Source organism: Nocardia sp. bgisy118 (assembly GCF_057708605.1).
Genome location: NZ_JBYISM010000003.1, coordinates 344,652 through 402,322, shown reverse-complemented (window position 1 = coordinate 402,322; position 57,671 = coordinate 344,652). Strand labels below are relative to the sequence as shown.

Genomic DNA, 57,671 nt, shown 5'->3' with positions numbered 1-57,671 from the left:
GTGACGGCGTCGTAGCCCGATTCGCGGGTGAGGTTCTCGCGACCGGCGTCGGTCGTTCCGATCTGGTCGAAGCCGAACCGGATCCGCACGCCAAGGCGCTCCAGGGTCCGCATGGCCCAGCGACCGGTCTCGGTCGACTGCAATTCGGCTCGGACGCTGGTCATTTCGCGGTTGGCTGTGCGCTCCAGCGACGGCAGCACGGCCCGGTCGGCGATCTCCAGATCGGACGGGACCGCGGCCTCTCGGCGTGGGCGACCGTTGATGTCGTCCATGGCGCGGCCCACCGCCGCGGCGCGCGCGTGCGCCCCCTGCCACAGTTCGGTGAGCTCGACCAGCGCGCCCATCTGCTCCCGGCTGTGCGTGGGCCACATGCGGACCTCGGAACGCAGGAAGTGATCGGACATCACGTCGAGCACGTAGTGCAGTCGCGCCACCCGATCCGTGGTGTCGGGCATTGCGGCGACCTTCGTCGCGGTCATCGCGTGCACTTGGTCCTGGACCTGATCCCAGGCCGTCTCGAGCGCGTCGATCTCCCGTTGCAGCGCCGCGGTGATCCGCATCAGGCGCTGCCGCTCGCGCACCTGCCGCTCCGTCAGCTCGAGCCCGCGGCCCATGCCCCGGCGGCTCTCCCACTGGCTCTCGAGGGTCTCGCGCAGATCCGTCGCGGTGATGAACTCCGCGCTCTCCAGCAGCGCGTCGACCCCGGCCACCCGCCGGGCGCGGCTCGCCAGCGCGTCATCGGTGCCTGGGGCCACCTGCGCGCTGTCGTAGGCGGCGAAGTAGCGGGCGAACAGGGCCTGCTGGAACGCCAGGTCGGCTCGGTCGACGCCGTGCAGGTCGGTCCGCGCGAAACCGGCGTCCTGCACCTGTTGATCGAACTCGGCCCGCCAGGCGATCGCGGTGGCCTCCGCGCGCAGCCACGGCTCCACGAACGCGTCCCGGTCCATATCGCGGATCAGCATGGGTTCGGTTTCCACCGCGTCGGCCGCGACGGCCTGCATCCTGGCCGCGTGCGCGAGCACCTGCTCCGCCACGGCGACGAGGCCCCGGCCGGTGGTGTCGATGGTGATCTGGCGGATGCGGCCGTGGAAGTGATCACGGTCGCCGAACTGGACGTGGGCTTCGGCGTTGTGCAGGACCGCCATGGCCTCCTGGCCGATGGCGGTGCGGAACAGCAGTTCCCACACCGGGTGGGTGGCGTCACCGGGCAGGCCGACGACCGTCGGACCCAGCAGCGGGTCGGGCGGTTGCGCAGCCAGCTTCACCCGCGTGGTCCGCGGCTCGTCGGCGAACGGGTCGTCCGGGTCCGGTTGCGCGCCATCCTGATCCGATGCGGTCGCGCCGATCAGCAGGTTGTCCCCCGGGAGCGGCGCGGTGCGATCGCCGACATTCTGGACGACCTGGCCGTTGCGCCAGACCACCGCGCGGGTGGCGGCCGTCTCCGCGCGGGAGCCGCCGGTCAGCTCGGCCAGCGAGACCCGGTCGCCCGCGGCGGTCCGGAACCAGGCCAGCCCGTCGCCGTCCGGCTTGCCCGCATAGGTGACGCGCTGGCCGTCGACCTCGAAAACGTTGTCGCCCAAGTACTTCACCGTGTACGCGTGCGCACCGATCCCGGTCGCCTGGTCGGCGGTGTGGCGCTGGTCGAACACCCACGCCATCGCACCCGGGCCCGCCTGGTTGATCAGGCCTTCGACGAGGTTCGCGTGCGCCTCGTGCGGCCCGGCGGTATCGAACCCTTCCGGCCGCGCCCCCCGCAGCAGCCCCCGCACATCCCGCCAGCGCCGCCCGGACGGACTCCGGGTTTCCGGATCCGGCAGCCCCGCGACATCACCCTGATCCGCGACCACCCGCCCCAGGGACTGGTCGACGCAGTCGGCGATCGGCAGGTCATCGGCTTCGGCTGGAATCAGCTGTGGTGCAACGATATCCGGTTCGCTGAACCCGTGCACACCATCGGAGAGCGGCCCGGCGTCCGTCACGGCCGGTAGCACCGCCGCGACCACGGCCGCCACGTCGAGATTCCGGTTCAACCGGAGGACGGCCCGATGCTGCCGCTGCTCGACCACATGCTCGGGCAGGGCGAGTGCGGCAGCGATATCGGCGGTCTTCTCCTTCAGAATGAAACGCTGCTCGATCAGGGTCCAGTCGGCCTCGGAGAGGTGCCGCGCAGCCTGCCGCAAGGCGCCGGGGTCGGCGGCCAAGTCGCGCACCCGGCGCAATTCGGCGCTGTCGCGAGTCTGCGCGGGGATTCGCGCGTCCGGATCGGTCGCGAGCAGCTCGACCAGTTTGGCGATCGCCCGCGTTCGCACCTTGCTGGTCGCCTGTGGGGAGATGTCCAGTGCGGCCGCGATTTCGGTGTGCGACCAACCGTCGAGGAACATCATGACCGCCGTGCGCTGCTGCGGGGTCAGCAGATCCATGCAGTCCAGGAAGTTTTCGTCGTTGGCCTGCCAGGCGGTCACGACCGTCGCGTCGGCGCCGGTGACCACAATCGCCCCGGACAGCTTCTTGACCATCCGTCCGACGGCCAAGACCTCCCGCTCGGCCAGCCGGTCCTCGCTGATGCCCAGGTCCGCCGCGGTATCGGCCGACGTCATGCCCTGCATGATGCGGCGTCGAATGATCCTGGCGCCCTGGGTATCCAGCGACCGGACCGCGCTGCGCACCCCGGCGGTATCATCCCGCTGCATCTTTTCCAATGCCAGCAGGGCTTCGGCCGGCGACATCCACACCACCGCGGCAGGCTGGGCCAGCGCCTCGACCATCTGCCGAATCGCTTCCGCACGCAACACCTGCACCGCCGCCGCATCGACCGACAGATCGACCGCGATCGCCGCGGGCCGCAGCCCTTGCAGAGTCAGGTCGAGGCAGGTGCGCTGCTGTTCGGTGAGCGTGCCCAGGGCCCGGCGCCAGGCGCCGCCGCCCTCCTGCTGCGCCGCGACCACCACCGCCGCGTCCGCGAACAGTTCGGGGTCGGCGCGGCGATCCGCCCACACCGCTTCGAGGCCCGGGTGTCCGATGGCCGCAATCGATTCCGCGAACCGGACCACCGCGCGCCGGACCTGCTCCGGGTCAACACCGGCCGCCGCGGCGACCTCCGGCAGCGACGACTGGCTGCGGAAGCGCAGCAGCAGCTCCCGCTGGTGCGCGTCGAGCCGACGGAAGCCGTCGTTCAGTTCCGCCTGGGTCGCCGTGGCGAGCGCCGCACCTTCCAGACAGGTCGCCGGGCGGCCGCTGAACTGGGCGAACGCGCCTTGCAACCGCCGGTGCAACTGGAGCGCCGCGTTCTTGGTCGGCTGCGCGGCCGGACGCGGATCGTGCGCGGCGCCGTTCCAGCCGCGGAGTCCCCCGGCGGCCTGCGCAATGTCCGCACCCGTGAGATGCGGCACCACGGTCGCACCGATCGCACCGCCGACAGCGGCGCTGCGCGCGGCATCCCAATTCACAGCAGCGGCGATCCCCGAACCCGTGAGGTTCGGCGCAGCAGTGGCACCGATCGCACCACCGATCGCGGCCGCGTGCGCGGCATTCCAATCCACAGCGCTGTCGCCCGTGCGGTGCGGTGCGGCCGTGGCGCGGGACAGGTCCAGGCTGATCGGAGCCACCTTGCCGGTGCCCTTGGCGAGGTTCTTGTCGTAGTGGACGGTGTGGTCGGCAACCGGGGCGAGAGTGGTGGGTGCGTTGGCCGCGGCGGGGTGATCGGTGAGTACCTCGGCGACGGCATGCAGGATGCGGGCCGACTCGGGGTTCGGCATCAGGGCTGCGAGGGCTCGCAGGCGCTGCGGGGCAACGATTTCAGCGAGTCGGTCGGCGTCGGCCGCTTGGTCGAACGGTGCGCCGTGCGCGTCCCACAGCAGGTGTTCGTGCAGGGTGAGCTCCAGGACACCCGCGTGGTCGCCCTGGTTGGGTACCCGGACGGGCATCAGGATCTGCGCGTGCTCGCCCTGGGGCAACATCAGCTGGAAGGCCTGCCACAGGGTGCGCAGTTCGGCGTCCGCCGTGAGGGCCTGCGGGTGGGTCTGTCCCCAGTCGGTCAGCGTCGTGCTGACGATCTGGTTGGCGCCCAGCGGCGGCGCGAGCTCGACAATGCCGTGCGCGTTGTAGCCACGTGCCATGAGCAGCCACTTGAGTGCGTAGGCGGCCTCGGCGTAGGCGGCGCGGGCGGAGCTCGGATCGACCGCCGGTTCGGCGGTCGCGGGTTCGAGTGTGGCTCCGGCGGTGTTGGGCACCAGGGCCGCGGTGAGAATCGCGTTGCCGCGCACCGCGAATCGACCGTGCATCTCGGTCAGCGGCAGGCCGTCTCTACCGGTGGCCTCCACCATCAGCTGCACGTGGAACGTACCGGCCTCGATGTCGAAAGTGACCAGCGAGCCCTGGAAGACATGGTTCAGGCGCAGACTCTGGTCACCGGTCGCGGTGTACCAGGCCTTGAAGATGCTCTCCTTGACCGAGAACAGCACCTTGTCCCAGGCCACGCCGCTGTCCGGTAGAAAGTCCAATTGCTCCTGCACCCAGAGCAATTCCTCGACTCGGCCGGTGCCGTACATCATCTGCCGGACGGACCGGTTGTCTTCGGCGTCGATGCCGACTGCCCGGAACTGCTCGGCGTCGGCCACCACCGCGGCGTAGTAGTTGAGCTGGGAGGCCCGGTCGATCATCTTGTTGGTGAGGCTGCCGACCAGCCCTTCCGGGAACACCGGTTCGCCCAGCGGGCCGCGCGCAATCTCGACCTCCCCGTGGCCGCGCTCCGCCAGCGCACGCCGGGCGGCGGTGCGCGTATTCGCTCTCTCCCGCACAAAGCCCGGCGTCGACGTCTCCTTCAGGAGGACGGCGGCCTCCCCCGGCAGCAGGGTCGCGGTCGGATCGTCGCCGACGATCTCGTGGGTGGACAGCTCGGGCAGCAGCTGACCGATGAGCGAAGCCGGTGTCTGGCGGAGTCCGTCGGCGACGCCATCCTGATTCGCCTGGGCGTCGGCCAACTCGTAGGCGCGGTTCTTGCTGGCGTCGACACCGAGGTCGGCGGCGTCGAAGATGTCCTTCGGGGTGAGGCCGGGCAGGATCTCGGTGACCCCGACGTGCAGGCCCATACCGTGGTAGGCCGCTTCGCCCGGGTGCTTCGGATGCTCGATCACGTCCAGGCCGTGCTCGGCGGTGTAGGCGGCGACCCGGGCTTGGATATCGGCGAGGACGCCGGTCAGCGTCTGTTGGTCGATGCCGATGACAACGGCGGCGAGTTCGTCACCGCCGGTGCGCATCGGCACGACGGCGCCGCCGACCGCGTCGAGGGCGTAGCGGAAGGCCTCGGCGATGCCGCGGAAGTGCACGTTGGCGGCCTCTGCCCGGTTGTTCATCACCGCGTTGAGGCCGCTGAGGTTGGCGATATCAGCGGACAGGAAGAACGCGGGCACGCCGGTTTCGGCGACGAACTGCTGGGCGCGCAACACCTCGGCGGTCTTCACGCCGGAGAGCCGGGCGTCGTAGAAGTCGGTGACCTCGTCCCGGCCGACCGGGCGGTACATCGCCTCGGCCACCAGCTCCGGGGTCAGCTCGCCCAGCGCATGCAGACCCTCGGCGAACGCGAAGCGGCGCAGTTCATCCGGTGACGGGTAGGCGGCGAGCGCGGGTAGGTTGCGGTTCAGTCCGCCGAGGTCGAGTCCTGGCGTCGGCGTTTCAGGTCCGCGCGCAGTTCGGCTTTGGCCGCTGCTCGCTTCTGCGCCAGCTCGCGTTCCAGTTCCTGGATCCGTCGCGCCCGCTGTTCCGGTGTCAGCCCGGTCAGCCCCAGTCGCTCGTCGCGGCTCTCCTGCGACATCGGTCCTCCCGTTCTTGCTGGCGTCGACGCCGAGGTCGGCGGCGTCGAAAATGTCCTTGGGTGTCAGGCCCGGCACGATCTCGGTGAACCCGACATGCAGGCCGACACCGTGATAGGCCGGGTCGCCCGGATGCTTCGGGTGCTCGATCTCGCTGAGCCCCTCCTGCCGAGCATAGGCAGTGACGCGCCGATTCACCTCGGCGGTGATCTCGGTCAGGGTCCGCTCGTCGAGGCCGAGCACGATCGCGCCGACCTCGTCACCGCCGGTGCGCATCGGGATCACCACGCCGCCGGAGTCCTCGAGCGCGGTACGGAACGCGGTGGCGATGCCGTTGTAGTAGACGTTCGCGGTCTCGGCCTGGTTGTTGCAGAACGCGTTGAGCCCGCTCAGGTTGGCCACATCCGCCGAGACGAAGAACACGGGCACACCGGTGTACGCGGCGAAGTTCTGCGCCCGCAACACCTCCGCCGTCTTCAGCCCGGACACCCGCGCGTCGTAGAACTCGGTGACCGCGTCGCGCCCGACCGGCTCGTACAGCGCGTCGGCCACGGCCTCCGGCGAGGAGAGGTCCGTTTCGCGAACCTTCTGTTCGAATTCGGCGTGGTGCACGTCATCCGGGGACAGGTAGTCCGGAGTGGGGTCGCTGTATGTGGCGCCGGACTCCCCCAGCCACGGGACCACGATCGAATCGTGCAGCTGCCGCCACGCTCTGGTCACCCGATCCGCGTCCGGTCCCAGGTCGGGATCGGTGTAGCGCAGGGTGACGCCGTCGCCGTCACGGGTGAGTTCCAGGGTGACCCGGCCGGGTTCGCCGCCGACCGGGTGCAGCGAGACGGTCACCGTGGCGCGGTCTCCGGTGGTGGCGATGTCGGTGACGTCCAGCCAGAAGTCCGCGCCCCAGCCTCGGAACACCATGGCCGCGAGCTGATCACCGCGGGCCATCAGCTCCGCGACGGTGGCGAAAGGCAGTGCCGGACGCCATATTCCGTGCTGCTGCTGCACGCCGTGGACGACGGTATCGGTGGTGTCCACCCGGGCCTCGCTCAGCACGGCGCGCAGCTGGGCGGTGAACAGTGCTTGCCGCTCCGGGTCCAAGAAGGCTCCGCTCATCGGAATGAGCTCGGTGAGCTTGCCGTTCTCGATCACCCAGTGGCCGAAGGCGATCGGGCCGTCCGATGCGTCGGCGTAGCTGCTGTAGAGCAGCTGATGCAGTTGCACGTCCCGCGGATCCAGTTTGCCGACGACATCGTCGACGGCGACACAGCGGATATCGCTCGGGTCGGCGCCGATGAGGAAGGACACGCCCTTCGGGCCCGAACTGTAGGGCTGGTTGTTCTGGTCGTAGAAGACACCGCCGCGCAGCTGGAGCTTGCCGATATCGATGCCGTCGGTCAGCTCGGGCCGGTAGGAGTTCGGCGACTTCGGCTCGGCTACCTGGTAGCCGGTGCCAGGTCCGGGGGCGACATCGTCGGTGTCGGTTTCCGGGCTCGCGGGTGTATCGCCCTGGGGCGCGGTCGGATCGGTTGGCTGCGCCGGATCCGGGTCGGTCCCAGGACCGGGGTCGCTGTCGGCGATCGGCATGATGAACCAGATCGCTTTGCCGCGGCCGTTGGCCAGGGGCGCGTAATCCCAGGCGTCGGTCTCGGTGTGCAGGATCTTGATGCCGCGACCGCGTTCAGAGTTGGCTGCGGCATCCTGCTTCTCGGCTTCGGTCGGCTCGGCGGCGGCCGAGGAATTGTTGTCCCCGGTTTCGGCGGCGGCCTCGGCGTCGTCCACCGCCGCTGCCAGCTCAGCCAGGTCCATCCCCGCGAAGCCGTCCTCATCCAGATTCGCCAGCAACGCGTCGACATCGGCCTGCTTCGGCGTCTCCACAGCCGACTCGGCGTCGTCCACCGCCGCCGCCAGCTCAGCCAGATCCATCCCCGCGAAGCCGTCCTCATCCAGATTCGCCAACAGCGCATCGCCATCAGCCTGCTTCGGCGTCTCGGGCTCGGGCTGAGCGGCCTTCTGTGCGGCCGCCTGCTCTGCCAGGCGGCGTTCCTCGGCTGCCGTGACCCGGTCCACCATCAGGTTGGCGCTCTCGCGGATCGGGCCGCTCGGCGGGTGATCGGCGACGTTGTCGATGCTCTGCACCACGAGGTGGCCGGTGCCGGGCAGCACGCGCAGCGTGATCTGGACCGGTCCGGTGCTGTGCTCCACCGAGTTCGCCACGGCCTCGCTGGTCGCCAACCACGCCATTTGGAGGTGGACGTCATCATCGGCGCTCCAGCCGATCGCCGCGAGCTGATCGCGCAGCCAGTGCCGCCCGATCGACGCCTGCACTCGACGTTCGCCCTTGACGCGGTCGTTCTCGTGGAGGTCCTCGGGGCGTTCGGTATCCGTAACCTCCTCGCCCACGGTGGTTTCCGCATAGTGGCCGGGATGCCCCTCGAATGCGGCACCCGACTCGGCGAGCCACGGCAGGATCACCGATTCGTGCATTTCGACGAAGGCGTCGGCGAGCCGGATGGGGTCTGAGCCCGGCTGGAAGGCGGGGTCCTTGGTGTCCACACCGGCGTAACCCAGATCGAGGTCCCAGTACCGCATCGTGGTGCCGTTCGCGTCGCGGGTGAATTCCAGCGTGACCCGGCCCGAGCCGCCGCGCGCAAGGTCGAGCGCCAGCGTCACCGAAAGCGTGTCGATCGGTCCGTCGGCGGTGGCGCCGTGCTGCATGTCCACGCTCTCGACACGCACCGCGAAATGCGTTCCGGGACCGATCAACTGGAATGCCTGCGCGCCGTTCCCATCGAGCAGATCGCCGACCGAGATGGTCGGGGTGCCGTCGAGCCGCAGGCTGGGAACAGTGAGGTCCCCGGAGAACCGGACGGCGCCGAGATCCACATTGTGGCGTGCCAATTCGAACTTCAGGTTCGCGGCGAAGGTCGGATCCGTGCTCGCCTGCTGGAAGGTCGTGCTGAACGGCTGGACATGGACGAGCCTGCCCTCGACGATCTTCCAGTCGCCGAACGCCGCCGGTCCCGCGTCGATATCGCTGTAGGTGCTGTACAGCGCGGCGTGGTTGGCGTTGGCTGAAGTCCGGAACTCACCGTCGGCACCCATGATGAAGAAGTCGCCGTCCGGGTCGATCGTGTTGTACAGCGCGTTGTCCGGACCCCAGCGGAACAGCCCGTCGGCACCCAGGCGAATGATGCGGTAGTCCGTTTCACTCGCCGTCTGCGGCCGGTAGGCGTCGTCGTCGCTCGGCCGCGCGACCTCGTATTCGTCGCGGCTCGGCACCGGTCCGGCCAGCGGTTCCGGCGCCCGTTCGGGCTCGGCCACCGGATCGGGATCCACTGGCGCGGGCGGATTCTCGTCGAACTCGAACCACACCGTCTTGGCGTTCCCCGCGTCCGGCGCGACGTCACCGTCCTCGACCTGGTGCCAGCCCGCGCGCTGCGCCAGCGATTTCAGCAGCATCACGCCACTGATGTCGTCACCCGCCGGTTCGACCGGTAATTGTGAACTGCCATCGGTCATTTCGACACTGATCGAGCGATCGCCGACCGGCCCGGACACCCGCACCTCGAGCGTCCCGTCCCCATCGGTATGCGCCCGGGCGTTGCGCGCCAGTTCCTCGGCCAGCAGGCCGGAGGAGACCACATCCTCCGACACCCGCCAGCCGGGCATCAGCAGCGGCGTCAACCGGCCCGCCAGCTCGATATCCGCCGGACTGTCCTGCCGCACCGGCATTTCCAGGCTGATGGCGGGGTTGCCGGGGGCGCCGTTCACGGTGACGACGATGGCGCTGTCGCTGCCCTCCGGTGTCATCGCGACGCGGACGCGTCCGCCCGTCGGCGAATCGGAGGTCTCGACCTCCACCTGTCCGCCCGCGCGCAGGACATCCACCAGCACCGCGGCGACCACCGGCACGGAGGCGGTGTCGCCGCGGGCGTCCAGCACTTCGGATACCCGGGCCAGAGCGGCGGCGACGTCCGGATCGGCGCCCGGCGGTCCTTGCGCCACGGCCTCGTCGGCACCGATGTTGTAGGCGGGCCGCACCGCTGGATCGGACGGGAAGGAGTCGAGGGGGCGGACCGGTTTGCCCGCGTCGTCGAAGACGATGCCGGACAGCGCCACAACGCCCGGTCGGGTCGAACCCCACTGGTAGGCGCGCCAGGTCTTGGTGCGTGGGTCGAACTCCATGATAATGCCGTTACGCATGGCCATGACGTAGGCGTGCGCGCCGATGCCATTGGCGTCGGGACCGGCGTAGTGCTCGACGACCAGGATCTCCGACGCCGGATCGCGGCCGTCGAGCAGGCGAAGGGCGATCGCGTCGCGGGAGGTCAGGCGTTCCAGACGGCCACCGGCGTGCAGTTCGGCCTTGTCGGCGGTGCGCCCCGCGAGGCCCGGCGGTTCCGTGAACGGCAGGATGTTGCGGTCCGGCTTGCCGCGGCCGATCGCGTTCAGCGACTCGTCCAGGCAGTCGTTGTCGGTGATCTCGGTCTGGTCGGCCGGTGCGTGGGCCTGCGTGCCGTCCGGCGCCGGCACACCGCGGACGGTCGCGGCGTCGCGGGCCGCGGTGATGTGCGCGATGGTCGCCAGACCCTCTGTGGGCGTGTGGGTTTCGGGGTCGGCGAAACCGAACCAGCGCAGGTGGGCCTGCTCGGCGGGGTTGTCGACGGCGGCCGCGGGCAACGCTTGCGCGGGCAGGTCGGTGGCCGAGAGCAACTGGATCTTGGCGCCCATTAGCGCCCGCACGCCATTCCGCAGGAATCGCGCGGTTCGGGTCTGCCCGGCGAGCATCCGGACGTCGAGCCCGGCCAGGAGCTGACGGACCCGCATGGTTGTCCACTGGGCGGGTGTGGCGGGTGCCAGGAACACCGACCCGGGCGGCAGCCCGAGCCGCGCGGGCGACGGCACGCGATCCAGCGAGTCCGGGTTCAGCGAGATCATGGTGGCGAGCTGTCCGGACAGCCCGTGGTTCTCGTTCGCCCTGGCCGCGACGGCGACGTCGGTGCCCATGGCGATGAGATGGTTCTGCGGCATCACCGCGTCGGTCTCGCCGGCCATGAGGTTGTGGTAGGCCCGCACCGCGTTGTAGGTGCCGATGCGATGACGCAACGCTTGCTGCGCATGCGATCCGGAGTCGCCGAGGCGTCCGATCACCGCGACCGAGCCGCCACCGGCCTCGGCGGCGACAGCCTCGTAGAGGTTCACCATCGAGTACAGGTACTTGTCGGCCTCGGCCGGGTCGGTGTCCTGGCCGAACTCCACCCAGAACACGTGGTCGGCGGAATCCACCGGGCCGACTGAGAATTCGGCCATACCGCGGCCGTTCGCGACATTCGACTGGGCCGACCGGATCTGCACCTGCGGCGGGGTCAGCGGCGCACGGACCTGCGCGGCCACCTGCACACCGCGATACAACCCCTTCCAGATCGACTCGGCGTCGTAGAGCAGCGCCGCATCCTGGGGCCCCAGGTCGAGCTGATCGCCGAGCCGGGCGACGGTGCCGCGCAGCACATGCTGGTGTGCACGGTCGCGCACGCGGGCGGGCAGCCCCTCGGCATTGGCCATGGACCTCGGGTAGTCGTACAGCATCCGCAGCTGCTGGTCTGAGGTCAGCCCCGCCCACCACTGGGCGAGCCGCAGCGCGTGCTGGGGGCTTTGATCGCCGACCAGCAGGGTCGAAATCTCGATGCTCTCCCCGAAAGCCCCGAAAACATTGTGCGCGTGCCGAAGCAGGCGCACCGCCTCGGCTCCCTCTTCCGCGTCCGGGATCGGTCCGTCGAGCTCCCGCAGGGTGGACGGGGCACCCCACGGGGCGTTGTCGGGCGCTTCCAGCGGTCGGTTGCGATTGCCGACTGGGCCGTCGGGGTAGCTCGGTGCGGTCGCATCGGCGGAAATAACGTCCGGCGTGCGGTATTCGGTGTTCGCCTGCCAGCCTGCCGGCGTCTCGGTCACGGTGATGCCGAGACCGGCGGCGATCAACGCGAGCTTGCGCTGGACGGTGTTCGGGGCGTGAGTCACCGTGTCGGCGAAGCCGTGGCGCACATCGATGGGTTGCGGACCGATCGGGCCGCCCGCGACGCGCTGTGCGGCGAACTCCTCCACCGAAACGCCGATGCCCAAGCGGCTGAACAGGGTCCGGCTCACGCCCGGTGGGCGGCCGTCCGCCCAGGCCACCAGCTCGCCGGAGCTCGACACGACGTAGACCGGCGCGCCGAAGCTTTCGGCCTGCTCGGCCTCGATGTCGAGCTCGGCGGCGACGGCGTCACCGAATCCGAATTCCGTTGCGCTCCCGATCGGTCCGGTGCCCGCCGGGTCGATCAGCGTGACCGCTTCGATCAGGCGGGTCGCGGGATCGACGCTGGCGAGTCGACCCTCGACGAAACCGCCTCGGGCTCCGGCGGCGTTGGCGATGAGCGCGCCGGTGCGGTGTCCGAACAGGTAGTTCGACGGTAGTCCGAGCTCGTCCGCCTCGGAGCGGTACGAGTCGGCGTCGTCCCGCTGGGCACTGTCCAGCTCGGCGCCGTCCAGCTCCAAGCCGTTGTGCCCCCGGCCCGCGTGGAACGCCGCGACGTCGCGGAGCAGCAGGTTCCCGGCCTGCGCGGTGCGCGCGGCCACGGTCTCCGGGCGGATGCCGAGATCCTGGTCGGTACCGACCCAGGCGATCACCGCGACCGCGTCCTTGTCCGCCCGCACCTGGTTGCGCAACGTCCGCGCGGTCACGTCGTAGTGGTTGCGCGCCGCGAGCAGGACCGGATCGAGGTCGCCCAGGCCGGTGCCCGCATCGGGCACGATCCAGCTCACCGACCGCGCGGTGGCGAGCTTGCCGTAGCCGATCAGGGCCCGGCCCGCACCGTAGGACAGCAACTGGACCTGCGGCGGTCGCAGCGAGCGGTGCACGGTGCGTGCCAAAGCCTCGGCGCGCAACAGGGATCGGGCGGTGCCGTGCAGGTCGGCGAGCCGCGCGCGCTGCGACGGAGTCAGCTCGCTGTCGGCAATCGCAGCGAGTTGGCGGATCTCTCGGGCCAGCGCGATCCGGTTGGCGTAGTCGCGCAGGCTGTTTCGCAGTTCGTCGTGCGTCACCGGCACGTCGGTGGACAGGCCGTCGGTGTTGCCGATCACCTCCGGGTGCACCCGCAGCAGCACGTCCTGATCGGTCGGTGACAGCGAGGTCCAGTAGGCGAAGTTCTCGGCGGTCAGCAGGCGCGCTTCGGCGACCGGATCCGGCGACACCTGCTCCGGATGCAGCAGCACCGCTGGATCCGTGCCGCGCCCGGACGGGTGCATGGCGAGCAGTTCGGTGGCGCGTTGCCGGTCGGCCTCCGTGAAGCCGGGGTCCTTCGGGAACACGCGGCGGTCGTCCAGGGCGACGGCGGGCGCCGGATCCATCTGGGCGATGAGCGCGCCGGTCCGGGTATCCGGGTCGACGGGGTGATCAGCGTTGGGCTGCAACGGTTTTCCGTCGACGTCGTAGCCGATTGCGGTCGTCGACACCACATCCGGAGTGGATTCGTTCCAGAGGTATGGGCGCCACGCGCCGTTGTCGACGTTCGGGTCGCTCATCATGAGTCGACCGCCTTCGCGGACCATGTTCCCGTTCTCGTCGACATTGGCCAGCAGGACCATGTGGGCCACGTTGTCGTACCCGTAGGTCACGACGACCAGCGACGCGGTCATCGGATTCGCCGGATCGGCGAGCTGATGGGCGATCGAGTCCCGGTCCGGGTGCACCCGCAGGCGGCCGCGCCCGTAGAACTCCGCCTCGTCGGCACTGCGCCCGGCCAACCCGACGCCGTCGTCGGGCGGGTCGACATCCAGGCCCAGGTCGTCGTGCCCGGTGCGCAGCGACACGTCGACGCAGTTGCCGAAATGCCCGTCGTACCAGGTGCCGCCCCACGGCTGGGCCGGTGACGGATCCAGGCGGTACAGCTCCTGCGGGTTCAGCTCATTCGAGATCAGCTCCGCGTTGCCGCGCCCCAGGTCCTCCTCGAGCTCGACGATCCGTCCGCTCGCCGGATCGATCGGCATGTACACGTTCGTGGAGTCCAGCGCCGTCGGATCCGACATGCCGGGCCGGTGCTCGTCGAAGGTGACCTCGCCGATCCGGCCCGCGGCGATCCGGCCGAAATTGCGCAGCGCCTCGGTCGGATTCCCGGTGCGGGGGTCGTAGTCGAAGTAGCTGCTGCGCACCAGATCCGGGTGATGGTAATCCTCGGCGGAGGAGATCTCCGCGGCCACCCGCTTGGCGCCGAAGGCCGCCGTCGCCGGGTCCATGCCGGTGCCGTACCCGGTGTACCGGCCCTGGGCGCCGGGAACATCGGCGCCGAGCCAGGTCTGCTGGTCCCTGGAAGTTGCCGCGACATAGACATTTTCGGGATTGATGCCGGTTTCGGCGGCGTGCGCGAGCGGGAGGCCCGAGGAGCCGACGATCACGAGATCGGTGACCTGGGCGTCCGCGCCCGGGAGCGTCGACCACGCGGTGGCGGCGATGAGCGAGCCCGCGCTGTCCAGGGCGAAGACGTGCGTGTCCGGTGCCGGCGTGCTCGCCTGCGCGCGAACGGCGTTGATCGCCGAAAGATCCCGGGCGAGCAACTGTCCGTCGGCGGCCACGGAGTCGCCGTAGCCGCGCCAGGCGATGACCGCGTACTCGCGGTCGGCGTCCGCCAGGACCGCGGAGTCGAACAGCTGCGTCGCGTGAATCAGATTGTCCGGCACCGTGGTAGCCGTCACCTGCACGGTGTCGGGAGCCGACACCATGGTGGACACCGAATCGGCGGTCTCGAGGTTGCCGAAGGTGACGACGCTACGCACCTGTCCGTCCAGCGACGGCGTGTAGGTCCGCAGGTTCACCGCGGGTGAGCCGGGGAGGTCCTCGCTATTCGCCACCATCTCCAGCAGGTCGAAATGCAGCTCCGACAGAGACTTCCACAGTTTCTCGGCGGCGGGCGACACGTTCGCGCCCAAGGCCAGCAGCGCGCGTCGGTCGTTTTCCAGCAGGTCCAGGTTGACCTGACCCCGCACCGGCTCGGGAATGCCGTCGGCCTGGCCGACCTCGCGCGGCGCCAGTTTGATCAGCACCGCCTGCTCGGCCGGATCCAGTGCGTCCCACCACTGGCGGTTGCGGGTCGCGAGGTCGCCGGATTCGCCGAGCAGATCGGTGTACTGCTGCTCGGGGTGCAGCAGGATGCTCGCGTCGGCGTCGGCGCCCAAGCGGGACAGCGTGTTCCGCACCAGCGCCTGTTCATCGGGTGTGCCCTCTGGCGGCGTCCAGAGGGTAGGCGGAGCGCGGTCCCCGTTCGAGTCTGGATCGGTGGCGCCGATCGCGAACTCCGGATGCGCGGCCGGGTCGGCGGGGAACTCGCTGATGGGGCGCAACGGATTTCCGGCACGATCGAAGGCGATGCCCGACATCGCCACCGCGTCCGACCCGGCCTCGCCCCGCACGAACGGCCGCCATGCGCCGTTGTTGTCGTTCAGGTCGCGCACCACGATCCGGCCGCCTCGGTTGGCCATCACGTAGGCGTGCGCGCCGATACCGTTCGCGTCGGCGGCGGCATAGTGATCGACCAGGATCGTGATCGACAGCGGGTCGTGCGGGTCCGCTAGGCGGGCGGCCACCTCGTTCCGGCTGCCGAACAGCTGCAACCGTCCCTTGGTCCGCTCCTCCAGCTGTGTGCCGGTCCGCCCGCGCAGGCCGGGCTCATCGGTGAACGACTGTACGATCGTGCTGCCGGTTTCCGAGATCACCGTGTCGACAGCATCATCCGCGCAGCGCTGCGGTGGTGCGTCGGACGACATCGCGGCCGCCTGGCCGGTACCCAGCGGGTCGTCGAACCCGTGCCCGCCATCGACGACTGTATCGTCGGCGGTCCGCGTCATGCCCGGGCCCCGCGGTGCCGGTGGCTGCGCACCGGCCGAGGAATCGGCGCTGGGCGCGCTCTCCGTGCGAGCGAGGTTCTCCGTTGGCGCGAAGGCTTTCCGGAGCAGCTCTCCTGTCACCGCGACGATCCGGTGAACCTCATCCGGCGATTTCCCGACTTGGACGCTCACCTTTTCGACGGCGAGCCCGTGGCCGAAGTGCAGCGCCGCCACGCGCTGCGCCAACTCCGGATCCGGGAGATCCGCGACCGCCCGGCGCACCGTCTGTTCGAACTCCACGTCGGTGAACGCTGCCTCGTTCTCCGCGATCTCGGGCTGACGGTCACCCGGAGGGGTGTCATCGAGCGAAAACGTATACTGCGCCATCAGAACTCGGGCTTCGGCGACCTTGGCCGGATCGAGATTCAGCGCTTCCGCGACAGCGGCGTTATCCGGTTCGCGCCCGTCCACCTGAAGCCGCCGTGCGATGTGTGTGTCGACTGCGATGAGCAACTTGCGAGTGGCTTGGTCGACGTTCGGGAACTTCTGCTCGAAATGGGCGTCGAGCATAGCGCCGCGAACGCTGGCCCAGGCGTGGGTGGAGAAGCGACCTCCGCCCGGCGCGAAGTTCACGATTGCTCGATAGACCGCGATGCTGGCTCGTTGTGTCAGGTGCCCGACCTCGCCGAGGTGCCCCCAGCGTCGTGCCATCGTCTCCGCGATCCACGCGTACTTTTCGAATATCTCGTCCCGGATGGCCAGTTCCTCCGCCGATCCCGGTTTGGTCGCGACGAGGCTCCAGAACAGGTCGTGTTCGGCCTGATCGACCACGGGGACATCCGTGCGCGTGTAGTACTTCAGGACCGCCCGCTCCAGGAAGTCGGCTGGGACGCTCAGACCGTCACGAACCTGGCGCAGCGAACGCAGGCGTAGCCGTCTGTGCGCCTCGTTCATGCTCGTGTAGCTGGTGTCGATGCGGGCGGCGAATTCCTCCAGTGTCAATCGGTTGTAGAACCGCAACGCTTTCAGCCAGCCACCCACCGAATCGAAGTCCGCGGGATCGGGGAGGGATTCTCCCCGCGGATCCATCCGGTAGCTGTAGCCATTGGGAAGGGCATGTCCCCACGCATCGGCGAAAGCATTCCAGGAACCGGCGCGATGCAGCGCGCGATCGTAGATCTCGAGCAGGTCCAACTCGCGGAGTGCGTGGGAGCTTCCGGATTCGTAGAGCGCGATGCTGCGCACACTCATGCCGACGATGCGTTCTTTGGCCGTCAGGCTGAGGTTGTTCAGACGACCGAGTTCGGCCAGGTACTCGCCGAACGAGGAGTGTGCCTCCGGGTTCGGATAGGTCAGACCCTCACCCCGAAGTCGCTCGGCGACCACATGCGCCGCCCGACCCAGCCGGATGTTCACCGCAGCCGGAGAAACGGTAGGCCCGAGTGACTTCGCCACCTCGGTCGGGGACATTCCCTGCACGACGCGTAGCTGAACGACCTCGATATCTGCTGCATTGAGCTTCAGCTCTCGCCCCAGATCGGCGAGCGTCTGCTGTAGATCCATCGGATGCTTGCGCTGGACCTGTCGGACCAGCGTCAGGTCCGGGCCTGACGCTCTGTTGCCCGCTCCGGTGAGCCAGGCAGCGAGTGTTCCAACAGCCCGCTCGTAGGACCGGCGCACCTGCGCGACCTCGATATCGAGCTCCGCGGCTATCTCGACGTGCGACATGCCCTGGACCGCGCGCAACCGGAAGACGTTCTTCTGCCTCGGACTGGGCAGCTCACGGACCAGACGCCGAAGTTGGGAGCGACCGATGTGCGTCTGCTGCGCATCTCGGACGATCTGCCCGGGAGTGCGCTGCGCCCGTGCGCTCGTGCCATCGATGACGTCTCGCAAGAAGTCCGATGCCTCGCCCGGATCGCGTTGGTTCACGCTCTGATACAGCGCTGCCTGCGGGTCGTCGGACTGCAACCAGGCAAGGCGCGCCTTGCCGCGGCGCTCGATGCCCTGCACCTGTGTCGCGGACATCTCCAGCGCGGCCGCCACCTCGGCCTGGGACAGATCCGCGTCACGAAGTCGCAGCACCCACTGCTCTTGGTACGGCAGCCGCGCGAGGTCGGCCGCGTACTTCTCTGGTTGCTCGGCACGAGCAGTCGCGAGCGCTGCGCGCACCTCATCCGGGCTCAGCGCGTGATCTCCGGTGACCTGCGCGAGCGCCCGCTGTAGTGCGCGACTCTGGGTGGTGCGCTGGCCCGGTGTATTGCCCAGAGCAGCAGCGACCTCCGCGGCGGATTTCCGTTCGAGCACCCGCATGCGTACAACCATCTGATCCGTCTGCGACAACTCGGCCATGGCGGTGCGCACATCATCAGGACGGGCTTGGAGCAACTGTCCCAACACATCGGTGGAGCGACCATCGATCGCATTGCGCGACTCTCCGGACAACAGCTTCAACAGGCGCGGGAGGTTCCGGCGCTGCATTGCGTTGAGGGTGTTCTTGTTCCCCCCGCTTTCCGCGGCGATCTGCGCGACCGACATACCGTCGACAAAGCGCTTCTGAATGAAATCAGCGAAAACGGGCGACATTTGTCGCGCGAGCTCGAGCACTCTGTCCCGGTCGGCGTCGACAGCCGCCTGCACCTGGACCATGTCCTGGCCCAGAGTACGTTTGGCCGCTCGACCTGGAGCCTGGAACGCCTGCACCTCGTGCGGCCCCTCGGGGTCGTAGGCGAAGAACGTCCCCGGGTCGCGGCCCTTCCGCGGCTTGCGTACCGGACGGTCCAGTGCATCGGCGTCGGTGACCGGCTGGGCCACCGCTCCCGGATGCTGTTGTGGCGCAGGCGAGTCCGGAGCCGAGGATTGCCGTATGGCGCCACGGATCGAGGTGCTCCATTCGGTGCCGAGATCACCGATGAGCAGCGTCGCCATTCGCGCGTAGGCGCGACGTTGCAGACTCTGGATCGCGGACGTGGGCTTCCCGAGCGCAGCGCCGATGGCCACGTGTTTGCGACCCTCGAAGATACGCAGTGTGATGAACTGCTGCTCCAGCTCGGTGAGCCCGGACAGGTTGCGCCGCAGCGCCTCCCGTGGAGCGGCCGAAACCAGTGCGGCGGATTCCGGATCGGTCAGAACAGGACTTCCGGCCAACTCGCCGGCCAATTTCCGCACGGCTTCGCCGAAGATGCGGTCGACGGACTTCACGCTGAGCGGGTGCATGGCCTCAGCCGCTTCAGCACGCGTCATGCCCCGGACTATCCGCAGTCGCACAATGCGCTTTTCGTTGGCATTGAGCACCTGCATCGCCCGGGACAGTGCTTTCTTGTTCGTCCGCTGGGTCTCCTGTACCAGCTTCAAAGCATTGCCTGGTTTTCCGGACGGTATCGGGTCGGGGCCGCCGGACAGCATGCTGGCCAGCTTCGGAACGACCCGGTACTGCGTAGTCCACAACGCGCCCTGTTTGCGCCCGGTCAGCGCGGCGATCTCAGGGATGCTCAGGCCCTGTCCGAACCGGAGCTCGACGAATTCCTTTGTCGCGGGCGAAAGCTTCGCCGCGGCTGCCAGCACGGCATCTCGGTTGGCCGGGTTTCTGACCAACAGCATCGCGGGGCTGCTGTCGACGGAGTTCGGCTCCGCGGTCGTCGCGCTCTCGGGTCCTTCGTCGGCTTCCGCCACGTCGACGGCCGAGTCGGCGGCGGTGACGGCTTCCGGTGCGCCGTTGACGAGCCAGTCCGCCAGTTGCCGCGCGGCGTGGTTGCGCTGCTGGCGTACGCCGTTCTCAGTGCCATCGATCCGAGCGGCGATCTCCGCGAGCGTGTCACCGTGCAGTACACCCTCGATGACGTGCCGTCGATTCGCGGTGAGATATCCAAGCAACGGCTCCAGTGCGGCGTGGTCTGCCTCTCGCACCGCCGCCAAAGCCTCGTCCACGGTCAGCGCTACCGTGCTGTCCGACAGTAGGTTGGCCAGCTGGTCGGCAGCTCGTTTGCGTGCTTTGCGCACCGCGTTCTCGCTGCGATGTAGTTCGGCGGCAATCTGTTCCGTCGTTTTGCCCCGCAGAGCCAATTCGATCACCGCACGACGAGCGACCGGAATTCCGGCCAGGTGACGAACGAACTCGTCGTTGCGCTCGTGGTACGCGTCCTCGACGGCCTCCCAGTTCGGGTCGGCGTCCGGACGCGGGACGCCGGTGAGCGCATCCGACAACCGCTCCACGGCCCGCTTCCTGATGTGCGAGAGCTGCGCCGGTTCCCGGCCCATCTCGGCTGCTACCGCGGGCCATTCGCGGGATTGGAGGATCCGCAGGTCGGCGAACTGCCGTTGCGCCGGGGATAGTTTCGCGATCGCTCGCTCCAACGTCCGCCGATTCCGCGGCTCCTGCGCGGCGCGCATCAAGCGCGATTCCGGATTGTTCCGCTCCTCGAGCGCGGCGGCAATGGACTGGGCAAGATTCCGGATCGCCCGCTTCTCCGCGACCCGGGCGTCCGCCCTTGCCTGCTCGGAATTCAGATTCACGGCGGCGCATGCGTCCTCGAAGGACATCGCGTCGCGTACTCGCAGCATCAACCACCGGCGCTGGTCCCGCCGCAGCCCCTCCAGCCCTGCTTGTACGTCGGAACGGCTCGCCGTAGCCAACGCCTGACTCTCCGGACCGTTCTCCGACAGGTGCGGCGCGACCGCGTGCAATTGGTCGCGCAGCCGCTGCCGGAAGCTGTCGAACCAGCGTTCCTCGGCCACCTTTGCTCGGTCCGTGGTGGCCGAAGCTTGCTTCGGCCCGACCGCGTGCCCCGAGCTGTCTCCGTCCGGATTGTTCCCGGTGACGATGCCCGGATCGAATCGGCCCGATGGGTTCCCGACGCCCATAGCCGCGGTATCGGGCGTGTCCGCATCCATCGCGCGGCCCCCACCCTGCGGACGCGGATCGGGCCCGTCCGGGCCGGGGCTCGGATCGACCGGCGATCCGCCCTCAGGACCATCGTCGGGGTCCGCCCGAGGACGGTCGTCGCCAACCACGTTGTCGACCATGCCCGGCAGTCCGCCACGGTACGGCCAGGTGTCGCCGGTGATCTTGCCGTTGTCCTTGATCTCGGTGAACCTGTCCACCGCGCCCTGAATGGCTTCGGGTTCGAGGCCGTCCAGGATCGCGCGCACGTCCGCCTCGGTGAGCGCGGCGACCAGCGCCATCGCATCGGGGTGGAGGTCTCGGCCCAGCACGTCGGTCACGAAGACCGACTGGGTCGCGAACTGGGCGAAGGAGTTCTCGCCCACGGGGAAGGTGGCTTCGTCGTCGGTCGATGCGACGCGACCGGACCGGGTGGTGATGATGTCGCCCACGTGGCGGTCGCGGTTGCCCGCGATGTAGTCGACGATCGCGATCATGTCGCGGGTCAGCCGGTCGTAGCCGCGTACCGCACGTCCGCTCTCCGCGCCCGGCACGTACTCCTGGAGGATGCCCGTGCCCTTGCTGCCTTCCCACAGATAGGTGGGCGGCTTGAGGTGGAACTTCAGCAGCCGGTCGAGCAGGTAGGTCTTGACCTCGCGCAGCGCGCGGCCCGAAGGCGGGATGCCCGCGGTGTCGGCGTCGCCGTGGAACGGCTTGTACACCCAGACGGTGTCGCTGCCCTCGAACGTCACGCGAATGAGTCCATGCGAGCTGAGTTCGGGGTCGGTGAAGGCCGATTCGCGAGCCGGTCCGAGGGTTCGCGGGTCGACGGGTTCGAAACTGGCCTGTTCGGAATCGGTTTCGGCATCCGCGTCCGTTTCGGAGTCGGCGTCGCCGACGTGATCTCCGTGGATGCGTCCGTTGATGCGAATCTCATCGAGCCGGTTCAGTACACCGTCGATCTGGGTCGCGGTGAGCCCACCCTGCTCGAGCAACTGCCGCAACCGCTTCGGCTCAATCGCCGCGACCTGCTCCAGCACTGCGGCGTCGATGGGCCGGAACAGCGAGGACGCGACGAAATCCGAGCTCTCCCAGAAACCCGCGAGGTAGTCCACCACACCGTGCGCGGCGCGCTGGGTTCGGGTGGCGGCGTCGAAGTCGCGGCCCGGTTCGAAATCCGGGACGAACGCGCGCAGCACGTCGCGCACGACATTGCCCGCACCCCTGGGCTTCCCGCCGCCGCCCGGCGCGGTGCCGTCCGCTCCTACGGCCTGCGGATCCAGCGGGCCGGGACGGCGCCGGTCCAGTGGGTCGTACTGCGCGAAATCCTCGGCGACCCGCATACCCTGGTCGACGAGGACTCGCAGCGCATCGTCGTTGACCGCTGCTGCGGGTTGGTAGTGCCCGCTGCTGTCGGTCATGGTGGCCAGGCGGCCCGCGTCGACCCGGATCCCGCCGACACCGGCGACCGGGCGCCCGGACAGGAACGACGAATGCCGCATCGGCTTGTCGATCAGTCCGGTCTCGGCGTAGAGATTGCCCGCTGGGTCGAGAGCGAACATCACCGTGCGGCCGCCGGTGTCGAAGAGCTGCCCATCGTGCGCGCGGTAGAGCCTGCCATCCGGTCCGATGACGATGCGCTGGGTCGCCAGCTCCGCCTCGGACAGCTGGTGCACGACCGGATCGCCCCACTGGTTGCGGCGCAGCTCCTCACCCACATAGCCGCGCTTGAGCTCCACGGTGGGCAGGCTGTCACCGGTCAACGGGGCCGGAATCTCCTCCGCCGCAAGCACATCGCCGACGGGCTCGTTCGATGGCGCCGACTCCGCCCGGCCCGGAGCCCGGAACGCCTGCACTTCGTGCGGGCCGTCGGGATCGTAGGCGAAGAACGTCCCCGGGTCGCGGCCCTTCCGCGGCTTGCGTACCGGACGGTCCAGTGCATCGGCGTCGGTGACCGGCTGAGCCGCCGCTGCCGGATGCTGTGGTGGCGCGGGCGAGTCCGGAGCCGAAGATTCCAGCTCGGCCAGCGCCACGAGGCGGCGATTGGTGTCGTCGGCGGCGTCGACCAACGCGTCGAGTTCCAGGAAGCGCTCGGCGGCTTCGTCGCTGTCGGGGTTGGATCGGCTCATCAACAACCGCTCGACACGGGTCGAATCCACCTGCGCGATATCGATTTCGAGTACCGGGGCCAAGACCGCGGCGGCTTCGTCGCGTTCGGTGCGCAGCCCACTGAGCACGGGCGAGTCCGGGCCGAGATCGTCGGGATCCACTTCCATTGTCTCGGCTAAGTCGTCGCGGTTCGCGCGAGCCCGATCCAGTTGGGCGCGGGCCCGGGCCGGGTCGCTCGGCAGCGATCGCACGGTATCGGTGGCAGCCGATGCGGTCGACCGACCGAGTTCCGCGGCGGCGCGGTCCGCGCCGGGAATCTCGGCGAGTTGCGTCGCGGTATCGGCGGACCAGCCCACGTTCGACGCGGCGAGCCAACCGGATACCTGGTGGTGCAGGCGGTGCAGCGCGATACCGGTCCGCAGCGGGTCCAGGCCGAGATCGATGTTGGTCAGCCGAGCACCGTTCGAGGTGATCGACAGGGTGACCTGTCCGGGTTCGCCGCGCACCGGAGACAGGCGCAATGTCACGTCCACGCCCTCGGAGATCCGCGCGACCTCGGTGACGTTCGTCCAGAAGCTGTCCCCGTATCCGGCGAACAGTGCTGTCGCTGTGGATATATCGCCGTCGATCAGCGCGTCGACAGTCCGTGCGGAGTCGACGCTGGACCAGACCGCGCCCTGGTTCTCCTGGTTGAAGTCGACGCCGGACAGGTCTACGCCGAGTCTGGTCAGTTCGTAACGCAGCTGGGCGGTGAACTTCGGGTCGGTGTTGGCGTGGGAGAAGGCCTGGGTGTACGGCTCGATCTTGGTGATCCGGCCGTCGACGATGTGCCAGACGCCGAAGCCCGCGGGTCCGGCGCTCGGATCGCCGAGGGTGCGGAACAGCTCGTAGTGGGTGGCGGCCGACGCGGTCAGGACCACGCCCGGGGCCGCACCGAGGATGAACCGGTCACCGGTACCGTGGCTGTTGTAAGGCAGTTCGGTTTCCGGGTCGAGCAGCCGCCCGTCGACGTCGACGGTCAACGCGGTGAACTGGACACTGTCGACCGAGGGCAGCGTCGCCGTGAAATCGGCGTTCAGCTCGGCGATCTCGTAGGTCGCCCGGGTCGGCGCGGTCGCAGCGTCGAGCAGCGCGTTGTAGTGCTCGGCGGCGATGACGACGGCGTTGTAGGTCAGCCAATCGCTGTAGGCCGCACGGGTTTCCGTCGTAATGCCCGGCTCCGCGTAGATGTCGCGGTCCTGCATCACGGTTTCCAGCTCGGCGTCCGGGATGTTCAGCGCCTGCGCGACCTGCGCCGCGAGCTGGTCGCGTTTGGTACGCAGGTCGCCCAGTTCGGTTCCATCGGTGGACAGTTCGGCCGGGTCGGCTTCCAGCAGCGCGGCGACCTCCGCGAGGTTGTCGCGGGCGGCGTTCAGCTCGACGGCGGTCGGGGCGGGCGCGGGCGCGGCGTTCGCGAGCAAACTGTTGTAGTGCTCCGCGGCCTCCAGAGCCCCGGTGTGGGTCAGCCAGTCGGTGTACCGGCCGAGCATTTCGGGATCGGTATCCGGGTTGCCGGACAGATCCCTCTGCTCCAGTACGGTTTCCAGGTCCGCGACCGAGGTTTGCAGTGCCTGAGCCAACTCGCGGGCGAGGTCGTCGCACTTGGCGCGCAGTCGGGCCAGTTGCGGTGAACCCGTCGTCAGCGAGTCCGGATCCACGCGGAGCAGACCGGCCAACTCGGCCAGGTTCTCACGGGCCGCCGCAAGCTGGGAGTCCGGGTCCGGTTCCGCCGCCGGAATCGGCGGGAGCGCGTCGGCACACAGGTCGACGAACGCGGCCAAGTCGGGCGATCCGGTCGCCGCGGCGGCGCGCCGCAGCTCGACCACGGAATCGCCGGAGCTCTGGGCCGAGAAGTCGACCAGTTCGGCGACCGCGAGCAGCTCCGCCAGTTCCTGCTGCAAATGGGTATTGGTGTCCTGCAGGCGCTGCACGGCCACCGGGTCGAGCACCCCGGTCCGCAGCGACTCGACCTGGAGTTCCTGAGTCGCGTTGTCCCACTGCATGCGCAGGCCGATCCACCGCCGCAACAGCGGCAGCCGCCCGGCCTCCACCGCCCGCTGCCACGCCGCCGCATCCATGGCCCGCAGCTGTCCCTGCACCACATCCACGGCCTGCCGCAGCAGCCCGGGGCGCTGCATCAGCTCCGGGTCCACACCGAGGGCCTGGGCCAGATCCCGCTGTGCGGGGGACAGATCGGTAGTAACCGCGAGATCGGCCGAGGCCGATTCGGCGGCGAAGTCGGCCAGGACGAGCGCGGCGGCCGCCAGCTCGGACGCTACGGGGCGGGCGTCGGCAAGTTCCTGTGCCAGCGCAGCCAGGTCGGCGATATCCGCGGGCAGCGGATCGGGACGGCCGAGCTCCGCCAGCACCCGCGAAAGGCCCTCTCGCACCGTGGCTTCCAATTCCCGGCGCGGCCCGATCGAGTCGGCGGTGGGCATGCCGTGGTCGGCGAGTAGCGCGGCCACGGCCTCGTGCTGCTGCCCCAAGAAGTACCGAAGCTGGGGATCGTCGTAGGAACTTGCCCAGGCTTGCAGGTCGGCCATATCGGCCGTGGCCGGGTCCGGTAGGTCGGCGAGAACAGGGGTCAGTGGTGCCGATGTCTCCGGCGAGGTGACCGCCTGCAGCAATTGCTCGTACTTCGCGCGATTGCGCGGCTGCCCCGGCGCGAAAGGTGCGTTCTCCCCGCCGATTTCACGATACCGCTGTTGCTCGGCCTGGAGACCGAACAGATCCACGGGGGCGAGAGCGGGTCCGTGTTCGGCGAGATTGGCCAGCCATTCGGCGTACCGGGCGCTGCCCTCCCGGACCGCGGCCACCCAGTCCGACGCAGGGATGTGCAGGGCATCGAATTCGCGGACGGCGCTGGGGAATTGCCCATTCTGCTCCAACGACCAATTCATCAGGATGCGCGACGCGCGCCCGTTGAAGTCGAGTGGGTGCAGCGACACGAACCTGCGCTGCAGCTCCGCGGCGAGTTCGAAGGGGTCGTACTCGGATCCACGCTGGGCCGCGTTGTACCAGTCGCACAATTCCTGTAGAGCCTGGTCGACCTCCGCCTGCGACGCGTAGTTCGGGTAGACGATCACGCCGTGTTCGCCGGGCCCGGCGGGCGGCGGCATGTAGGACAGTAGCGGGTTCGCCTCGATGGTGGCGATCTGGTCCGCGGTCAGCGGCGTCGACAGCACACCCATCCGCGGTGTCGGGGCACCGAACTCCATTTCCGGCGGTGCCGACATCGTCAACTGGTCGTGCATCGCGCGAATGAAGTCGACGGTCAGCTCCTGGTCCCCGTGCTGCCGGGCAACCAGCCTGGCACCCAGGTGCCCCGCCCACCTGCGCTCGCCGAGCACGGTTTCCGGCTGTGGCTGCTCGGCGATCACGGCAATGGCCAGATACCGCTCCTCGAGCAGCAGCGCCGCCTCGAGCAGCCGCCCTGCCTCGGTGTCGATACCGAGCGCGGCCAAGTTGGCCGCGATCACGGCGTCGACCGAGGAACTCGTGCCGAAGGAGACATCATCGGCGGGCGGTGCCGCGTTCGGGTCGGTGAACTCGGGGGACAGCTGGATGGCCTGGCCGTCCTGGTACACCGTGGCCCAGAGGGCGACGGTTTGGTCGGTGCGGCCGCCGGCGAGGTCGGCGAGCGAGACCTCGGTCGTGGTGGTGCCGCTGGTGAGTTCACGGGTGCCTGCGGGTGCGGGCCGCTGGAACCATTCGCGGCCGTCGGGGTCGACCCGGTTCAGGATGACGGTGTGCCCGTTGAGCTCGAAAGTGTGCGTGCCGTCCGCATTTTCACCGATGTAGGTGAGAGCGGCGGCGTGGCCCATGGCGCCGTGACGGTCGGCGGTCGCGCGCTGTTCGAAGAGGTAGGCGGTGGTGCCGGGGCCCGAGTCGAGCAGGCCGCGCACGAGGCGGGCGTGGGCGGTGGAGTCGGCGTCGGAGACGAAGCCCTGCACCGGTGCGCCGTTGAGCTCGGGCACGATATCGCTCCACAGCACACCCGCCAGTGAGGGCTCGAGCAGATCGGCGTCGGTGACGGTGGTGCCCTGCGCCTGGTTGACGAACCGCGCGGCGACCGGCACACAGTCGTTGTCGTGCTGGTCGAGGTAGTACCTGGTGCGCGGGAAGGCGCCGTCACCGTCTACCTCGACGGTGACCGCAAGCACCTGCTCGCCGGGCCTGCCGGTGACACGCGCCGAGACGTGCACCCCGCCGCGGGCCAGATCGTGGTCGTTGGTCGTGAAGGACCGGGTGGCCCGGTGGACGATGTCCTTCACCTCGGCGAGCGCCTGGTCGACCTTGGCCGAGGGCCAACCGCCCATGACCGCGCGCAGCCTGCTGTCCACCCCGTCCAGGCCCTGCACGCCGTAGTACAGCGGGAGTGCGAACTGGCGGGTGCGCGCCGGATCGTTGACGTTCGGGTCCAGCCCGGAGGTGAAGTCGAGCGGGTCGGCGCGGCGGCCGGTGAGCCGCTGCCACAGCGTGCGCTTGCCGGGCAGATGCGGGCGGTTGGCGTCCCAGTCGTAGCCCGCGGCCTTGGCGGCCGCATGTGCCTGATGCCCGGTCGCCTTCGGATTGCGCGCCTGGAACTCCGCTTCGAACAGCGCGCCCTCGAGCGCGATGATGTCCTCGCGCACCGGGTGTCCGGCGATCAACCGGTTCCACATCGCGACGACGTCGGCGATCTGGTTGACCTCGGAATTGCGCAGCAGGTAGTCGCGCGCCCGGTTCAGGTTCCGCACCACCTCGTCGGGGGTGCGGGTGTTGCCCGCGTGATCACGCAGCCAGGTCGACCCGTCGGAACGCTTGGGCATGTGCGTGCCCTTGGGGTCGCGCACCCAGGCCTTGCCCGGGCCGCGCACCCAGCGCTTGGGGTCGCCGCCGGAGTAGGCGTCGGGATCCGAGAGCGCGTTGTCGACGATCTGGGCGAGCAGGCTGTCGTGCTCGTGGACGCGATTGTGTTCGAAGTCCGCGTAGGCGGCGTCGGTCTCCTGCTGAATCCGCTGGCGCGCAGAATCATTGGCGCGCCACTCAGCGGCGAGCGACTCCGGGATGTCGACGCTCTCGCCGGTGTACGGGTATGCGGTCGTGCCGTCCAGACGCGCCTGCTCGGAGTTCAGCGCGAGCGGCGCCAGCTCCTCGCGGTGCAGAGCCTGCGGGTCGGGCTGACCGTCGTTGAACCAGGCGTAGGTGCGGGTGCCGCGCAGCACCGGGATCAAATGGATCCACTTGCCGTCGCGCACGGCCGGAATCCATTGCGTCACATCGGCCATGGCCTGGGCCACCTGCGGATGCCGGTTCACGAAGTCCACCGACAGCGGCAGCTGCACCGACTGGCCGTGCGCGGTGTTCGCGGGCAGCCACTGGGTGGCGCGCAGGATGGTCCGACCGATCCACGGACGGTTCTGAATCAGGTTCTTCGCCCACGGATGGGTCGGTATCCGCTGGAGGATGCCGATGACCAGGATGCGGGCGTGGAACATGTTGAGGCCGACGTCCGAGCTCCAGGCGTTCACGCCCTCAGGCACGTTGTAGATCGTCTTCGAGAACGGCAAGTTCTGCGGGAACAGGAACGCCGGAACCTCACCCGGTCCGAATTCGTGCAACCCCGCCATGATCTTGTCGAAGGTCGGCACCATCGACACCTTGAACAGGAACGGCGGCTGCGGGTCGGTCCACTTCTCCTTCTCCCACTTACGCGGATGCTTGGCCGGATCCCACGAACCGGCCCGCGCGGTGAGTTCGGCGTCGGTGGACGGCAACGCCACCGACTGCTGGTAGGTACCGTCGGCGTCGACCTCGATCTGACGGAACTGCACATTTACCGGAATGACCGACGATTTCGCCATGTCCAGCAGCAGGCTCACGTCCGTCTGCGGCGGCAGCGCAGCAGACAGGGCCTGGCGGTAGTCGTTGACATCGGTGTCGGTGCCGACGACCACCGTCTGCGAGTTCGTAGCCGTGGGGCTGAGCGACGGCCGCACACCCACCCGATCGGAAATCGGCAGCATGCCCAGCTCGTCCAGCGCGGCAAGCGCGGCCCGCCGCTCGGCGATCTGCTGGTCGAGGTACTCGGTGAGCTGGTTCTGTTCGGCTTCCAGCTCCTGCATCTGGTTGATCAGCGCGCGCAGCTGCTGGATCTGCTGGGTGCCCGGCTCCAGCGGACCCTGGTATTCCGGGTTCAGCTGGTTGTCGTCGACGATCTGGAAGACCTCGGCCAGGGCGTTGCGTGACCTCGTGCCCGCCAGGATCTCCTGGGTCAGCGCGGCGCGCAGCTCGATCAGCGGCCCGGGCGGCGTCTTGTCGTGCAGCGCCGTCTGCGTGGCTTCCAACTGTGCCAGCGCATGCAGCGCGTCGCGCAACTTCAGCCGCAGCACAGCCAGATCCGCCTGCTTTGCGCGCGAGGACGCCCGCGTGTCAACGGGTTCCGCTTCGAGATCGCGGATGGCTCGGCGCAGCGTCTGCACCGCACCCTGGCCGCGGGTGATCTGCTCTCCGAGGGTGCGCTCGAGCTGCTGGGCCAGGTCCACCCGATCGCGTAGCGCGAACGCCGCGGTCAGGTTGTCGACCAGCTCCAGATCCGTGCGGAATTGGGCACTTTCGGTCTCGCCGCCCAGCTCGCCGTCCAGCTGTGCTTGCAAGGCGGCGACCTGCGTCCCCAGGTCCACCAGCCGCGCCCGCGTCTGCGCCTCGGTCAGGTTCAGCGTGTCCTCGTGCGCCTGCACTGCGGCGGCGCGGGCCGCTTCGGCCTCCGCCTTCGCGAGTTCCGCTGTCTCGGTGAATTCTTCGGCCCGCGTCGACAGGACCTGCGCGTCCGCAGGACGACCAGCCTCGCTCGCCTCCCGCGACTGCGCCAACAACCGCATCGATTCCGCGCGGTCCGCGCTCTCGCGAGCCAGGGCGTCGGACATCTCGGCACGCAACGCGGCAATCTGCGCGGGCGGCGGCGCGTGCGCAGGCGGCTGCCGGTGCGCGGGGACCGGCGAGTTCTGGTCCGGCGTCTGACCGATTCGCAGAACGGCGTCGGGCTGCGCGGCAGTGCGATCGCCGACGTTCTCGACGACTTCGCCGTCGCGCCAGACCACCGCCCAGGTGCTCCCGGTTTCCTCGGGGGTGGCATGGGTCAGGTCCAGCAGCGTGACGCTGTCACCGGCCGGAGTGGTGAACCAAGCCACGCCGTGATCGTCGGTGCGCTGGTAGGTGACCGGAACGCCATCGACCTCGAAGTTGTTCTCGCCCAGGTACTTCACCGCGTAGGAGTGCGCGCCCACGCCGTGGCGATCCTCGGTCGTGCGCTGATCGAGCACCCAGGCGATCGACCCGGGCCCGGCGCGATGCATCAGACCGTCGATCAGGTTGGCGTGCGCCGACATGCCGGGGTGATCGAAGCCCTCGGCCACGGCGCCGTGCAAGCTCGGCTGTGCATCGGACCACGAGATGCCCGACAGGTTGCGGGTATCCAGGGCGGGCACGGTGACGACGTTCGGCCGATCCGGGGTGTTCTGGTCGTCGGCCACCCGCGTCATCGAATCCACGAAGCAGGTGTTGATGCCGGTGTTGTACTCGCTCAGCGCCGGGTTCATGAGCACCCGCAGCGCGGGGTAGTCCCGGCCGAGCAGCGGCAGCAGGAAACCGCCGAGGCGCATGGCGATATTGGAGCCCGAGCTGTGACCCTTCGTCGGAATCTCGCGCTCGTCGAAGGACTGCTGGAGCTGCTCGATCGGTTCGACGGCCTGGCCGTCCGGCTTGATCCCGACGAAGCCCGGGCACACGCCGTTGCGGGTGTCGCGGCGAGTCTTCATGGTTTCGCCGGTAATTCGCACCTTGGTGATCTTCTGGTTCGGGACATCGAACTCGATGGCGAACTGCGGTGGGTTCCGCGGCGCGGTGAACTGGCCCAGAGTGCTGAAGGTGACACCGGCCATCACGCTGAACTGGCTGGTGAACTGGAACAAGGCGTGCTGAATGCTCGCCCACGACCAACCCGTGATCACGTCCGCGTGCTCGGACAGACTCGTCAGGAACCCGCGCAGCACCAGCGCGATGCTCTCCATATTGGTCGCCGCGCTGAGCACCGTCTTGTCACCCTGCGCGTTGTACACGCCGACCGAATGCGCGGGCAGATCCAGCTCTTGGCGCCGATTCGCCGGGATCGCCTCCAGCAGCGGTTTGCGGTCGGCGGACCGTTCTTCCTTGATCGCGGCGAGCTCTGCCCACACCGGGTCGGACATCAGCGGCCAGGTCGCGGTCAGATGCTCGACCGCGGCCTGCATGAACGCGTGCATTCCGGAATCGCGCGGGTAGCCGTCGTGGCCGACCATCACGTAGTCCTCGCGCAGGGTGGAGGCGTAGTAGTCCGGCTCGGTGGTCGTGTAGTCGCCACGCACCGCGACGGCGATTCGCTCCGGATGCGCCATCATCTGCTGCAACGCGGTCTGGGTCAGCTTGTATTGCAGCACCCCGGAGGCGATCGACCGCTCCAGCGAATACCGCAGGTACGCAAGCTCTTGCGGTGGGAAGATGTCCTGGATGAGTCGCTCCGGCCCGTGCACCTTCTCCGGCGCGTTCGACACCAGGAACCGCTCGCCGATCTCGGCGATGATTTCCCGCGCCCGGCTCGGATCCGCCAGCACCGCCGACTGTCCCTCGATCATCAGCTCACGCGTCACCGTTATCGCGGTACGGGGCATCTCCGAGGACAGAATCCACCCCTCCGGTGGCGCCTGCTGCTCGGGTTCAGCCGTAGCCTCGTCGCTGTCCTGCTCGGTGTCGGACTGCTCCGCGTCCCGCGAATCACCGGATCGGTCGGCCGGATTCGAGCCGATGTAGACGTCGTCGCCGGGCTGGGGCGCGTTGACGTCGCCGGTGTCCAGGACGATCGCCTGCTGGTTCTGGTAGGCGGTGGCCCACAGGGCGACCGTGCCCTCGCGGGTGCCGCCCGCGAGATCGGCCAGGGAGATCTGCTGGGGCCGTCCGCTGGGCAGGGCCGCCACCGGGGCGTCGAAGTATTCGCGGCCGTTCTCGACCCGGTTCAGCGTGACCCGCTCGCCGTTGAGTTCGAAGACGTGCCTGCCGTTTTCCTCGCCGACGTAGTGCAACGACATGGCGTGGCCGATGGCGCCGTGCCGGTCCGGGGTGCCGCGCTGTTCGATGACGTAGGCGGTGGTGCCGGGGCCCGCGTTGATCAGGCCCTGGACCAGGCGGGCGTGGCCGCTGGTCTGGGCGGTGGTGGCGAAACCCTGGAGTGGCGCGCCGTTGAGCGCCGGGACCAGGTCACCGAACCGCACACCGGCCAGCGTCGAGGGTTCCAGCAGATCCGCATCGGTGACGACACCGCCCTGGGCGGCGTTGACGTGCTCGCCCGCCAGCTGCACGCAGTTGTTGTCGTGCTCGTCGAGCAGGTAGCGCTGCGGGCCGAGGGTGCCGTCGCCGTCGGAGACGATCGTCACCTCGAGCACGCCAAGGCCGGGTTCGCCGGTCACCCGCGCCGAGACGTGCACGCCGCCGCGGGCGATGCCGTGATCACCGTGGTGGGACTGGGTCGCCAAGGCGACGAGATCGGTCACCTCGTCCAGTGCCGTCTCGACCTTCGCGGCCGGCCAGCCGGACATGATGGCGGACACCTGATCTCGGATATGGCCGAGCCCCTGCACGCCGTAGTACAGCGTGCTGCCGAACCGGCGGGTGCGCGCCGGATCGTTGGCCATCGGGTCGATCTCGGAGGTGAACCCGAGCGGTGTCGGGCGCGCACCGGTCAGGCGCTGCCACAGGGTGCGCTTGCGCGGATGGCGCGGGCGCTGATCCCAGTCGTAGCCAGCGGCTTTCGCCGCCGCCGTCGCCTGCTGCGCAGAAGCGCCCTGGTGCTGGGCGATGAACTCGATCGAGGCGAGCGCGGCCTCGATCCCGACGATGTCCTCACGCACCGCCTGGTTGGACAGCAACCGCTGCCACATGGCGGCGATGTCGATGTTCTGCGGGATCTCGGTGTTGCGCAGCAGGTAGTCGCGCACCTGGCGCAGTGTCTCGATGACGTCGTCGCGGGAACGCAGGTTGCCCGCATGGTCTTTGAGCCAGGTCGAGCCGTCGCCGTGCTTGGCCATGGTCGAACCGTCGGGGTCGCGCACCCAGGCATTGCCCTTGCCGCGCACCCAGCGCTTCGGGTCGCCGCCGGAGTAACGATCCGGATCGGCGAGGGCACGGTCGGCGATCTGTGCCAGGTTGCTGTCGGCCTCGAAGACCCGGTTGTGCTCGAAACCCTCGTAGGCGGCCTCGGTCCGCTCCCGCAGCTCGGCCCGTTCGGCTTCGTTGTCGGCCCAGCGCTGCCGCAGCGTCTCCGGAATCTCGACGCTCTCGCCGGTGTAGGGCAGCGTGTGCGCACCGTCCAACCGCGCCTGTTCCGAATTCAGTTGCGGCGTCGCCAGTTCCGGGTTGTGCAGCGCCTGCGGATCGGGCTGGCTGGTATCGAGCCAGCCATAGGTGCGGGTGCCGCGCACCATCGGAATCAGCTGGATCCAGCGCCCGTTGCGCACCGCCGGAATCCATTGCGCCACATCGGCCATGGCCCAGGCCAACGCCGGATGCCTGGTGGCGAAGTCGGCGGAGAGCGGCAGCTCGATCGACTTGCCGTGCGCGGTGTTGGCGGGCAGCCACCGGGTGGCCGACAGGACGAACTTGCCGATCCAGGGCCGGTTCTGGATCAGATTCTTCGTCCATGTATGGCCCGGGATCCGGTCCATGATGCCCAGCGCCAGGATGCGCAGGTGGAACAGGTTGAGGCCGAGATCGGAGGTCCAGGCGTTCACGCCCTCGGGCACGTTGTAGATCGTCTTCGAGAACGGCAAGTTCTGCGGGAACAGGAATGCCGGAACCTCACCCGGTCCGAATTCGTGCAACCCCGCCATGATCTTGTCGAAGGTCGGCACCATCGACACCTTGAACAGGAACGGCGGCTGCGGGTCGGTCCACTTCTCCTTCTCCCACTTACGCGGGTGCTTGCCCGGCTCCCAGGCGCCCGCGCGCTGGGTCGGTTCGGCATCGGTGGACGGCAGATCCACGGTGCTCTGGTAGTGGCCCTGCGCGTCGAGCTGTACCTGGGTGAACCGCACGGTCAGCGGCGTGGTGTCCGACTTCGCCATGCCCAGCAGCAGATTCAGGTCGGTCCGCGCCGACAGCGTCGCTTGCAGCGCCTGCCGGTAGTGGTTGACGTCGGTGTCCGTGCCGACGACCACGATCTCGCTGTCCCCGAATAGTCCCGTAGGCTGCGCGGCCGGCCGCACGCCGACCCGCTCCGAGATCGGCAGCAGGCCGAGGTCGTTCATCGCGTCCAGCGCGGCCTGCCGCTCGGCGAGCTCGCTCCGTTGCGCTTCCGCGTCTTTCAGCTGCTTGGCAACCTCGCGCAACTGCTGCACCAGCTCGGCCCCCGGTTCCCGCGGTCCCGGGTACCGCGGGTTCAGGTGGTCCGTATCGCCGATCTGGAAGACCTGGGCGAGCGCGGCCCGCGCATTGGTGGCGGAGATGATCTCCGTCGTCAGCGCGGACTTCAGCAGGGTCAGATCACCCGGCGGCAGCTTCTGTCGCAGCAGTTCCAGCGAGCTCTCCACCTCGCTGAGTGCGTGCGTCGCCTGCCGGAGTTTGGCGCGGGCGGCGGCCAGATCCTGGTTCCGGGCCGCTTCCGCCTCCGGGGTGTCGACCGTGTCGGCTTCGAGCAGCCGGATGCCCGCGCGCAGCTTGTCCTGCAACGCCTTTCCGCGTTCGATCTGCGCTTCCAGCGTCCGCTGGACCTGCTCGGCGGTCTCGACGCGGTCCCGCAGCTGGAACGCGGCCTCGAGGTTGTCCACGAGGTCGATATCGGAGCGGAACTGCGCGATCTCGGTGCCGCCGCCCAGGTGAGCGGCCAGCTGCGCTTCGAGCGCGTCGATGCGGGCTTGCAGGTCGCTGCCCTGCTGCGTGATCGAGGTCTGCCACACCTCGACCGCCGCGGCGCGCGCGGCCTCCGCCGCACCGGTTGCCGCAACGCGCTGCTCGATGTCGGTCGCCAAGCTACTGGCCAGCTCACGATCGCCGGCGTTCTGCGCGGCCATGGCCTGCTGCCGCAGATCCGCGATCTCGGCGCGCAGGTCGGCTTCGCCGGCCACCGCGGCGGCCATCTCGGCACGCAACCGAGCCACCTCGGCCGCCGGGCTCGGCGGCGCGTTGGCCGGTGGCTGCCGATGCGCGGGAACCGGGGCGTTCGGGTCCGGCGTCTGGCCGATGGCGAGATCGGCGGCGGGCAGTGCGGCGTCGAGGTCGCCGAAGTTCGCCACCTGCCGACCGGCTTTCCAGGCCACGGCCCAGGTGGCTTTGGTTTCATAGCGGCTACCGCCGGTGAGATCGGCCAGCGAGACCCGGGTGCCGTCCGGGGCGACGAACCATTCCAGGTTGCTGCGCTTGGAGCCGATCTCGTCGTAGGTCACGCGGCGGCCGTCGATCTCGAACTGATTGCCGCCCAAGTACTTCACGGTGTAGGAGTGCGCGCCGACACCGTGCGCGTCGGGGGTCCAGCGCTCGTCCAGCACCCAGGCGATCGCGCCGGGGCCGCCCTGCTCGCGCAGCGCCTGAATCAGTTTCAGGTGGCTGCGCGCGTCGCTGTTGTCGAACGCGCCCGGCTGGGCCCCGCGCAGCATCGGCTGCACGTCCTGCCAGTCGCGGCCGGAAAGGTTGTTCGGCAGGGGGATCGGGACATCGACGATATTGCCCTGGTCGGCAAGGACACGGCTGAGCGAATCGGAGACACAGGTGTTGATCGCGGCGGGACCGACGGGATCGATCTCGCTGGTGTAGTAGGTCACCAACGCGGACAGGGCCTCGATCTCGGCGGCGGTCTGGTGGACCTCGGCGCGCAGCTGCTGCTGCAGCGCGGTCAATGTGCCGGGGTCGCGGACGAACAGGTCGGCGAACTTCTCGGTCTTGAACTTGCCGAAGGCCGCCTTGTACTGCGCGTTGGTGGTGTTGTAGATGTCGGCGCCGTGCAGGCGCACCCAATCCTGGTCCGGCACCGGCACTCCCGGCACAGTGGTCGGACCGGCCAGTTGCAGCTGCACGAGCAGAACATCGACGTCCGCGATGAGCGAGGCCAGGTGCGCGGGGGCGTCGGCCAGGTTGATCGGGGCGATGTCGTCGGCCACCCGCGGATCCCGGGCGAACAGTTCCGGGTCGGCTTCCAGCTTCGCCAGGAGCGCGTCGATCTCCTTGGCCAGCTTGGGTTTCGCGGTCTTCAGCGCCTCCAGCGTTGCCTTGGGGTGGGTCGCCAGGTCGGCCCGGCTCAGCTCCAGCTTGTTCAGCGCGGTGTCGAGCTGGTGGTAGGCGTCGAGGGCGTGCAGGGTGCGTGCGTACTCCACCAGCGCCTCGATCTGGGCGGCGCGCACCTCGTTGTCGAAACGCAGCCGCTCCAGGGTGGCGTCGATCTGGCTCGGGGTCAGATCGACGCGGCCGATCGGCAGGCGGCCCACCAATTCCGTGATGGCGGACTCGATTTCGCCGCGCGACATCCGGGACAGATCCAACGCCGGGCCACTCGGCTCCGCCTGCGCCGGATCGGTGACCGTCTGCCAGGGGCCGCCCTCGTAGCGCACCATGGTGACGGTTAGGTTCCGGCCGTCGAAGTCTTCCGAGATATGGCGTACCGCAGGCGAATCCACCGCCGCGGTGGCCACCCGCCAGGTACCGCCGACCTCACGCGGCCAGGCCACGCGGTACTCGACCTCGAGACTGCCGTTGTCGATCAGCTCCACCAGCTCGGAATTCGCCGGATCGGCGAGCGCCTTCGCGAGTGCCGCATCATGATTCATGGCGTTGTCGATGACGACGAGCTTCATCGGGGACCCGACCAGCCCGATGCCCGGATGGTTGACCGGATCGATCAGGAACCCGCCGCTGACCCGGATCCATTCGCTGCCCGCGATATTCGCCATCACCTCGGCGTACTGGCCGAAATTGTCGTCGGCGTCGAGGAACTGCTGCGCCTGCCGCTGGAAGGCGGTGACGGCGTCCTGCAGGTCGGTGAGCCGCGTCTGCAGCTCCGCCAGCACATTCGGGTTCTCGGGGTCGACTCCGAGGAGGTGCGCGCGCTGGTCCAGCTCGGTGCGGATGTGGTGGCGGCGCAGCGCCTCCTCGAAGAACCTGCGGCCCTCCGGGGTATCGCGGTGCGACAGATCCCACCACATGCGCCCGCCCTGCATGTTGTTGTTGACGCCCGTCCAGCGCAGGGTGCCGGTGCGTCCACTCGTCGCCGCGGCGACCTCGGCCGCGTACCGCTCCAGCGGGCTCGGGCGGTTGACGACCGCGGCAGGCAGTAGATGCGACAGATCGATATCGGTCCGGAACGGGATATCCGCGTTCTCGGCGTCGTATCGGGCGAGCGCGGCCTCGAACGCCTTCGTCGAAACACCCTCGCGAGTCAGCAGATACCGCGCCTGCGCGACGGCGGCACGCACCGATTCCGAGCTCAGATCCGGCAGTTCGATGCCGAGCGGGCCCGCCAGCGCCAGCAGCGCCCGCGCCTGCGCGTCCAGCTCCTGCGCGGCCTGCGCGACCTCCTGGCCCCATTCGGCGAGATCGTCGTGGGCCGGCACCGAAGGGGTGTGCTCGGCGTCGGCGGGGACCGGCGGCTCCAGCGTGCGGTCCGCTGCGCGCCCCGTGGTCGACACCGAACCGGCCTGCGGCACCGGTGGTCCCGCGAGGAAGCGGTCGGCCAGCCCGAGACGGCGGAGTTCGGCCTCGCTCTCGCTGACCTTCTGCGGGTCGGCGTCCTCGCGGGCGTAGTCGTAGACATCGCCGGTGCGCGAGACGGGCCCGTGCGATTCCGCGGAGGTGACCTGACTGAGCAGGAATGCCTTGATCTTCGGCCAGTTGCGCTTGAGGTTGACCACCTCGCGTGCGGTCAACGCGGGATTGGCCTCGAAGTTCCCCCAGAACTCGCTGTCGGCCAGCTGACCGAAATTCTGCACCGTGAACGACTGGCCCGCCGACACGAGCTCCGACGGCGGATGCTGCGGGTTGACCACACCCGGCAGGTCCCGCAGCGTCCGGAGCACACCCGGGGCGGCCTCCGGCGCCTTGACGATCGCGGCGGTGGGCACCTCCGGTGCGGCCAGGCGGGTGGCCCTTTCGACCCGCCAGCCGCCGGAACCGTCCGGTGTCAGCTGAACCGGGATTCGTTCGCCGCCGACCTCCAGGTCGATCCGCACCGGGCCGCCCGGTGTCCGGCCCGCTTGCAGCACCTGGGTGACGTCGGCCAGATCCGCGACCGCCAGCGCGCGGGCCAGCGTTTCCGACCGCAGCCGCTCCAGGGTCTCGGTCAGGTTCGCCGGCGCCAGGCCGTTGTTCGGTATCGCGAGCAGGTCGGCCCAGACCTCGATGATCTTGTCGATCTCGGTCCGCTGCTGCGGGTCCAGCGCGAGGTCACGGCGCCCCAGGGCGGTTGCCAGCGCTTCGATCGCGCCAGCGCGCAACAGGATTCGATACCGCTGCTCCGCGACGGTGGTCGCGAGATTCGCCGGATCCCGCTGCTCGATGGTGAGCTCGAGCTGGTCGGCGAGCGACTGCTGGGCCTGCGCCATGGTGAGCGGACGCGCCGGGTCGGACGGGTCCGGCGACGATACAAGCGGCCCCGCGACGGCATCCGGGTCCGCGAGCGGAATCGGCGGCGCCGGTTGGGTTTCCGGCGGCTGTCCGATCGACCGCTGGAACGCCTCGGCCGCGTCGCGCTGGGCGAGGAACTCGGCGTCGGACGGATCGGACGGGTAGCGCCAGTAGTGCTCCCCGGGGAACTGCTCGTCCGCGGTGAGCGTGTCGAAGTTCGTCGGGAACAGCATGTGCTGGTCGGCCAGGCCGTCCGGCGAGGCGTCCAGGAAGCGGCGGGCCAGCGCCATCTGGGACATGTCCTGGAGCGCGGACTGCGGATCCGGCAGTGCCCCGAGGGTTTCCGCGAGACCGAGGCGCTCGGCCAGGGCTTGTGCGTAGGCCAGGTGCGCGGCAGAAGGCTCGGCCCCGGATTCCGGTTCCGTACGCAGACTGGGTGTTTCGTCGAAGAACCGCGACGCCTGATGCACCGGGTCCTCGGGCCGGCGCGGCGCGGGCGGATCCTGGCCGACACGCAGGTCGGCGTCCGGCATCGGACCCTCATCGCCGAGACCCGCGACATGCGCGTCGTTCTGGAAGATGCTCGCCCAAGTGGCGGCGGTCTCCGCCGGTGTGCCACCGGTCAATTCGGCCAGCGACAGTGGATCGGTGCCGCCATGGGGGCCGAGGTCGAACAGCTGCTCCTGGCCGTTGTCATCGATATCGGTGAGCAAAACCCGCTGGCCGTCCACGTCGAAGACGTCGCGGCCCAGGTAGGTCACGGTGTAGGCGTGGCCGCCGACACCGTAGTCGTCGACGGTGGTCCGCTGGTCGATCACCACTGCCGAGGCGCCCTGGCCCTGCGCGCGCAAGGTGGTCAGCAGGCGGGCATGTGCGCCGCCCTCCTCCCCCGGCAGGAACGGCTCGGGCTGCGCGGCGCCGAAGTGGTCCGACAGCTCAGCCCACGGCACGCCGCTGATCCGGCCGGGATCGACGGCGAACCCGCCGAGCACGTTCGGGTGTCGCACGGCCAGCTGGTCGAAAGCCCTTGGCACACAGTGGTTGATGGGGGTGCCGCCGGTGGGCAGGCGGTAGTACGTCTCGGCCAGCGCGGCCAAGGCGGCGAGATCGGTGGCGTCCTGGCGGACATCGGCCCGCAGTTCCGCCAGCACCTCGGCAATCTGCTCCGGCGTGCGCAGCGCGGCCGCGTCGAGCCGGCCCGCCCGGAAGTTCCGGTAGATCGACTCCAGCTCGGCCGGGGTGGCGGTGTCCAGATCGACGCCCAGCAGGTGCAGCCAGTCGGCGTCCGGGTCCGGTATGCCGGGTACCTCGCCGGGCAGCGTCTGGCCGTGCCGGGCGAGCGCCAGGAAGTCCGCCAGATCGTCGACGAGCAACCCCACCTGGTCGTGAGTGTCGCCGTGATGCATCGGCAGGCCGCCGGGCCGCAGCTGATCCTGCGCGTCGTAGAGGTTCGGATCGAAATCGACCAGGTCGGGGTCCTGGCTCAGCAGCCTGGCCAGCGCGTCGAGCTTCGCCGCCCGTTCGGGATGCCGCTGCTTCAGCTCCTCGAGCGCGTCGAGCGGGCGCCCGCGCAGCTCGGACCGGTTCACCTCGGCTTCGTGCAGCGCCCGTTCGAAGGCGTTGAAGCGGGCCACATTCGCGTGCAGGCGGGCCAGATCGGCCATGGCCTCGATCCGCACCGCGCGCAACCGGTTCGCGGCGCGCGCCGCGTCGAGGGTGTCCTCGACGCGGTCCCCGGCCAGATCGGCCAGCTGCACACCCTGCCGGGCCGCGGCGTCCTCGACGCGGGCCGCCAGCTCCGCGGTCGACAGCGTGGCGGGGTCGGGCACCGGAATCCCGTTGTCCGGCAGCGTGAGCGCACTTTCGCTGGGGATGACGCGCCATGGGCTGTCGTCGTTGTCGCGGACCATGGTGAGCTCGAGCCCGCGACCATCCACAGCACCGGAGAAATGCCGGACCTGCGGCGCGTCCACCTCGGCCACATGGATGACGCCGGTGCGGTCGGCCCAGGCGACCCGGTACTCGAGCTCCAGCTCGCCCTGGGTCAGCATCTGCGCGATATCGGTATTGCGCGGGTCGGCGAGCGCGTTGGCCAGCTGCTGGTCGTGATCGCCGCCGTCGTTGATCACCACCAGGCGCTGCGGATTGCCGTCCAACAGGCCGATACCCGGCACATTGTCCGGATCGAGCAGGTCGCCGCCCTGGTCGAGCAACCACCGGTGCCCCGCCGCGCCCGCCATCTCCTCGGCGATTTGCGCGAACTCGGTGTCGGCATCGGTGTAGGCGGCCGCCAGTTGCGCGAATTCAGCTGCCTCTCGCGCCAATTCGGCAGCACGGTCGTGCAGCGCGGTCAGCGCACGGGCGATATCGGCCGGGCTGTGCTTGGCCGGATCGACATCGAGCAGGTTGGCCCAGGTGCCCAGTTCGGCGCGCACCTGTTCGCGCTGCATCGCCTCCCGGAACGCCTCGCGGGCCTCCGCGCTCGGGTTGCCCTCCGGATCCCACCAGAGCTTCAGCCGCGTCGGATTGTTGTTGACGCCGTTGGCTTCGGAGTCCGCACCGGGCAGGCCGGCCGCAATGGACTGCTCGCGCATATAACGCTCGAGCGGATCGGGACGCATGTCGTTGGTCGGCAGATAGCGCAGGCGCTCGTTCTCGTTGTGGAACCGCGTGGCCGCCTGCGCGTACGCCGCGGCCGCCGCGGCCTGCCGCATCGCTCGGTAGTTCGCCTCACCGACCGCGGTGCGGACCGCGTCGGGGCTGAGGTCGGCGAGCGACAGCGAAAGCGCGTCCGCGCCCTCGTAGAGCGCGATACCGGCGGCATTGCGGGCGGCGATGGCGTCGCCGAGTTCCGCGCCTCGGCGCGCCAGATCGGGATCGGGCGCCGGGCCTTGCGGTTCCGCGTCCGGAACCGGCGGCACCACGTCCTCATCGATACCGGCGCGCTCGTCGGGCGCAACCGGATCCGGTGCCTGCGGATCACCGATCCGGGGACTGGCCGAGTAGTTGCCGGTGGCCAGGGCCCAGAACGTCTCGCGGCCCTTCCACAGCTTCGACGCCTGCAACGCGAAGAACGCCGGATCCCAGTCGAGCCCACTGACATCGGCCGCCGCGTCACCGGACAGCAACTCGATCTCCGCGCCGAACGCGTTGTAGAGATCGCTGTTGTTCCCCGAACCGAGCGCGTACTGGATCGGGCGGCCGGTGCCGTGGCTGCCGAGATGGGTGCGCAGGAACTTCATCGCCCGCTTCCACCGGCTCTGCGGTTGCGCGTCGGGGTCGCTCGACGAGTCCGGCCCCGGCACCGGCGGCGGAGCCAGCGGCTCGGCAGGCCGCACCCGCCACCCTCCGGAACCGTCGGCGGTCAGCTGCACCGGCACCCGCTGACCGTCCACCACCACCGTGTACCGGCGGGTCTCGCCCTCCGCCACCTGGGTGGCCCGGCCCTCGACCACGTGCACCGCTTGGGCGACATCGGCCAGATCGTTCAGGGCGACGGCGCGGGCCAGCACGTTGTCGCGCAGCCGCTCCAGCGTTGTATCGACCTGTCCTTCAGCCAGGTCGCTTTCCGAGAGCTGGAGCAGATCTGCCCACTGGTTGACGATCTTGGTGAGATCCGCCTGCTGGTTCGGGTCGACGGCGGCATCCAGCCGGGCCTTGGCGTCCGCGAGCGACTCGACCGCGCCCGCCCGCAGCATGGTCCGATACCGCTGCTCCGCGATGGTTTCCGCGAGATTCTCCTGGGTCACCTGGTCGGCGCTCAGGCGCAGCTGACGCAGCAGCTGCGCCTGAGCCGACTCCGGCGCGAGCGGATGCGGGGCGCGGGAATCGGGCCGGGCAGGCGCAGGCCCCAGCGCGGGTGCGATCGCGTCGGGCACGGCGATCGGCATCGCGGGCGCCGGGGTATCGGGATCGACAACCGGCAGGGCGTGGGCTTCGTCGCGCCGCAGCTCGAAATCCGGGTCGCTCGGATCCGGCGAGTAGTTCCAGTACCGCTCGCCCAGATGCTGCTCGTCGATGCTCAACGGAGCGAAATCGGCCGGGCCCATGAGCTCGTTCATGCGCCCGGTGACCGGGGTCGGGTCGAGGAATCTACGCGCCCAAGCCATTTGCGCCAGATCCGCGAGGATCCGGCGCGGGTCCGCGAAGCTCGCCAGCGCGTCGCCGAGGCCGAGCGCCTGCGAGAGGCGGGTCAAGCGGTCGCGGTCGGCGTCGGTCAGCGGGGACAGGTCGCCCGTCGGCGTCGCCTGGCGAGCCGGGCTCGGCTGCGGACCGGACGCCGATTCGGCTTCGGGGTCCGGAGTCTGCTGCGCCTCGGGGTCGGGTTGCGCACCAGGGTCCGGAGCCTGCTGGGCCTCCGGATCGGGCTGCGCACCTGGGTCCGGAGTCTGCTGCGCCTGCGGATCAGGCTGAGCACCCGGGTCCAGAGTTTGCTGCGCCTCCGGATCAGGCTGCGCACCAGGGTCTGAAGTCTCCGGCGAATCCGGATCGGACCGAGCACCAGGATCGGGGTTCTGCTGCGTATCCGGGTCCGGCGTGGGCTGAGCCTCGGGGTCGGGGTTCTGCTGCGAATCCGGGTCCGGCGTGGGCTGAGCCTCGGGGTCGGGGTTCTGCTGCGAATCCGGTTCCGGCGCAGGCTGGTTGGCGCCGCGCTCTTCGTCGCGCCTGCGCTGCTCCTCCTGCTGCCGCTGTTCGTCCAAGAAGCGCCGGAGGTCGCGCATCGGATCCCGCCGGCCCTGATCGTCGCCGACCCGCGGCAGGTTCCGATCGTCATCGTCGTGGCCCTGGGTGGCGGCGCCCACCGCGAGCGGGCGCACCGCGAGCGGGCGCACGGAGTTGCCGTTCGCGTCGTAGACCATGACCCAGGTCTTCTTCGCGTCCGGCAGATTGCCGGGGTCGAACTCGACCGGGCCGTCCGGATACTTGTACGGGTCGTCGACCATGATCTTGCCGGTCGCGGCGTCGTAGTACATGACGTACGCGTGCGAACCGACACCATGCTCATCGACCGTTTGGTTCTGGTCGACGACGATGACCGTCGCCTTTTCCTTCATGAAGCCCAGCGCCTCGGCGATCGCCTTGTGCGGCGACTTGCGCTTGCCGACCTTGACCTCGGTCGCCTGGGAATCGGCGTGCTCTTCGAGCCGGCGCATGGATACACCGTCCGTGCCGACATCGGTCGGCACGGTGATGTCCGGGTTACCGGTACGCTGGCGCGCCCGGTACAGCGCCTGCTCGGAACACCCGTTCTCCCGCAACGGGGGCCGATCGGTGTCCAGGAACGACTCGTTGTCGGGCGCTTGGAATTCGGTGGTGCCTGCGGCGATGTTCTCCAGCCGGTACATGCGGTCGACCGGCACGCCGTTGTCCGGCGGCTTCGGGCCGGTGGCCTCCGGGGCGTTGAACTGGTGGAACAGACCGTTGGCGCGATCCTGGATATGCACACGGACGTCGTCGCCGAAGTGCTTCTTCCGGATCAAGGGCTGGTCTTCCTCGCCGGAGAAACCGACGAGCACGACATCGTCGACCAGGCGCTTCAGACGCCCCTTGTGGCCGGACGATTCGACGACGTCGACGCCGTAGCCGCGCGCGATGATCTTGCTCGAGACCGCGATCTCGGGTTGCCCCTGCGCCACCCGCCCCTCGTTGAGCACTGCTCGAGTCGCGCGGAAGGCGGCCAGATCCCGGGCGAGCAGCTTGCCACCCTGACGGGCATGCCAGGTGGTCATGGACTGGCCCTTGTTCGGCGTGCCATAACCGACCCACGCGATCGACGCCGCCGACTCGCCCGCACGTAGTCGACCGGAGGTCGCCTGATACTGGCTGGCCATCTCGTTCACGGTGCTGCCGATATTGGCCAGCGACGCGTCCCGGCCCGGGACGTGCCAGGACAACTGGGTCGCGGTGTCGACGTCGCCCATGGCGATGGCCGCACGGCCGCTGCCGTTGAACGCGGTGGAGTCGAAGGCCATGACGTACACCGGCGTATTCGGCGCGACGGTTCGGGCCACCCCTTCCGCCATGGCGATCGCCTCTCGAGTACGCAGCAGGTTCACCAGCTGCTTGTGCGAGGCGGAGTCCAGCTTGCTCTGCCGAATCAGACTCTGGAGCTCGTTCTTGACGCGCTTGACCGTCTTCGCGGCCTCGGTGCGAGCCTCGTTGATCCGCCGTTTGGCTTCGGCTCGTTCTCGGGCGGCTTGACGGCGTGCCGCCGCCCTCTCCGCCGGCCTGCTGTCCGGATCCACCTGTGTCCGCGCCCGCGGCTGCTCGGCTTTCGCCTGCGCCAAGGCGGTCGCCGCCCGCTGTTGCTCGGCCAGCAGACTCTCCATTCGCGCCTGTTGGGCTTCGGTCAACCGGCTGCGGGCGATCAGGCTCTGCGACTCCCGGTCGATCTGTATCCGGTTGGCGATATCGACATCCGGCGCGGGGATGCCCGGCGCATTGTTGCCGAAGGTGGCCGGATGCACTCGGAGCAGGACCTCCCGCTGCTCCGGCGTGATCGAGTTCCACCGCTCGGAGTTCTTGCGCGCCAAAGCATCCGCCTCGGCCCGTGTGGCCTTGGGGCCGAGCTGGAAATCGGCGGGCTTCGGCTTGCCCTCCATGCTGTCGAGGATGGCGGCGGCCTGCTCCGAATCGTTGTCGGTATCCGTGTCGGGGCCCGTGCCCGTGTCGGGGTCCGTGCTGGTGTCCGGATCAATGCTGGGGCGTGCCGGAGCCGGGGCTGCCAGGGTGGGCGGCGGAGGCGGCAGAACCAGCGCGGAATCCTCGTCGACATCCGGATGCGCCGCCGGATCCTCGTCGCTGTCCAGCCGCGCGGGCGCATCGTCGGTGTCGGGATGCGCGGGCGCATTCTGGTCGCTGTCCGACCGCGCCGCCAGGTCCTGATCGCTGCGGGGACGCGCGGGCGCATTCCCGTCGGTGTCGTTTTGTGTCGCCGGATCCAGGGTGCTGTCGGTCCGCGCCTGCACCTGCGGGCCGCCCTCCGGCGTGACCTGCACCTGGCTGTCGGCGTCGCTCTCCGAATCCGAATCGACGGTGGTATTCCGTTGCGGCGCTTCGGTATCCGAAATCTGCGTTTGCACCGGACCGGCCGGGGCGGCGCCGGGGGTTGCGGCCTGAGCGGACGAGCCCGCGCGCGACGCGGGTGTCGACTCGGCGTCGGCGCTCGGGGCGACGTCGGAAGTGCCGTCGTTGAAACCGGCGACGGAGGTGTCCCCGGCGCGGGGCATACCGGGCAGGTTGGGCGTCGACGGCCGCCCGGCGCCCGGCTGGCCGGTGGCGGTGCTCGACTGGCCCGTGGTCGTAGACGTGGAGGTGGACCCCGGGGCGGACGACGAGCTGCCCGGCGCGACACTGGACGCACCCGTGCTCGTGGACGCTCCCGGCGCCGACGTGCCCGCACCGGGGGCCGTCGACCCCGGCGCGGCCGCTCCCGGCGCCGTTGTTCCGGCCCCGTTGGTGGCAGTGTTCGAGCCGGTGTTCAGGCTCGAGTTGGGATCGCCCGAAATACCTGTGCCAGTGCCGATTTGGGTGTCGGCCAGCGGTGAACCGGCGACGATGTTGTTGACCGCGCCCGGATCGGCGACCGGGTCGACCTGCGCGGCCCCCGCACCGGGATCCGAAACACTCGCACCCGGGTCCGAAACACCCTCTCCAGCAGCCGGATCCGACACCCGCGAGCTGGGATTGTCGGCGGCCGAACTCGAATCGCCCGCCTGGGGAGCCGAATTGCTCTGGTTCCCACCGGAATTCGATGAATTGCTGTCGCTCGCACCGGATTCCGAGCTCTGTTGACCCGCCTGCTGACCCGCCTGCGGTCCGGCGCCGGTCTGCTGCTGGTTGCCCGCGCCCGAGTCGGCGGCCTCGGCCCGCGGCGTGTTCGTGTCCTGCCCGGCCGGCGGTGCGGAGGTATTGCCTGCACTGGCTGTGTTCGTGCCCGGGCTGTTGTCCCCGGCACCGTTCTGGTTCCCGCCGCCATTCTGATTTCCGGCACCGTTCTGGTTGCCCGCGCCCGAATTGTCCGCGGCACCAGTGGGATTGGAGGGATCGGTCCCGTTGGTCGGCTCGCCCGGCGGCGCGGTGCCGTCCGGCGGGGTCACGTTGAAGTTTCCGCCGTTGAAGTTCCCGCCGCCGACGTTGGGCGCACCCGCGTACTGCCGATTTCCCCGGAAACTCGACGCACCGGAGGGAATCGCGCCCGACAGGCCGCCACCGACGAACGACTCCGGAGTCCACTGGCCGGTCAGCAGGCCTGCGGCCGTCGCACCGACCACACCCGCGCCGATACCGACCAGCCCACCGCCCATGGCGCGGGTCCACCGGTTGTCGCTCGTCATCATCCGGTTGAGCGCCGGAATATGGCCCATGCCATAACCGGCGCCGCCGCCCGCCGCACCCGCCGCGAACGAGACACCCACGTTCTTCAGGTAGCCGCCCCAATCGAAGGGCTGCGACTTCAGGCCCTCTGCCTTGAGGATGTTGTGGATAGCGGCTTCCTCGATGGTGCTCTGGACGACCTCGACAAAGCCCTCCTGAAGCATCTCGTAGACGACTTTTGCGATGACGGTGCGCGCCGCCTCGGACAGGAAGCGCTGACCGATGATTCGGGCGATCGCGCTCTCCAGAATCTCGCCGATCACCCGGAAGGCGGCACGGGTGGCAGCGATCGCACCGGCCTCGACGGCGGGCGCGGCCGGGCCCGCGGCCAGCGCCCAGGCCAACTCGATCACCAGCCAGCCGAGCGCGAAGAGCGCGCTCAAATGGTTGCCGTGGACCTCGCCGGTGAAGTCGTCGACCGCAGTGGCCAGCTGATCGAAGGACTTGCCCATCAGCTCGATGGAGCCGTGCTTCGGGTCTTGGCCGTGGATTACGCTCTGGAGCGAGTCGAATATCTTCTCGCCGCCACTGCCCTGCGGGTAGGACACGCGGACGGATTGGCTGGCGGTATCGGCCTCGCCGATGGCGTGCTCGAGGATCTCCCGACCGACCTCACGCAGCACATCCGAGATCCCGTCCAGGTCATTGGGATCGATGTGCGTGATCTGCGCACCCGCCACCCAACCGACCCAGGCGAGCTCGTCGGGAATATGCCAGTAACCCATCTAAACCGCGCGCACGTCACCAAACCGAGTCGGTGACGCCCTTTCCGGTTTCGGGCTTGTCCTCGAGGGTCTCCACATCGGTGAACACCAGTTGCGCGTCCTCGCGCTCGGCGTCACCCGGCGGCGCGACGGAAACCGGTGGCTCCGTGGGGATCTCGCTCTGGAAGTCGGGCATTCCCGGGATCACGTCGGAGAGCTTGGGCAGCCGCGCCCGCTCCTCCGCCAAGGGCGCCATGACTTGCTTGCTCTGATCGAACACATCCTCGGCGGCCTGCTGGGCCAGCCGCGTGATGGATTTGGCGATGTCCTCGTAGCTGTATTCGCCTATGCCGCTGCCGAATTTGGTTTGGATGATCACCCCGTTGGCGTTCACCGTCACCGAGATCTGCCGGTCCCTGGTGCTCGCGGTGGCGGTGAGCTTGACCCGCTGCTGCTGCATCTCGGCGATCTCGCGGATGCGGCTGCGGAATTCCTCCATCACGCCGGCGATCTCGGCATCGCGTCTGGCCATCTAGTTCTCACCCACTCCACAAACTCTCATGGCGGTCCGAGTGGACCGCCCGCCAACTACCAGCAACCGGTCCGGCTCAGATGTTCTCGAACTGCTCTCGGCGCTTCTGCTCCTCGCGTTCGGCGTTCCTCGCGTTCTGGAACTGGCCATCGGAGAGCTTGCCCCAGGATGTGGCCATGGTCCGTGTGCCCTCGACAGCGCCCTCGAGCTGGTATTTGAGACCCTTCGGGTCATCCATGAACTTCTTGCCGAAGACCGGGTCGGAGCTGACGATCGCGATCAGCGAATCCAGCTGCGCCTGCACTCGATCAGCGAGGTCGTCCATGCGGTCGCGCACCTTTCCGGTGTCGGTGCCCGCGATGCGCTGCTTTTCCACAAAACTCTCGACGTCCACCGCGCACCTCCATCTCACAGGCTCGTACCAGCCGGAAAGCAGCTGGTAAGCCGAGCTTTTCGACCATTCTGGCATCTCGGCCGACGTTGCGGGCCGATTCACCGGGCCGAGAAGCTAAAGAACCTGTTAGGAATTGGCCATCGATCCGTTCCCTGATGTTAACCCAGGCGGGCAACCTGGGTCAGGCGTCGACCATCCCGTTGCGCTCCTGGAAGCGCTGCTCGAACTCCGCGATGTAGCGCGAGGGCGCGATCGAGGACGAGGACTGCTCCAGCACACCGTCATCGGCGATGTAGAACAGGGCACGGCCGATGGCGATCTCACCCGGCGCGGTCGGCACGTAGACCATCCAGCCGCAGCTGATGCGGTCGGCACGCAGCTGATCCAGCGGATAGCCGGTGGTGTCGAGATTGCGATCGAGAATGTAGCGGCGCACCTGATCGATGGCCTCGTCCTCGGGCATCGGATCCGGCAGCGTGGTGGCCACGCCGGCCATGGTGAGCTGGTAGAAGGCGCTGTCGATATCGTAGCCACCCTCGTCACCGAAGACGCTGATCAGCGTATCCCTGGTCACCACACCGGCTTCCGCGGCCGAGACCAGCGTGGCCACGGCGGCGACCTGGCCGTCGGTGGCCTCGGCGGCGACCAGGCTGGCGATCACGTTGGTCACCGTCTGCGCGGTCCAGATACCAGGCACGGCCTCGGCGAGCTGATCGGCCGTCGGCGACTCGGCGCGGTACCAGCGACCGCCCTCCCACCAGTAGCAGAACGACAGCAAACCGCTGGCGGCCCGAGGATTCAGCACCGGGTTCGCCACCCAGGCCGGAGCACCGGCGTAGTACGCGGGCAGCTGCGCATCCTGGTTGTACGCCGCGTCCAAGGCGGGCGCGTTCCAGACACCACCGGAGAACACGGCCCGGCCACCGGGCAGCATGTACAGCGTCGAGCCGCCCCGCTTGGCGCCTTCGAACCAGCCCAGCGCGGGCAGAATACGCGGCCCCCACTCGGAACCGACGGCGACGAACGCGGCCGCCAACACCGCCCAGCGGGCCCACAGCGTGGGCAGCGCCGGGAAATCGCGCTCCGAGATCGTCCCGCGCACACCGGCTTCCCGATCCGCGCGCGCCCAGGCGGCAGCCTCCGCCGGGGTGCGGGACTGGCGGTTGCCGTGACTCACGTACGCGGCCAGCCACACCGGCAGCCGGTCCCGCGGATTGGCTTCGAGGTCGGCCTGATACACCTCGGCCGGGAACAGGTGATCGTCCGGGAACGGCTCGTCACCGTAGTCGTAGTCGATATCCAGCTGACCGGCTGGCGTCAACTGCAACAGCAGCCGCCACCACGGGCCGTCGCCCATGGCGGCGGACACCTCGCGGTGCCTGCGCACCAGCTCCAGCACCGCCTCCGACGGCTGGATGCGGACCGAACGCTCCTGATCGTCGCTGAACACGATCTGCGCGACCTCGGCGACCGCGGTGAAAGCGAACACCGCGTCCAGCTTGGACCAGCCCTGCGGGGCGCCGGTGGCCAGTTCGCGGGCCAGATTGTGGCCGAGCTCGCGGGCCTGCTCGGCCGAGTCCACGGTTTCGGGCTCCGGCTCCGGCCCGGAATCACCCAGCGAGAACTCCACATCGGGTTTGTCGCTGCTCTCCTCGAACGCCTGCTGGAACTCCCGGCGGAACTCTTCGTCGGCGCGCTGCTCGGGTGTGAGATTCGGCTGCTGATCGCCGGAGACCTGGTTGTCGCGGGCCTCGTCGTTCGGGCCTTCTGGGCTGGTCACGGTGCAGCTATCTCCTCATCCACGCACCCGTCACCGGAATCCCGACAGGGCGTCCGGTGACAGGCTAGAGCCGAATTGCTGTCCTTCATCCTGGCACAGGATGTCGAAAAGCGACCCGGCACGCCGAAACCCTCACCCCCCAAGTAGGACTTGCGGACCCGCCGTGGCGGACCTCGTCCGGTCTTTTGCAGGGCAGGACGAGGCCGCGGTGCTGATGGCGGACCGGGGTGCTGGTCATCGGCTCCTTCGAAGGAAGCAGCTGGGAAGGAATTCTCCCGCACCCGGCGGTTTTCGTCTCGCTCATGAGCGGTGACTTCCCTAAGAACGTGTCAAGGTCTCGAGCCTGCCGGTCCCCCACCACCCAATACCCCTGCGGACGGAACCTCCGATTTGCGAGGATCTGGGCGTGAGACTCGCGATAGTCGAAGACGACCCCGGAGTCGGCGACGCCCTGGTCGCGGCGCTGCGCGCCAAGGACTATCAGGCCGACCATCTGCGGCGCGGCGCCGACCTGCTGCTCACCCACGACCGCTACGACGCCGTCATCCTGGACCTCGGCCTGCCCGATATGGACGGCCTGGAGGTATTGCGCAAACTCCGCGAGGTCAGCTCGGTGCCGGTGCTGATCCTCACCGCGCGCAGCGGCGAACGCGCCGTCATCCGCGGTCTGCGCGCCGGCGCCGATGACTACCTGACGAAGCCACCGCGCGTCGGCGAGCTGGTGGCGCGCCTGGAAGCCATCACCCGCCGCGCCGGTACCCCCACCGCCCCCGCTCAGCTGGTGGTGGTGACCGGCGACGTCCGCGTCGACCTGCAAGCCCGCACCGTCGAGGTCGCGGGCACCCCGATCACGCTCACCCACAAGGAATTCGAACTGGTGCGCGTCCTCCTGGAACGCCCGGGCTCCGCCGTCAGCCGCCAGCAGCTCATGGACCGCATCTGGGGCGACGCCTTCGCCGCCATCTCCCGCGCCCTCGACGTCCACATGGCCGCGCTGCGCGCCAAACTCCAGCGCCCCCACCTCATCACCACCATCCACGGCTACGGGTACCGATGGGAAACGGAGCCCCCGGGGCTCTGACGGCTACTGCACATCCACGCCTTCACGACTCTTGCCTAAGGGACGGTTAGGGATTTCGCGTACCACAGGAGTGCCCCAGGTGACCGGCGACACAGTGGGAGTGCCCGATATGTGTGCGGAGTCCGAAGGAGGACACCATGACTGCGACACAAGCCGCCGGTGAACGCAGGGTCGTCGGCAACGTGATGCGAGGATCGCTAGGCAACCTGATCGAGTGGTACGACTGGTACGTCTACGCGGCGTTCAGCGTCTACTTCGCGAAGACGTTCTTCCCTTCGGGCGATTCCACCGCCCAACTCCTGCAATCGGCACTGGTTTTCGCGCTCGGCTTCCTGATGCGACCGATCGGCGGCTGGCTCTTGGGCCAGTACGCCGATCGGGCCGGTCGCCGAACGGCGTTGACGCTGTCGGTGACGGTGATGGCCGCGGGTTCGCTGATCATCGCGGTCACGCCGAGCTACCACACCATCGGCATCGCCGCGCCGATCATTCTGCTGATCGCGCGCCTGCTCCAAGGGTTGTCGCTCGGCGCCGAATACGCGACCAGCGCGACCTATCTGTCGGAGGTGGCGACCCCGGGCAAGCGCGGGTTCTACTCGAGCTTCCAGTACGTGACCCTGGTCGCCGGTCAGCTCACCGCGCTCGGCGTGCAGATCATCCTGCAGCACATCCTCACCTCTGAGCAGATGAACAGCTGGGGCTGGCGCATCCCGTTCGTGATCGGCGCGGCGGGCGCGGTGGCGATCATGTGGTTGCGCCGCGGGATGGACGAGTCGTCGCACTACGAAGCCGCCGCCTCCGACGCCTCGGCGCCGGAGAAGAAGCGCGGTTCGCTGCGCGTGCTGCTGGAATACCCGCGGGAATGCCTGGTCGTGGTCGGCCTGACGCTCGGCGGCACGGTGGCGTTCTACACCTACACCACCTACATGCAGAAGTTCATGATCAACACCTCCGGCATCTCCAAGGGCACGGTGGCCTGGATCAACTTCATCGCGCTGCTGGCGTTCGTGGTGATCCAGCCGCTGGCAGGCGCCCTGTCCGACCGGATCGGCCGACGGAAGCTGCTGCTGTTCTTCGGAATCACCGGCACGGTGTGCACCGTTCCGATCATGACCGTGCTCGCGCACACCTCGAACCCTGTCGCGGCCTGGGGCCTGATGATGCTCGCGCTACTGATCATCACCGGCTACACCTCGATCAACGCCATCGTCAAAGCCGAGCTGTTCCCCACCAAGATCCGGGCGCTCGGCGTCGGCCTGCCCTACGCACTGACGGTGTCGATCTTCGGCGGCACGGCCGAATCCATCGCGCTCGCGCTGAAGAAGGCGGGGCACGAATCGGTGTTCTTCTACTACGTCGCCGGGTGCATCGCGATCTCGCTGTGCATCTACTACTTCATGCGGGAGACCTCGGCGACCTCGGTCCTCGAGGCCGAGCGCGCCGACGACGCCACGCAGGAGGGCACGGCCAAAGTCCCGGTGGCGTGACGCGGAACCGAAACGCCTGCGCACCGATCCTTCGATTTGCGAGGATCGGTGCGTGAGGCTTGCCGTAGTCGAAGACGATGATGGGGTGGCGAGCGCGCTGCTCGAGGCGTTGCGAGCCAAATACGAAGCCGATCACATCAAGCGCGGCAGCGATCTGCTGCTCTGCCACAACCGCTACGACGCGGTGGTCCTCGATCTCGGGCTGCCGGACATGGACGGTCTGGAGGTGCTGCGCAAGCTGCGCAAGGTCAGCTCGGTACCGGTGGTGATCCTCACCGCGCGCGGGGGTGAGCGGGCGGTCATCCGCGGATTGCACGCCGGGGCCGACGACTACCTGGTCAAACCGCCGCGCATCGCGGAACTGATCGCCCGCTTGGAGACCGTCACCCGGCGCGCGACCGCGCACGCGCCGCCGCCGCAGCGCGTGATCGTCACCGGCGATGTCCGCGTCGATCTGAACGCGCGGCTGGTGGAGATCGCGGGCGAACCGATCACGCTCACCCACAAGGAATTCGAGCTGATCCGCATCCTCCTGGAACGACCGGGGGCCGCGGTGAGCAGGCAACAGCTGATGGACCGGATCTGGGGCGATGCGTTCGCCGCGGTCTCGCGGGCGCTCGACGTGCACATGGCGGCACTGCGCGCCAAGCTCGGCAGACCCGGGCTGATCACCACCATCCGCGGATTCGGGTACCGGTGGGAGCTGGAGGATATGTCGTAACCCGCGGAGCGTGGCGGATACGGCAGACACGGAACCGGCCGACGGGCCGGTGATCACGCGGAGAAGATGCGTTCGCGGCGAGCCGGGTCGGACAGCACGTCGCGGATCAGCATGCCGAGATCGAGATCGGGCGCCACAGCAGGGTAACGCACATCGCACAGCACGGAGCCGGCGATCGACAGCGCGAAACGGGTTGTGCGCTCGTTGATTCGATCCCATCCGACGGTGACGTGCTCGGCCTCGAGGTCGATCGTCCGCCCGGCGACGCGCAGTAGAAGCCTTCCGCGGTCACGGTAGAACACCAACCGTGTCTCACCGACGGTGCCGTAGACGCCACCCACTGGACCGAGGCCCGTGTTCATGGCGCGCAGATCACCGGTACCCAAATCCAGTTCGGAGAACTCACCGAACCCGGTGTGCGACCGGACGACGATCGTGTTCCCCCGCGGTTGCGCGCTCTCACCGCCGGGACCGCGCCCGTTGCCGAACACCGAGGCACGCGGCACCGCCCGGGAAGGACGCGCAGGCGCACTCGGGGCCGCCGTACCCGGCATCCCGGGCGCTCCCATCGCACCTGCCTGCGAACCATTCGAGGCCGGGAAACCGTTACCGGAGTGACCGTTCACGCCATTCGGCTGGGCATGACCGTTCGACGGCCACGGCGCCCGCTGATCGCCGGTCTGCCCTGCGGATTCGCCGCCGTAGGCGCCGTTAGATGGCGAGTCGTACTGCGGCGCGGGCGAATCCGGCCGTACCGGTGCGGGCGCGTCGTAGTATCCGGCCCCGGGTGAACCCGGAACCCCGAATCCATTGCCGCCCTGTCCGTTACGAGTCCCGTCACCTTGCGGAGACGGCAAGTCGAGACCAGACTCCAGCGGCTGCGGCGAGCCACCGGGAGACCCGAATCCGTTGCCCGACCCCGGCTGCCCCGGCGGTAGCGGCAATTCCGGGCGCTCCGGGAGTTCCGGTAGCGGAGCCTGCGGCTGCGGAGCCGGCGGCAGTGGAACTTCCGGAACCTCCGGGATCGGAGGCGCCTGCCACTGCGGCAGCGTCGCCAGCGGCACCTGTTGCCCAGGGGCGAACGGCTGCGGCGACGGAGATTCCGGCGCAGACGGAGCCGGGAACTGCGGCGGCGCAGGCGGAACCGAAGACACCGACGGTTCCGGCAACGACGGCGCAGGCCACGATGGAACCGGCTGCCCAGGCGGGAACGGCTGCGGCGACGGAGATTCCGGCGCAGACGGGACCGGAAACTGCGGCGGCGCAGGCGGAACCGAAGGCGTCGGGGGTTCCGGCCACGGCGAAGCGGGCCACGGCGAGACCGGCGGTACCGGCGGCTCAGGTGGGAACGGCTGCGACGGAGGCTCCGGCAATGGTGGAAGCGGCGGGACCGGTCGCTCCGGTGGCACGGGTGGTACCGGAGGCACAGGCAGCGACGGGACCTCCGGGAGCGGAGGTTGCGGCAGCTGAGGGATCTCCGGGAGCGGAGGCACCGGCCGTTGCGGAAGCACCGGCGGCTGCGACACCGGCGGCACCGGCCGTTGCGGAAGCACCGGCGGCTGCGACACCGGCGGCACCGGCCGTTGCGGAGGCTGCGGCGGCTGCGGCAAAGGAGGCACGGGCGGGTTCGGCGGGACCGGTGGTGGCATCCGAGGGTCGCGATCGTCCTCCGCGCCACTTCCGGCCGCGAGACCGGCTCGCGCACCACCGTCGGGCCGCGAACGCCGCTCGCCGCCCTCCGAACGCTGCTCCCCCTCGGTCCGACGCCCACCTTCGCCGCTCTCCGACCGCTCGCCACCTTCGGCCTGCACCCCACCCTCGGACCGCGATTGTCCGCCCTCGCGATCCGGCCGAGCCGAACCCTCCGATCGAGACTCGCCTTCGCCGACCTCCGAATCGGACCCACCCTCAGACTGAGGCCGCCCCTCGCCGACTTCCGGCCGCTCGCCACCTTCGCTCTGCGCCCCACCGTCGAGCCGCGACTGTCCGCCCTCGGCGTCCGGCCGAGCCGAACCCTCTGACCGCGACCGGCTCTCGCCGACCTCCGGCCGCGCCGAACTCTCCGGCCGAGACTCGCCTTCGCCGACCTCCGAATCGGACCCACCCTCAGACTGAGGCCGCCCCCCGCCGACTTCCGGCCGCTCGCCACCTTCGCTCTGCACACCACCGTCGAGCCACGACTGTCCACCCTCGGCGTCCGGCCGAGCCGAACCCTCTGACCGCGACCGGCTCTCGCCGACCTCCGGCCGCGCCGAACTCTCCGGCCGAGACTCGCCTTCGCCGACCTCCGAATCGGACCCACCCTCAGGCTGAGGCCGCCCCTCGCCGACTTGCGACCGCTTGCCACCTTCAGCCTGCGCCCCACCCTCAGGCCGCGACTGTCCGCCCTCGGCATCCAGCCGCGCCGAACCCTCAGACCGCGACCGACCTTCGCCGACCTCCGAATCGGCACCACTGTCTGGCCGCGACTGACCCTCGCCAACTTCCGAATTGGCCCCATCCGCCGACAACAGCTCAACCGTCGGGTCGTCCGGGTGCGGAATCGGCAGGGTATCCACTTCATCCGCCGACGGCAGTTCGACGGTCGGACCATTCGGGTGCGGAATGGGCTGAGTATCGACGGTATCCGGCGACGGCAGCTCTACGGTCGGGTCATCTGGACTCGGAATCGGTTGGGCGGGTCCGTTTTCCGAGGGCACCGGGGTGTGGTTGACCGGGCCCTCGGGGTTGGGTGGGAGGTGGGGGCGGGGGCCGGGTGGGAGGGGGTTGGGGTCGATTTCGGGGCGTGGCGGGAGGAGGTTGTCGGGGCCGAGGGCGGCGGGGGCGTATTTGATGCCCTTGCGCCAGTCGGTGAGGGGTGGTCGAGCGGCGTCCCAGTCGAAGCCGATGCGGATGGCGTACTGATTGGCGTCGCGCCAGGCGGCGCCGTACGGGTGGGCGCGCAGGTAGTTGGATTCGGCCAGAGCGTCCTGGAGCAGGAGGATATCGGCGGGCAGGATGTTGTCGCCACCCGCGATGAGCCGGTTCCAGGCTTCGGCGACATCGGCGACCGGGTCCAGCGGGAGACGGCGCGGCACGCCGTCGCGCGGATCGATGCGCAGATGCTGATCGCGCATCAGATGGTTCTTGATCTGGGCGATCTCCTCGTGGGAGAACGCCGGAACGGCGTGGTCGAGCCGTTCGGCGACCGCACGCGCGATTGCCGCGCGATCGGGACGGAGGCCCATCAGGGCATCACGGATGTCGTCGACCAATCGTGCTGCGTCACCGGGCCTTTCGTGATCCAGATGCCCGGTGATCGCCTCGACGGCGCGGCTCAGGTCGGGGCCCGGATCGTCGGGGCTGCGGTGCGTTACCTCGACGAGTCCGGCGGTGTAGTCGTCGATGACATTCGCGATCACGTCGACGAGCACGGCGGCCCGCACCGCACGCGCCGCGCCTTGGGCGGCCGGATGGTCGTCGAGGTTGTTGGCGACGGTGTCGATATCGCTGTCGTCACCGAGATACCGCCGGTATTCGGCGTTGGCCCAGTCCTGCACCCGCTGCCAGGCTTCTTGTTCCTGCCGCTGGCGCTGCTTGAACGGTTCGCCCAGTTCACCGTTGTCCGGGGCACGTTCGGGCAGCTGGTATTCCCGCGCCATCGGCTGCACGTCGCGTTTCGGCGCCCGGAACCACGGGTGCCCCTTGAAGCCCGGTTTGATCCGGCCAGGATGCTCTTTATCGCTGAACCAGGTGAAGCCGAACAGTTTCGCCGGTTCCAGGGTGAGCCGCAGAATGTTGTAGGCCAGGTCGGCGAACGGCAACTCGTAGGTGGGCATGCCGTTGTCGATCGGTGAGCCACCGGGGATGGCCGGCAGGAACGCTTGGTTGACACCCGGGCCGTTGCCGACGAACGGGTCGACGATCGCCGCTTCGACCGGCGCCATACCCCACCCACTGACGCCTTCGGGCAGCAGGCGTTCCTCATAGGTTTTCGGTACGGTCGGGCCGCCGGTGCCGGCTTCGCCGCTGCGCGGATCCAGCGAATGCCAGTTGCCTTCGCCGTCCTGCCAGCGCACCATGTGCAGCGGCGGGCGACCGTCCATCGCCGGGAGCGTGGTGAACTCGCGGTTCGGCCCCGGCATCCGCGCGATCCGCACCGGTGCATCGTGCTCGGCGACGATCCAGCAGAACTCGATGCGGGCTTCGTGGCGCGTCATCGCCTGGGCCACAGCGGGATCCGAGCGGATCGCGGCGGCGAGCGCGGCATCGTGATCGACGCGCGGATGGACGTTCGGCCCGATCGGCGCGACCAC

At 69.1% G+C, this 57,671-nt stretch carries 8 protein-coding genes (2 of these 8 cut by a window edge); 3 read left to right on the top strand and 5 right to left on the bottom strand.

The window, feature by feature from the left end; genetic code table 11:
* From AC3EO7_RS05600 to AC3EO7_RS05585, 4 genes are all read right to left on the bottom strand, one after another.
* A protein-coding gene (locus AC3EO7_RS05600; RefSeq protein ID WP_435590600.1) for a sigma factor-like helix-turn-helix DNA-binding protein crosses the window boundary here: on the bottom strand, nucleotides 1-47,402 show its 5' portion. 5,641 nt of this gene lie to the left of the window's left edge; 47,402 of the gene's 53,043 nt are visible here — the first part of the coding sequence; the start codon lies at nucleotides 47,400-47,402; its stop codon lies off the left edge, out of view.
* A 16-nt stretch (nucleotides 47,403-47,418) separates the two neighbouring features.
* The gene (locus AC3EO7_RS05595; RefSeq protein ID WP_435590599.1) at nucleotides 47,419-47,913 is read right to left on the bottom strand and encodes a YbaB/EbfC family nucleoid-associated protein; all 495 of its coding nucleotides are present in this window, start codon (nucleotides 47,911-47,913) and stop codon (nucleotides 47,419-47,421) included.
* Nucleotides 47,914-47,989: 76 nt separating this feature from the next.
* Nucleotides 47,990-48,307 carry a hypothetical protein gene (locus tag AC3EO7_RS05590; protein WP_431964084.1) on the bottom strand — a complete coding sequence of 106 codons (318 nt, stop codon included), beginning with the start codon at nucleotides 48,305-48,307 and terminating at the stop codon, nucleotides 47,990-47,992.
* 181 nt (nucleotides 48,308-48,488) lie between these two features.
* Nucleotides 48,489-50,087 carry a hypothetical protein gene (locus tag AC3EO7_RS05585; protein ID WP_435590598.1) on the bottom strand — a complete coding sequence of 533 codons (1,599 nt, stop codon included), beginning with the start codon at nucleotides 50,085-50,087 and terminating at the stop codon, nucleotides 48,489-48,491.
* 406 nt (nucleotides 50,088-50,493) lie between these two features.
* Between AC3EO7_RS05585 and AC3EO7_RS05580 the strand changes: the two genes are divergently transcribed.
* The 3 genes from AC3EO7_RS05580 to AC3EO7_RS05570 all read left to right on the top strand — a co-directional run bounded on the left by AC3EO7_RS05580 (nucleotide 50,494) and on the right by AC3EO7_RS05570 (nucleotide 53,376).
* A complete protein-coding gene (locus AC3EO7_RS05580) occupies nucleotides 50,494-51,168 on the top strand; it encodes a response regulator transcription factor (protein ID WP_431964080.1) in 675 nt (224 codons plus the stop codon).
* A 137-nt stretch (nucleotides 51,169-51,305) separates the two neighbouring features.
* The gene (locus tag AC3EO7_RS05575; RefSeq protein WP_435590597.1) at nucleotides 51,306-52,655 is read left to right on the top strand and encodes an MFS transporter; all 1,350 of its coding nucleotides are present in this window, start codon (nucleotides 51,306-51,308) and stop codon (nucleotides 52,653-52,655) included.
* Nucleotides 52,656-52,707: 52 nt separating this feature from the next.
* On the top strand, nucleotides 52,708-53,376 hold the full coding sequence (locus AC3EO7_RS05570; protein WP_431964076.1) for a response regulator transcription factor: 669 nt from the start codon (nucleotides 52,708-52,710) through the stop codon (nucleotides 53,374-53,376).
* 53 nt (nucleotides 53,377-53,429) lie between these two features.
* Here the strand turns inward: AC3EO7_RS05570 and AC3EO7_RS05565 are convergent, their stop codons facing one another.
* Nucleotides 53,430-57,671: the 3' end of a hypothetical protein gene (locus tag AC3EO7_RS05565; protein WP_435590596.1), read on the bottom strand. Its footprint extends 40,761 nt past the window's final position; only the last 4,242 of its 45,003 coding nucleotides appear in the window; its start codon lies off the right edge, out of view; the stop codon is at nucleotides 53,430-53,432.

Bases quoted from the DNA above. Each gene is read 5' to 3' on its own strand.
- AC3EO7_RS05595 (WP_435590599.1), bottom strand. From the start codon at position 47,913: ATGGCCAGACGCGATGCCGAGATCGCCGGCGTGATGGAGGAATTCCGC.
- AC3EO7_RS05575 (WP_435590597.1), top strand. From the start codon at position 51,306: ATGACTGCGACACAAGCCGCCGGTGAACGCAGGGTCGTCGGCAACGTG.